This is a genomic window from Sphingomicrobium nitratireducens (genome assembly GCF_026157035.1).
Classification (GTDB): domain Bacteria; phylum Pseudomonadota; class Alphaproteobacteria; order Sphingomonadales; family Sphingomonadaceae; genus Sphingomicrobium; species Sphingomicrobium nitratireducens.
The window spans coordinates 328,791-385,388 of sequence record NZ_JANJZA010000001.1 but is presented as its reverse complement, the minus strand read 5'-3'; the positions used below and the strand labels follow the sequence as shown (position 1 = coordinate 385,388).

The 56,598-nt window shown below is 67.0% G+C and carries 54 protein-coding genes (2 of these 54 running past the window's edge); 24 read left to right on the top strand and 30 right to left on the bottom strand.

All coding sequences use genetic code 11. From position 1 onward, the window contains the following. From NNY25_RS01925 to NNY25_RS01895, 7 genes are all read right to left on the bottom strand, one after another. Positions 1–157: the 5' portion of a TadE/TadG family type IV pilus assembly protein gene (locus NNY25_RS01925; RefSeq protein WP_265569670.1), read on the bottom strand. It extends 368 nt beyond the left edge of the window; the window shows 157 of its 525 coding nt (coding positions 1–157); the start codon lies at positions 155–157; its stop codon lies beyond the left edge, outside the window. Then, positions 154–1,755: a pilus assembly protein TadG-related protein gene (locus NNY25_RS01920; protein WP_265569669.1), complete on the bottom strand. Its 1,602-nt coding sequence runs from the start codon at positions 1,753–1,755 to the stop codon at positions 154–156. The genes NNY25_RS01925 and NNY25_RS01920 overlap by 4 nt, the downstream gene beginning before the upstream one ends. Positions 1,756–1,773: 18 nt before the next feature. Further along, complete coding sequence (locus tag NNY25_RS01915; RefSeq protein ID WP_265569667.1) at positions 1,774–2,055, bottom strand: hypothetical protein; 282 nt, start codon at positions 2,053–2,055, stop codon at positions 1,774–1,776. Next, entirely contained in the window at positions 2,039–3,544 is a 1,506-nt protein-coding gene (locus NNY25_RS01910) for a type II and III secretion system protein family protein (protein ID WP_265569666.1), read from the bottom strand. The genes NNY25_RS01915 and NNY25_RS01910 overlap by 17 nt, the downstream gene beginning before the upstream one ends. After that, positions 3,534–4,460 carry a Flp pilus assembly protein CpaB gene (gene cpaB, locus NNY25_RS01905; protein WP_265569665.1) on the bottom strand — a complete coding sequence of 309 codons (927 nt, stop codon included), beginning with the start codon at positions 4,458–4,460 and terminating at the stop codon, positions 3,534–3,536. The genes NNY25_RS01910 and cpaB overlap by 11 nt, the downstream gene beginning before the upstream one ends. A 174-nt stretch (positions 4,461–4,634) precedes the next feature. Continuing rightward, positions 4,635–4,826: a Flp family type IVb pilin gene (locus tag NNY25_RS01900; RefSeq protein ID WP_265569664.1), complete on the bottom strand. Its 192-nt coding sequence runs from the start codon at positions 4,824–4,826 to the stop codon at positions 4,635–4,637. A 424-nt stretch (positions 4,827–5,250) separates the two neighbouring features. Continuing rightward, positions 5,251–6,021, bottom strand: coding sequence for a DUF2569 family protein (locus tag NNY25_RS01895; protein ID WP_265569663.1), 771 nt, complete (start codon positions 6,019–6,021; stop codon positions 5,251–5,253). 232 nt (positions 6,022–6,253) lie between these two features. Here NNY25_RS01895 and NNY25_RS01890 point away from each other — a divergent pair, with 232 nt between their 5' ends. From NNY25_RS01890 to NNY25_RS01865, 6 genes are all read left to right on the top strand, one after another. After that, positions 6,254–7,624: a glycosyl transferase family protein gene (locus NNY25_RS01890; protein ID WP_265569662.1), complete on the top strand. Its 1,371-nt coding sequence runs from the start codon at positions 6,254–6,256 to the stop codon at positions 7,622–7,624. Then, positions 7,621–8,511 (top strand): hypothetical protein, encoded by an 891-nt coding sequence (locus tag NNY25_RS01885; RefSeq protein WP_265569660.1) that lies wholly within the window; start codon positions 7,621–7,623, stop codon positions 8,509–8,511. The genes NNY25_RS01890 and NNY25_RS01885 overlap by 4 nt, the downstream gene beginning before the upstream one ends. A gap of 75 nt (positions 8,512–8,586) precedes the next feature. Next, positions 8,587–8,778, top strand: a complete 192-nt coding sequence (locus NNY25_RS01880; protein WP_265569659.1) for a hypothetical protein — start codon at positions 8,587–8,589, stop codon at positions 8,776–8,778. 49 nt (positions 8,779–8,827) lie between these two features. Further along, positions 8,828–9,742: a sulfite exporter TauE/SafE family protein gene (locus tag NNY25_RS01875; protein ID WP_265569658.1), complete on the top strand. Its 915-nt coding sequence runs from the start codon at positions 8,828–8,830 to the stop codon at positions 9,740–9,742. Continuing rightward, positions 9,739–10,500, top strand: coding sequence for a TIGR02186 family protein (locus NNY25_RS01870; protein WP_265569657.1), 762 nt, complete (start codon positions 9,739–9,741; stop codon positions 10,498–10,500). Before NNY25_RS01875 ends, NNY25_RS01870 begins: the two co-directional genes overlap by 4 nt. Positions 10,501–10,567: 67 nt before the next feature. Next, a complete protein-coding gene (locus tag NNY25_RS01865) occupies positions 10,568–12,262 on the top strand; it encodes an ATP-binding protein (RefSeq protein WP_265569656.1) in 1,695 nt (564 codons plus the stop codon). A 70-nt stretch (positions 12,263–12,332) separates the two neighbouring features. Here NNY25_RS01865 and NNY25_RS01860 read toward each other — a convergent pair whose 3' ends face one another. Next, the gene (locus NNY25_RS01860; RefSeq protein WP_265569655.1) at positions 12,333–13,775 is read right to left on the bottom strand and encodes a M23 family metallopeptidase; all 1,443 of its coding nucleotides are present in this window, start codon (positions 13,773–13,775) and stop codon (positions 12,333–12,335) included. Between the two features lie 98 nt (positions 13,776–13,873). Between NNY25_RS01860 and NNY25_RS01855 the strand changes: the two genes are divergently transcribed. The 5 genes from NNY25_RS01855 to NNY25_RS01835 all read left to right on the top strand — a co-directional run bounded on the left by NNY25_RS01855 (position 13,874) and on the right by NNY25_RS01835 (position 18,618). Then, positions 13,874–16,489 carry a helicase-related protein gene (locus tag NNY25_RS01855; protein WP_265569654.1) on the top strand — a complete coding sequence of 872 codons (2,616 nt, stop codon included), beginning with the start codon at positions 13,874–13,876 and terminating at the stop codon, positions 16,487–16,489. Positions 16,490–16,536: 47 nt separating this feature from the next. Then, the gene (locus NNY25_RS01850) at positions 16,537–16,773 is read left to right on the top strand and encodes an RNA-binding S4 domain-containing protein (protein ID WP_420854300.1); all 237 of its coding nucleotides are present in this window, start codon (positions 16,537–16,539) and stop codon (positions 16,771–16,773) included. Positions 16,774–16,812: 39 nt separating this feature from the next. Continuing rightward, on the top strand, positions 16,813–17,151 hold the full coding sequence (gene fdxA, locus NNY25_RS01845) for a ferredoxin FdxA (protein ID WP_265569653.1): 339 nt from the start codon (positions 16,813–16,815) through the stop codon (positions 17,149–17,151). Between the two features lie 69 nt (positions 17,152–17,220). Then, the gene (locus NNY25_RS01840; protein WP_265569652.1) at positions 17,221–18,069 is read left to right on the top strand and encodes a MipA/OmpV family protein; all 849 of its coding nucleotides are present in this window, start codon (positions 17,221–17,223) and stop codon (positions 18,067–18,069) included. Positions 18,070–18,147: 78 nt separating this feature from the next. Then, entirely contained in the window at positions 18,148–18,618 is a 471-nt protein-coding gene (locus NNY25_RS01835) for an EF-hand domain-containing protein (RefSeq protein ID WP_265569651.1), read from the top strand. A gap of 124 nt (positions 18,619–18,742) precedes the next feature. Here NNY25_RS01835 and NNY25_RS01830 read toward each other — a convergent pair whose 3' ends face one another. Beyond that, a complete protein-coding gene (locus tag NNY25_RS01830) occupies positions 18,743–20,800 on the bottom strand; it encodes a YadA-like family protein (RefSeq protein WP_265569650.1) in 2,058 nt (685 codons plus the stop codon). Positions 20,801–21,207: 407 nt separating this feature from the next. On the opposite strand from NNY25_RS01830, the gene NNY25_RS01825 reads away from it, so the two are divergent. The 3 genes from NNY25_RS01825 (at position 21,208) to NNY25_RS01815 (ending at position 24,593) form a co-directional block, all read left to right on the top strand. Continuing rightward, positions 21,208–21,609: a hypothetical protein gene (locus NNY25_RS01825; RefSeq protein WP_265569649.1), complete on the top strand. Its 402-nt coding sequence runs from the start codon at positions 21,208–21,210 to the stop codon at positions 21,607–21,609. A gap of 20 nt (positions 21,610–21,629) precedes the next feature. Next, complete coding sequence (gene thiC / locus NNY25_RS01820) at positions 21,630–23,528, top strand: phosphomethylpyrimidine synthase ThiC (RefSeq protein ID WP_265569648.1); 1,899 nt, start codon at positions 21,630–21,632, stop codon at positions 23,526–23,528. Between the two features lie 78 nt (positions 23,529–23,606). After that, positions 23,607–24,593 carry a GIY-YIG nuclease family protein gene (locus NNY25_RS01815; RefSeq protein WP_265569647.1) on the top strand — a complete coding sequence of 329 codons (987 nt, stop codon included), beginning with the start codon at positions 23,607–23,609 and terminating at the stop codon, positions 24,591–24,593. 92 nt (positions 24,594–24,685) lie between these two features. Here the strand turns inward: NNY25_RS01815 and NNY25_RS01810 are convergent, their stop codons facing one another. Continuing rightward, positions 24,686–25,423, bottom strand: coding sequence for a SpoIIAA family protein (locus NNY25_RS01810; protein ID WP_265569646.1), 738 nt, complete (start codon positions 25,421–25,423; stop codon positions 24,686–24,688). A gap of 390 nt (positions 25,424–25,813) precedes the next feature. Between NNY25_RS01810 and NNY25_RS01805 the strand changes: the two genes are divergently transcribed. Both NNY25_RS01805 and NNY25_RS01800 read left to right on the top strand, forming a co-directional pair. Next, on the top strand, positions 25,814–26,872 hold the full coding sequence (locus NNY25_RS01805) for a hypothetical protein (protein ID WP_265569645.1): 1,059 nt from the start codon (positions 25,814–25,816) through the stop codon (positions 26,870–26,872). 95 nt (positions 26,873–26,967) lie between these two features. Beyond that, positions 26,968–28,599 carry an FAD-dependent oxidoreductase gene (locus tag NNY25_RS01800; protein WP_265569644.1) on the top strand — a complete coding sequence of 544 codons (1,632 nt, stop codon included), beginning with the start codon at positions 26,968–26,970 and terminating at the stop codon, positions 28,597–28,599. Between the two features lies 1 nt (position 28,600). Here the strand turns inward: NNY25_RS01800 and NNY25_RS01795 are convergent, their stop codons facing one another. The 8 genes from NNY25_RS01795 to NNY25_RS01760 all read right to left on the bottom strand — a co-directional run bounded on the left by NNY25_RS01795 (position 28,601) and on the right by NNY25_RS01760 (position 33,898). Beyond that, a complete protein-coding gene (locus NNY25_RS01795; RefSeq protein ID WP_265569643.1) occupies positions 28,601–28,936 on the bottom strand; it encodes an Mpo1-like protein in 336 nt (111 codons plus the stop codon). 28 nt (positions 28,937–28,964) lie between these two features. After that, positions 28,965–29,390, bottom strand: a complete 426-nt coding sequence (locus NNY25_RS01790) for a cupin domain-containing protein (protein WP_265569642.1) — start codon at positions 29,388–29,390, stop codon at positions 28,965–28,967. A gap of 2 nt (positions 29,391–29,392) precedes the next feature. Beyond that, on the bottom strand, positions 29,393–30,847 hold the full coding sequence (locus NNY25_RS01785; protein WP_265569641.1) for a S41 family peptidase: 1,455 nt from the start codon (positions 30,845–30,847) through the stop codon (positions 29,393–29,395). A gap of 131 nt (positions 30,848–30,978) precedes the next feature. Continuing rightward, complete coding sequence (locus tag NNY25_RS01780) at positions 30,979–31,518, bottom strand: peroxiredoxin (protein WP_265569640.1); 540 nt, start codon at positions 31,516–31,518, stop codon at positions 30,979–30,981. 49 nt (positions 31,519–31,567) lie between these two features. Next, positions 31,568–32,194 (bottom strand): lysophospholipid acyltransferase family protein, encoded by a 627-nt coding sequence (locus NNY25_RS01775; RefSeq protein ID WP_265569639.1) that lies wholly within the window; start codon positions 32,192–32,194, stop codon positions 31,568–31,570. 49 nt (positions 32,195–32,243) lie between these two features. Continuing rightward, a complete protein-coding gene (locus tag NNY25_RS01770; RefSeq protein WP_265569638.1) occupies positions 32,244–32,855 on the bottom strand; it encodes a transglutaminase-like cysteine peptidase in 612 nt (203 codons plus the stop codon). Between the two features lie 139 nt (positions 32,856–32,994). Beyond that, positions 32,995–33,699, bottom strand: a complete 705-nt coding sequence (locus NNY25_RS01765; RefSeq protein WP_265569637.1) for a 5'-methylthioadenosine/S-adenosylhomocysteine nucleosidase — start codon at positions 33,697–33,699, stop codon at positions 32,995–32,997. A gap of 46 nt (positions 33,700–33,745) precedes the next feature. Continuing rightward, on the bottom strand, positions 33,746–33,898 hold the full coding sequence (locus tag NNY25_RS01760) for a hypothetical protein (protein ID WP_265569636.1): 153 nt from the start codon (positions 33,896–33,898) through the stop codon (positions 33,746–33,748). Positions 33,899–34,100: 202 nt separating this feature from the next. Between NNY25_RS01760 and NNY25_RS01755 the strand changes: the two genes are divergently transcribed. After that, on the top strand, positions 34,101–35,885 hold the full coding sequence (locus NNY25_RS01755; RefSeq protein WP_265569635.1) for an SLC13 family permease: 1,785 nt from the start codon (positions 34,101–34,103) through the stop codon (positions 35,883–35,885). Positions 35,886–35,949: 64 nt separating this feature from the next. Here NNY25_RS01755 and NNY25_RS01750 read toward each other — a convergent pair whose 3' ends face one another. Then, positions 35,950–36,135, bottom strand: a complete 186-nt coding sequence (locus NNY25_RS01750) for a PspC domain-containing protein (protein ID WP_265569634.1) — start codon at positions 36,133–36,135, stop codon at positions 35,950–35,952. Positions 36,136–36,478: 343 nt separating this feature from the next. Here NNY25_RS01750 and NNY25_RS01745 point away from each other — a divergent pair, with 343 nt between their 5' ends. Further along, positions 36,479–38,296: an ABCB family ABC transporter ATP-binding protein/permease gene (locus tag NNY25_RS01745; RefSeq protein ID WP_265569633.1), complete on the top strand. Its 1,818-nt coding sequence runs from the start codon at positions 36,479–36,481 to the stop codon at positions 38,294–38,296. On the opposite strand, the gene NNY25_RS01740 is transcribed toward NNY25_RS01745, so the two are convergent. After that, positions 38,297–39,754, bottom strand: a complete 1,458-nt coding sequence (locus NNY25_RS01740) for an AAA family ATPase (protein ID WP_265569632.1) — start codon at positions 39,752–39,754, stop codon at positions 38,297–38,299. A 96-nt stretch (positions 39,755–39,850) separates the two neighbouring features. Beyond that, positions 39,851–40,066, bottom strand: a complete 216-nt coding sequence (locus NNY25_RS01735; RefSeq protein WP_265569631.1) for a hypothetical protein — start codon at positions 40,064–40,066, stop codon at positions 39,851–39,853. 130 nt (positions 40,067–40,196) lie between these two features. Between NNY25_RS01735 and recQ the strand changes: the two genes are divergently transcribed. Continuing rightward, entirely contained in the window at positions 40,197–41,960 is a 1,764-nt protein-coding gene (gene recQ, locus NNY25_RS01730) for a DNA helicase RecQ (protein ID WP_265569630.1), read from the top strand. Continuing rightward, on the top strand, positions 41,954–42,367 hold the full coding sequence (locus NNY25_RS01725; RefSeq protein ID WP_265569629.1) for a protein tyrosine phosphatase family protein: 414 nt from the start codon (positions 41,954–41,956) through the stop codon (positions 42,365–42,367). The genes recQ and NNY25_RS01725 overlap by 7 nt, the downstream gene beginning before the upstream one ends. Here the strand turns inward: NNY25_RS01725 and NNY25_RS01720 are convergent. The 6 genes from NNY25_RS01720 to NNY25_RS01695 all read right to left on the bottom strand — a co-directional run bounded on the left by NNY25_RS01720 (position 42,351) and on the right by NNY25_RS01695 (position 46,849). Continuing rightward, entirely contained in the window at positions 42,351–42,557 is a 207-nt protein-coding gene (locus NNY25_RS01720) for a putative signal transducing protein (protein WP_265569628.1), read from the bottom strand. The genes NNY25_RS01725 and NNY25_RS01720 overlap by 17 nt on opposite strands. Beyond that, a complete protein-coding gene (gene tldD, locus NNY25_RS01715) occupies positions 42,554–43,975 on the bottom strand; it encodes a metalloprotease TldD (protein ID WP_265569627.1) in 1,422 nt (473 codons plus the stop codon). The genes NNY25_RS01720 and tldD overlap by 4 nt, the downstream gene beginning before the upstream one ends. Before the next feature lie 3 nt (positions 43,976–43,978). Beyond that, entirely contained in the window at positions 43,979–44,173 is a 195-nt protein-coding gene (locus tag NNY25_RS01710; protein ID WP_265569626.1) for a zinc-finger domain-containing protein, read from the bottom strand. 32 nt (positions 44,174–44,205) lie between these two features. Continuing rightward, positions 44,206–45,630 carry a serine hydrolase domain-containing protein gene (locus tag NNY25_RS01705; protein ID WP_265569625.1) on the bottom strand — a complete coding sequence of 475 codons (1,425 nt, stop codon included), beginning with the start codon at positions 45,628–45,630 and terminating at the stop codon, positions 44,206–44,208. 60 nt (positions 45,631–45,690) lie between these two features. Further along, positions 45,691–46,206: a DUF4402 domain-containing protein gene (locus NNY25_RS01700; protein ID WP_265569624.1), complete on the bottom strand. Its 516-nt coding sequence runs from the start codon at positions 46,204–46,206 to the stop codon at positions 45,691–45,693. Between the two features lie 115 nt (positions 46,207–46,321). Beyond that, positions 46,322–46,849 carry a DUF4402 domain-containing protein gene (locus tag NNY25_RS01695; RefSeq protein ID WP_265569623.1) on the bottom strand — a complete coding sequence of 176 codons (528 nt, stop codon included), beginning with the start codon at positions 46,847–46,849 and terminating at the stop codon, positions 46,322–46,324. Positions 46,850–46,958: 109 nt separating this feature from the next. Here NNY25_RS01695 and NNY25_RS01690 point away from each other — a divergent pair, with 109 nt between their 5' ends. Both NNY25_RS01690 and nadB read left to right on the top strand, forming a co-directional pair. Next, on the top strand, positions 46,959–47,888 hold the full coding sequence (locus NNY25_RS01690; protein ID WP_265569622.1) for an ABC transporter ATP-binding protein: 930 nt from the start codon (positions 46,959–46,961) through the stop codon (positions 47,886–47,888). Then, entirely contained in the window at positions 47,885–49,471 is a 1,587-nt protein-coding gene (gene nadB, locus NNY25_RS01685; protein ID WP_265569620.1) for an L-aspartate oxidase, read from the top strand. The genes NNY25_RS01690 and nadB overlap by 4 nt, the downstream gene beginning before the upstream one ends. A 79-nt stretch (positions 49,472–49,550) precedes the next feature. Here the strand turns inward: nadB and NNY25_RS01680 are convergent, their stop codons facing one another. Next, positions 49,551–49,973, bottom strand: a complete 423-nt coding sequence (locus NNY25_RS01680) for a hypothetical protein (protein ID WP_265569619.1) — start codon at positions 49,971–49,973, stop codon at positions 49,551–49,553. 77 nt (positions 49,974–50,050) lie between these two features. Further along, positions 50,051–51,283: a cation:proton antiporter gene (locus NNY25_RS01675; RefSeq protein ID WP_265569618.1), complete on the bottom strand. Its 1,233-nt coding sequence runs from the start codon at positions 51,281–51,283 to the stop codon at positions 50,051–50,053. Positions 51,284–51,366: 83 nt separating this feature from the next. On the opposite strand from NNY25_RS01675, the gene polA reads away from it, so the two are divergent. Together polA and NNY25_RS01665 are read left to right on the top strand one after the other, a co-directional pair. After that, entirely contained in the window at positions 51,367–54,183 is a 2,817-nt protein-coding gene (gene polA / locus NNY25_RS01670; protein WP_265571431.1) for a DNA polymerase I, read from the top strand. Beyond that, a complete protein-coding gene (locus tag NNY25_RS01665; protein WP_265569617.1) occupies positions 54,183–55,703 on the top strand; it encodes a lipopolysaccharide biosynthesis protein in 1,521 nt (506 codons plus the stop codon). The genes polA and NNY25_RS01665 overlap by 1 nt, the downstream gene beginning before the upstream one ends. Here the strand turns inward: NNY25_RS01665 and purH are convergent. Next, on the bottom strand, positions 55,700–56,598 hold the 3' portion of the coding sequence (gene purH, locus NNY25_RS01660; protein WP_265569616.1) for a bifunctional phosphoribosylaminoimidazolecarboxamide formyltransferase/IMP cyclohydrolase. Its footprint extends 691 nt past the window's final position; the window shows 899 of its 1,590 coding nt (coding positions 692–1,590); its start codon lies off the right edge, out of view — the gene reads right to left on this strand; the stop codon is at positions 55,700–55,702. The two genes, NNY25_RS01665 and purH, sit on opposite strands and share 4 nt — an antisense overlap.

Sequence of the window (56,598 nt, the reverse complement as noted above, 5' to 3'; positions counted from 1 at the left end):
CGCCGTCGCGCACGGCCTCGACCAGACGATGCTCGCTGTAGAGATAGAACCCCAGCTCGATGGCCCCGGCGAGGATGACCATCAGCAACGGCAGCGCGAGCGCGAACTCGGCCGCCGCCGCGCCGCGGCGGCACTGGCGAAGTCCGCGGTTCTTCATTTGAGGAGATACGGCGTGTCGCGCCGCACCGGCAGGTTGTTCTCGCCATTGCTGACGTCGATCTTCTCGACGAATTCGACGTAGAGATCCTTGTCGCGAGTCCACAGGTCGGATTCGTTGCCGGTGCCGCGCTTGAGCGTCGGCTCGACCATGAAGACGTTGATCCAATCGGCTACCTCGACATTGGTCGTCTTGCCCTTGACCACGAGCGCCTGGCAATTGAGCACCGCGATCGCGATCAGGCGGCGATCGGGCTGACTCGCACTGAAATCGACACCGCCGACGCCGGAGGCGGGACGCGAATGGGCGTAATTGCTGCCCACGGCCTGAGCGTTGTCGATGCCGACGCCGCTGAAATTGGGGTTCGAAAGCTCCCAACGATAGACGTCGTAGCGGCGCGGGAACGTGAAGGTGGACACCCCGGTGTCGGGATCCGTGGTCGTGAAATAGGTCTTCCACGTCGCCGAATCCCAGCCGTAATTCACCCGGAAATAGGCATCGGCGTCCCATTGGCCGTTGCCGGCGATCCCGCATGTGAACTGGCCGATTTTCCCCGAGTGGCAGTAGTCGTGCGGATAACCCATGATCGCGGGGTCCATCGAACCGTCGCTCGGGAGCGCGCCCTGCACCGTCGGCGTGGACGCATCCGAGTCATGATCGACGAAATTGGGATTGTAGGGAACGTGCTGCCACGCCCCCGTGCAGGCGAGGTCAGACCCGGGGCACGCCAGGTCCTTGCGCGTATTCATCGCAGGCGAGCAAACCCCGCCCGGCTGGCTCGGGCAGTTGTTGCCGTTTTCCATCACGTCGAAACGAGTGTTGATGGCGGTCAGCACCGAGGTTGTCATGCCAGGCTTGGTCGTCACGCCCGAGGTCGGCTGACAGTAGCCAGGCGGACTGTTGTAGCCGAGCGAACCCTTGAGCGCGTTGGCCCCCGTGCCGATCCCGGATTCGAGCCAGCCGAAATTGCCCGGCACCGTTGCATCGCCCGTCACGAGGCGCAATCCGGCACCCCTGGCCGGATTATAAGACAGCGTCTCGCTCGTGTTGGTCGGAGGCTCGTCGGGATTGCACAGCATGATCGGCGGGGTCTTGCAGATCGCCGAGCCCAGCCCGGCGACCGCGACGCCCGTCGCGGTACCGCGAAACGCCCCGACTACGGGCGTCAGCGCGAAGTTGGCTGTGCGCCCGACCGTTTGCACACACACGAAATGCGCGTCGGCATCGGTCGTCACCTTGTTGGCGCTCGGGCATGCGTTGCCGTTCGCGACCTGCGCATGGGCGGCCGTGGCGTAGAAGGACACCGACGCGATGCCGATCGCACGCGCACCGCTGTCGTTGGACAACAAGGTACGGTTCTCGATCAGGCGGTTGGCGGCGGCCGTCGCGCGGGTGATCGTCCCGCTATTCTGGTCGAGTTGGGTCGCGGCGGCGAGCGCCGCCTGGTCGGCCGCGCTTTGCATTTCGGTATCGAGGGTCGCCAGCCGGGCATAGTCGAACGCGACGCCGCCGGCTGCGACGAGCAGGAAGGCGGTTAGCCCGATGGTCGGGGCGACTGCCCCGTCCTCATTACGCCAGAACTTTTCATACCGAGCCATGATCCATGTCCTTCAGACCTATCTAGGCCCCCCGCTGCTTCCACCTCCGACTCCGCCGCTCGCACTTTCGCGCGACGGCTGCTTGACGCTGTCGTCGCGATAGCGCTGCACGGCGTCCGAGCCATGTTCGCCGCTGTCGCCGGGCTGCGCGCCCCCAGCCGGATAGACCGGCGCGGGATTGATCGTCTGGACAGCGGTATTGTACTTCACCGCCTCGCCGTAATGATGCGCGACAGGCGCGCACGCGCCGAGCAGTGCGACGAGGCCGATTCCGGCCAGCGGCTTAAAGGTCGTGGCCATAATCGTCCTCCAATGCATCGGGATCGACACCGCCCATGCCGGGCGCCTGGCTCGTTGGCGGTTCGCCGATCGGGTACCACACGCCCTCGGGCTGCTTGGTGGGCAGGCTCAGCGCAGGCACGCCGCTGTCGGTCTTGCCGAGCAGGAACAGGTCGATCTCGTCAGGCGGCAGCGCTCCGTCGGTCGGAACCTTGAGCGAACCGGCCGGAACCGGACGCACCAGCCGCGGCGTCACGATGATCACCAGTTCGGTTTCCTCGCGCCGGAAATTGGTCGACCGGAACAGCGTGCCGATGATCGGCAGCGAGCCGAGGATCGGAAACTGGTTGACCGTGTCCTGGAAATCGGTGCGCAGCAGTCCGGCAAGCGCGAAGCTCTCTCCGTCGCGCAGTTCGAGCACCGTCTGTGCGCGCCGCGTCGACAGTCCCGGGACCACCAGCCCGTTGATGGTGACGGACGCGGACGTGTCGATCGAGCTGACCTCGGGAGCCACGACGATGTTGATTACCCCGTCGGCCAGCACCGTGGGCGTGAAGGCCAGGCTCACGCCGAACGGCTTGAACTGGACCGTGATCGCGCTTCCCGATCCGGTCGAATTCTGCGCAACCGGGATCGGGAACTCGCCGCCCGCGAGGAAACTCGCGGTTTCGCCTGACAGCGCGACCAGCGTCGGTTCCGCCAGAGTCGTCACCGCGCCCTTGCGCTCCAGCGCGTCGAGCGCGAGGCTGATATTGGCCCCCAGAAGCGGGAAGTCGCCAGTGAACACGCCGAACGCGTCCGTGATCGAACTCAGTCCGAGTACGCCGTTGCCGAACCCCGAGTTGGAATCGGAATCGTCGCCCGGCGTCAGGCTGGCGCCGCTGCCGATCGAACCCTGAACGTCCTCGTCGGTGACGAACATGCCGATACCGAGATCCTTGAGCGCGGTGCGTTTGACCTCGGAGAAGCGGACCTCGAGCAGCACCTGCTGCGACGAGCCGATCGAAAGCATGTTGATGACGCGGCCTGGCGCATAGGCCTCGGCCAGCTGCACCGCGCGGTCGGCGGCGACCGCCGACGACACGATACCCTCGAGCACGATGCTGTCGTTGACCATCCGTGCGCCGAGCGTATCCCCCGGCATCAGGTCGGACAGCTGGCGCCGCAACCCGGTCACGTCGGGCCCGACTGCCACGTCGACCACTGCGATGAGGTTATTGCGACCGTCGTAAAGCGTGAGGCTCGTCGTCCCGACCGACTTGCCCAGCACATAGAGCGACTGGTCGGTCAGCGGCAGGACGTCCGCGATCTCGGGATTGCCGATCAACGCCCTCTGGAACCGGCGGTCGGTTCTGAGCACCTGGCTCTTGTTGACCGGGACTGCCAGTTCGCCGGCATGAACCCCCTCCGCCTCGGCGACGATCTGCGCCGACGCAGGCGCGGCGAGGACCGCGGTCGCGGCCATCAGGCCGGCGGCGAGGCCGGCCATCCATTTCTTCTCAGCGCGCATATTCCCCCACCTCATATTCGCTGGACTGGGTACCGCGCGTCACCTCCACCTTGTTGGCAGGGGGAGGCGGCGGCGACTGGCGAACCGTTCTTGCCGGACGCCGCACGACCTGTGTGCGCGGCCGCGGCGCAGGTGCGGCCGCTTCGGTCGCAGCGTCGCCGTCGCGGCGATAGGCGTTCGACAATTCGTACCGAAGGTCGGTCAGGCTGACCGTCTCGACGATCGGAATATTCTCCTGCTCGCCCGGCTTGCGCAGCACCAGGCTGAGCGAGCCCAGCTGCTGGCCGAGCACGAGCTTTTGCGCGTCGACCGGCGTGACCTCTAGCGTTGCGGTGCTCGAGACGTTGGCCGGCGAATTGGGATCGTCCTTCGCATTCTGGTCCATCGCGATGACGCGGATGTTCTGGAGGAGGACGTCGGTGACCTGGCCTCCGGCACCGGCATTCCCGAGCGGCTGGCGCGTGATGAGCACGTCGACCGTGTCGTTGGGCTTGATGAAGCCCGCGACGCCGGAGACGGCGTTGATCTGGACGGTCGTGGCGCGCATCCCCGCCGGAAGGATCGCCGCGATCGAGGCCCCTTCGCCTTCGCCGGTCAAGTCGGCCGCCAGCATCGGCTGGTTGATCTGCACCGGGCGAAGCACGTGGCGCGCCTTGCCCGCAGGCAGCAATTCCTCGAGCGACGAAAAGGTGCCTGGCGGCAGCGCGTCGGCCGGATAGTTGGCGAACTTGATATGTTCGGGCTTAATCTCGAATCCGTAATTCATCGGCACCGCGGCAACCGCGATGCGCTGCGTTCCGGAGTTTGCGGCCTCGATCCGCGCTTCGCGTGCGGAAAACCAGCTGTTGGCAACCCATACGGCGACCAGTCCGAGGACGACCGCGATGGCGATGGCAATGAGCGACTGTCGTTGCATTGGCGCCTCACCCCCCTGTTTGGGCTTAACCTATATCAGTCCTCTGGCAGTTTTCCTAGCTTTCCCGTGTGACAGACGTGTCACACTCGCCGAATGCAGAGGCCGGAAGTAGAAACGGCCGGCCGTTTGAAGGGCCGGCCGTCTCTTTTTGCATGCCCCGATCGGGGCGCCGGATTAGCAAATGGAAGTGGTCGCGTTCTCGCCGGCTTCGATGCAGTTGGTGGTGTCGTCGATCGCATTGCCGATCGCGCCGCCCAGGGCGACCGCGGCAATCGCGAGCGTGGCACCAATGATCGCAAGGATCAGCGCGTATTCGGCCGCCGAAGCACCCGACTCGTCTTTGATCATCGAAATGAACTTGTTCATGTCCTGTCCCCTATCTCACCCAATACTTGTACGATGCGGATGCCCCGTCAGGGACGCCCGTCCGTCACCTCATGCCCTGTGGAAAACTAGGCTCATGCCCGAAGGCGCCTCACCCGTTTCCGCACGGCGAGCAGTCCGCGTCGGATGAGTGGAAGCTGACTCCGCTTTAACTTTGAGTCAACCAATCCGATTTAACGCGTGTTAATTCCGCAGCCGTTTCCAAATTCTTTACAGGCCGCGGAAATCGGCCGAATTCGGCGAAATATCGGGGTTAACGCAGGTTAAGCTCTGCGCTCAGAATTGTCCCGAATCTGGACTCTCGTCTTGCTGAAATGGCGGCACGGAAGCTCCGAGCCGTTCGTGTCAGGCGCACGACTCGGCCACGAAAATCGGCGTTTGGGCAGTTTGCGACTCGGTCTGTGGACTAAATCTCGACGCGGCGGCGGTAGGTGACGTTCACGCGGCGCGAGAGGATCAGGTAGGGCGCCCAGATGGCCGCACTGATCAGCACCTTCTTGCCGTTTCCGTCGAGCAGCGTGTGAAGCGGCTCGGCAACACTCGCCGGGAGGCCCTGCGCGGCGACCATCTTGGCGATGACGAGCTGCATCGCGATGTCGACGATCCAGATCGAGACCAGCAGCCGCGGGAAGATCGGGGCACGCTTGAGCGCCGCGACGAACGCGATCGAATAGAGCGAGCAGAGCAGCACGACATCGAGCGTCGCCATCAGGTGGAGCGTCGACAGCCAGGTCGGCACGTCCACCGCGATCGCGGGAATCGCGACGAGATATTCCATCATACGCACCGGCACGTTGAGCAGCATCCCGATCAGCAGCGAGACCATCAGGCCGCCCGCACCGAACAGCGGATGCGCGCGCGCTTCCTCGAGCGACACGTCGCGCCAGTGGCCGTAGCGCGCCAGGCGCGTCTTCGGCCCCTGCATCTCCTCGCCCTGCGCGAACCACTTGAGCGCGAAGCCCATCGACACCAGCGGCGCGATGGTCACGAGAATGTACGGGAACGCCGTCGTCAGCCCGGTCGCCCCCTTGCCCGCGACGCCGAGCCCGACGCGCAGGCTGCACGCCGACATGGCCAGCAGCAGCCACACGGTCATGATCCGCGGCAGGCCCACTTCGAGTCGCGACAGCAGATGCGCTGCACGGCCTTGCAGGGTGAGCGTGACGGTCTGGATCATCGGGCAGTCTTTCGAAGTCGGAACCAAAGCGGCTGCCCCAAGCCAATAGTCCCTTAACCTTACTGCCCCGTAAATATCCTGCCGACTGGAACTGTTCCGTCCGATATGGACGCGAAACGAACAGGTCTTGTCGTTTAACTTCCGTTATGACAAGAAGTCGCTGCTCGGATGATTCTCGCGGGGGGACGCGAATGACCCGGGCTCCAACTTTCGACGACTTGAGCTGCGCGCGGTGAACATCGCGTCGCTCTTCGCCGCCTTCGCGGGCGAGCTTGCCCTATTCGCTGCGGTCGGCTTCTTCGTCTTCGCGCTCGACGACCTTCTCGTAGACATTCTCTATTTCACGCGCCGCCTGTGGCGCTCGGCGACCGTCTACCGCCGCCACCCGCGCGCCTTTGCCGACCGCATGGGTCCGCCCGCGCGCCCCGGCTGGTTCGCGGTCCTCATCCCCGCCTGGGACGAAAGCGCGGTGATCGGCGACATGCTCCGCTCGACGCTCGAGCGGTTCGGCGAGGCCGACTACCGCCTGTTCGTCGGTCATTATCGCAACGACGAAGCGACCGCGGTCGAAGTGATGAAGGTCGACGATGCGCGCATCCAGCTGGTCGAGATCGACGCCGACGGCCCGACAAGCAAGGCCGACTGCCTCAACCATCTCTACGACGCATTGGTCGCACTCGAATGGGGCATGGACCGGCCCGCCAAGGCAGTCGTCCTCCACGATGCCGAGGACCTCGTCCACCCGCTCGAACTCCCGCTGTTCGACCGCCTGGTCGAGCGCGCCGCCGCGATCCAGCTGCCCGTGGTCCCGCTGGTCCACCCGGACTCGCGCTGGATCAGCGGCCATTATTGCGACGAGTTCGCCGAGGCGCACGGCAAGGAGCTGGTCGTGCGCGAGGCGGTCGGCGCCGCGGTCCCGCTCGCCGGGGTCGGCTGCGCCATCGAGCGCGGCGCGCTCTCCCAGCTGGCCGCGCAGCGCGAGGGCCGCCCCTTCGCTGCCGACAGTCAGACAGAGGATTACGAGCTCGGCCTGCGCCTCGGCGCCATGGGGCACAAGACATTGTTCGTGCGAATTCCCGCCATTGCGGGCGAGGAAGCGGTGGTCGCCTCGGCGGGGCACTTCCCCTCGACCCTCGACACGGCCGTTCGCCAGAAGGCGCGCTGGATCGGCGGCATCGCGATGGCGGGCTGGGACCGGCTCGGCTGGTCGGGCTCGCTCGGCGAGCGCTGGATGCGCATGCGCGACCGCCGCGGTCCGCTCGCAGCCTTCCTCCTCCTCGCGGGCTACGCGGCCGCGTTCCTGTGGGCGCAGCTGTGGTTCGCCCGCGCCCTGGGTGCACCCATCGCGCTCGAGATCGATCCCCTCCTCGCCGCCCTGCTCGGATTGAACGGCATGCTCCTGATCTGGCGGCTCGCCATGCGCATGCTGTTCACCGCGCGCACCTACGGACCGTGGCAGGGGCTGCTCGCCGCGCCGCGTCTCGTCGTGGGCAACCTTATCGCCATCCTCGCCGCCTGGCGCGCCTTCCGGCTCCACGCCTCGGGCAAGCCGCAGCGCTGGGACAAGACGCGTCACATCTTCCCCGGAAAGGTTTCCGCATGAGCCATTCGGTCCGTTTCCTCGCCGCCGCCATCGCTACCTGGGCAGGCGTGCGGGCGATCAGCCTCGGCCTCTATCCCGGCGCAAACGCCGAAGCCGCCGTCCTGCCCGACCCGCTGACCGCGGCGCCCGCGGCTGCGACCGCAGCCCTCGCCGCCTCCGCCGAAACCCTGCCGCCGGGCCAGCGCATGAGCCCCGCCCAGCCGCTGGCGGGCCAGCCTTACGCTCCCGCGTACGCCTTGCCTTATGGCGCACTGCCACCGGGCGCGATGCCGGTGCCCGCTCCCTATTACTACTACCCGCTTCCCGTGCCGGTCCGGATGGCCGCGGCGCCGACGCTGCCCCCCACGTCGTATGCCAGTGCTCCGGCATCGGGGGGCGGGGCATGGTTCTCGCCGGGCGGCGAGATCATGCCCCGCCCCATGCCCTCCTACGCGCTCCCCGCGACGGCATCGACCGCCGCCGCCGCTTCCCTCCCCCCCGAAAAATCGCCCAACCTCGGCAAGGCGGCGGCGGTGGCGCCCGGCAAGCTCGACCGCTGGAAACTCCACGCCTGGTCCTATTATCGCTCCGAGCGCGGCGGGGCGCCCGCCACGCCCTCGCTCGCCAGCGCCGGCATGCTCGGCGGCAGCCAGGGCGGCGCGCGGCTCACCTGGTTCGCGACCCCGCACCTTGCCGCGAGCGCGCGCGTCACATCCTCGCTCGGCGCGATCCGCGGCACCGAGGCGGCATTGGGCTTGCGCTACCAGCCCTTCGCCAAGCTCCCGCTCGCCTTCACCGCCGAACGCCGCGAGCGGGTCGAGGGCGTCGGCCGCTCGGCCTTCGCCGCCTTCGCCGAAGCCGGCGCGTGGGGCGTCCCGCTGACGGGCAAGTTTCGCGCCGACGGCTAAGCGCAGGCGGGGGTCGTCGGGCTCGACAGCCGCGACTGGTTCGTCGATGCGCAGCTCGCCGCCACCCGCCCGTTTGTGAAGAATGTCGACGGCGGCTTCGGCGTGTGGGGCAGCGCCCAGCCGGGCCTCTCGCGCCTCGATGCCGGCCCGCGCCTGTCGATGCCGCTCGGCAAAAGGATGCGCGTCCACGCCGACTATCGCTTCACGCTGGCCGGCAACGCCCGCCCCGGCTCGGGCCCTGCGGTCACCGTGGCGGGAGACTTCTAAGCCCCCGCTTGGCCTCGTGCCCGCACCCCGCTAGTGCGGCACGAGGCCCATGGACATCTATCTCCCCATCGCCGGCATGTCGGTCGACGCGCTCCTGATCGTGGCGCTGGGCCTGCTCGTCGGCATCCTCTCGGGGCTGTTCGGCGTGGGCGGCGGCTTCCTCACCACGCCGTTCCTCATCTTCTACGGCATCCCGCCGACCGTCGCGGTTGCCTCGGCCACCACCCAGATCACCGGCGCCTCGGTGTCGGGCGCCGCGGTCCACTACCGCAAGGGCGGGGTCGACCTGCCGATGGCCGCGATCATGATCGCGGGCGGGCTCGTCGGCTCGCTTGGCGGCGCCGCGCTGTTCCGCCTGCTCCAGGCCTCGGGGCAGGCCGACCTCGTCATCGGCTTCCTTTACGTCATCATGCTCGGCGCGATCGGCGCGCTGATGCTGCGCGACGCGCTCGTCGCGCTCCACGTCATCGCCCCGCCCGCCAAACCCAAGTCGCGCCGCCGCCACCATAAATGGATCGCGGCGCTCCCGCTGCGCTGGCGCTTCTACGCGTCGGGTCTCTACCTCTCGCCGCTCGCCCCGCTCGGCCTCGGCGCGGTCGCGGGCGTCCTCACCGTTCTGCTGGGCGTGGGCGGCGGGTTCATCCTCGTGCCCGCGATGATCTACCTGTTCGGCATGGCCGCGCGCGTCGTCGTGGGAACCAGCCTCGTCGTCATCCTCGGCGTCTCGGCCGCGACCACGCTCGTTCACGCGCTCACCACGCAGGCTGTCGACATCGTGCTCGCCACCCTGCTCCTCCTCGGCAGCGTCGTCGGGGCGCAATACGGCGCGGTCCTCACCCATCGCCTCAAGCCCGACCTCCTGCGCCTCGCGCTCGCGGTCATGATCCTCCTTGTCGCGCTGCGCATGATCCTCGGACTCGCCTGGCAGCCCGACGAGATCTTCACGCTGAGGTCGCTGGCATGATCGCGCGCCTCGTCCTTGCCCTTCTCGCCTTCGCGACGCTGACCGGCGCGGCGGGCCCCAAGCTCGTCCCCGACGTCTCGAGCCGGGCGATCGAGATCCGCTATTCCTTCACCGGTGCCGAACTGCTGCTGTTCGGCGCGGTCGTCTATCCGGGCGGCCGCGTCCCCGAAACGCCGGCCGACGTGCTCGTCGTGCTCAAGGGGCCGACCGAGCCGATCCTGATGCGCGAGAAGCAGAAGATCGCGGGCATCTGGATGAATGCCGACAGCCACCGCTTCCGTTCGGTCCCGGGCTTTTACGCGCTCGCCAGCGCGAAGCCGGTCGGCGAGCTGGTCGACGAACGCACCGCGGCGATCTACGAGCTCGGCCTCGCCAACCTCTCTTTGTCGCCGGGGGCGGGCAGCGAGCCCGAAAAGCAGCAGCGTTTCGAGGCCGGCCTCATCGACCTCAAGACCCGCCTCGGCCTCTATTCGGAGCAGCCCGGCGGGGTCGAGGTCACCGACGGGGTCCTCTACCGCGCGACCATCGCCATCCCCAGCCGCGTGCCGGTCGGCACCTATACCGCCGAGACCTTCCTCGTCGCCGACGGACGCGTCCTCGCCGCCGCCACGCGCGATATCGAGATCGGCAAGTCGGGCTTCGAGCGGTTCGTCACGCTCGCCGCCGAGCGCCAGCCCCTGCTCTACGGGCTTGCCGCGGTGCTGATCTCGCTCACGCTCGGCTGGATCGCGGCGGCCTTCTTCAAGAAGCGTGTCTAAGGAAAAATTTACCCCTTCCCCGTAGGTTGCGCGCCAATAGTCACGTGTAACGGAGACGGGATCCCCGATGAACGACCAGCCCAACGTCCACCAGTTCGCCAGCGAACTGTCGCGCTTCAGCCAGGATGAGACCGAAGCGGTCCAGGCCCCCGCCGCGGCGCCCGGCCCGGTCGAATCGCCGATCGGCCTCGTATCCGAGATCGCCGGGTCGAGCTCCTCGATCATCCTCGACGCCGAGCGTCTCCACCAGCTCGTGGGCAACACCGATCCCGCGCTCGCCATGTCGGGCCAGGTCGGCAGCCAGGTCAAGATGACGGTCGGCCAGAACTGGCTGATCGCCAACGTGCGCACCATGCGCGCCGGCGACAACGGCAAGGTCATCGCCAATGTCGACTTCCTCGGCGAGGGCAAGCGCGAGGAAGGCACCGGCAAATTGTCGGCGTTCCGCCGCGGCGTGACCCGCTTCCCGATCCCGGGAGCCGAAGTCCACCCGGTCACCACCGCCGACCTTCGCTCGGTGTTCGCCGCCGACAGCCGCCCCAACGTCGAGATCGGTACCGTCTATCCGACCGACGACATTCGCGGCGCGCTCTACGTCGATCCGATGCTGTCCAAGCACTTCGCGATCCTGGGCTCGACCGGTACCGGCAAGTCGACCTCGGTCGCGCTCATCCTCCACCGCATTTCCGAGCTCTCGCCCGAGGGCCACATCGTGATGATCGACCCGCACGGCGAATATTCCGCCGCCTTCAAGGGCTGCGGCGAGATCTTCAACGTCGACAACCTCCAGCTCCCCTACTGGCTGATGAACTTCGAGGAGCATTGCGAGGTGCTGCTGACCAGCTCGGACGACGAGCGCCAGCGCGACGCCGACATTCTCGCCAAGTGTCTGCTCGCCGCGCGCCAGCGCAACAAGATGTCCGAGCAGTACGGCAAGGTGACCGTCGACAGCCCGATCCCGTATCTGCTGACCGATCTCAACGCGATCATCGTCAACGAGATGGGCAAGCTCGACCGCGCCGGCGACACCACCCCTTACCAGCGATTGAAGACCAAGCTCGACGAGTTGAAGGCCGACCCGCGCTACAGCTTCATGTTCTCGGGCATGATGGTCACCGATTCGATGGGCAAGTTCATCGCCAAGATGTTCCGCCTGCCCGCCAACGGCAAACCGATCAGCATCGTCGACGTGTCGGGCGTTCCGTCCGAAGTCACCTCGACCGTGGTCAGCGTGCTCGCGCGCATGGTGTTCGACTACGCCATCTGGAGCCGCACCGAGGCGCAGCGCCCGATCCTCCTCGTGTGCGAAGAGGCGCACCGCTACGTCCCCAAGGACGAGAGCGGCGGCAACCAGGCCGTCCGCGTCATCCTCGAGCGTATCGCCAAGGAAGGCCGTAAGTACGGCGTCAGTCTCGGCCTCATCACCCAGCGCCCGTCCGATCTTGCCGAGGGCGTGCTCTCGCAGTGCGGCACGATCCTCTCGATGCGCCTCAACAACGATCGCGACCAGGCGTGCGTGCGCGCCGCGATGCCCGAAGGCGCGCGCGGCTTCCTCGACGCCATCCCCGCGCTTCGCAACCGCGAGGTGATCGTGTGCGGCGAAGGCGTGTCGATCCCGATCCGCGTCAGCTTCGACAATCTCGAACCCGAAAAGCGCCCGGCCTCGTCCGATCCCAGCTTCGCCGACATGTGGCGCCAGACGGGTGACGAGGAAGGCATCATCAACCGCACCATCAAGCGCTGGCGCGGGCACGGAAAGTAAAGGCTGGCACCTACAGGTTTCCAGTTGGACGGAGAAAGGCGTCGCCCCCTCGGGCGGCGCCTTTTGACTGTCAGGCGTTCGGGCTGCCCACCGGCAGGCGGCGGAAGGCGGCGAGGCGCGCCTTGAAGCGCTCGAGTTCGGGCCCTGCGAGCGTGCGCGTGGTCGACATGCGGATGCCGCGCGGGTCGACCGGCCGCCCCGCGAGGCGCACCTCGTAGTGGAGATGCGCGCCGGTCGACAGGCCCGACGAGCCGACATAGCCGATCAACTGGCCACGCCTGACCGGCATGCCGTCGCCGATCGCGATCCGGCTCATGTGCGAATAGCTCGTCACCATCGCATTCTCGTGCGCGATCTTGACCTGGCGCCCCGATCCGCCCGCCCAACCGGCGCGGGTCACGCGTCCGTCGGCGGCGGCATAGATCGGCGCGCCGTACCCGGCCGCGAAGTCGAGACCGTTGTGCATGCGGTTGATCCTCAGGATCGGGTGGCGGCGCATGCCGAAGCCCGAGCTGATCGGTGCCGACACCGGCCAGCTCATCCCCTCGTCCTTGGCCTGGCCGGTCGCGTCGGCGCCATCGATCCACTCGCCGTCGCCCTTGCCCCACCTGACGAGGCTGAGGTCGGATGCGCCCTGGCGTTCGATCGCGGCATAGAGCAAGCCGCCCGGCACTGGGGCGCCATCGGCAGTACTGCGCTGTTCGAGCACGAGGTCGAACACGTCGCCGGCACCCACTTCGCCGACGTCGATCCGGCTCGCCAGCGCCTTCAAGTAATCGCTCGCCACGCGCGGGCTCGCCCCGGCTTCGCGCAGGCCCCAGTAGAGCCCCGCACCGACGCGCCCGCGCAGCCGCACCGGCACGCGGTCGACCTTGATCGCCTCGCGCGCGACGACGAACCTGTCGCCCTCGCGCCGTAGCGCCACGGCCAGATCCATCCGTGCGCGCAGCGATAGCGCCTCGAGCGGGCGGCGTCCGTTCGCGGCGGCCCGGCCCAGCCGTACCTCGACCCTCGTGCCCGGCGCGATCTTTCCTCCGGCGGCCGCCGCGACCGCCTGCGCCGCCGCTTCGGCATCGCCCGGCGCCACCCCGGCGCGCGTCAGCGAACGGTCGAGCCGCCCGTCGGGGCCGATCGTCGCCAGCAGTTCGCGGGTCGGGCGCTCGGGCACGTCGGCCACCGCGACCACCCTGTCGGTCGGCGCCATGCGCGCGCCGCTGACCGAGCCGCGCGCAGCCGGCGCGATCCCGATCGCGTTCATTTCGCGCAAGGCGTCGCGTCCGTCCGGGGTCGAGGCCCGCGCGGCGAGCGGCTCGATCCCGGGGACCACCAGCAGCAACCCGCCGACCAGCACGCCCAGCGTGCCCGCCCCGCGCCACCAGCGCGGCGAGAAGACATCCTCGCGCAGGTCGACCACGATCCCGCGCGGCGCGTCGGCAATCGCCTCGGGCGCGCGCGCGCGTAGCCCGCGCATGCGCGCGGTCATGTCGTCGGCCGTCGGATTGCCTGTCGTCATCGTCAGTGAGTCCTACCCGCAACATGGTTAATAATTGTTACCGTATCGGGCCACAATCACGCTTGCCAGCGCGCCTTGCGATCCGCATGATTCCACCCATGCCTTCCCGGCACGAGACGATCCTCCGGGCGATCCTCGGCCCGACCAACACCGGCAAGACCCACTTGGCGATCGAACGGATGTGCGCCCATTCGTCGGGCGTCATCGGCTTTCCGCTGCGCCTGCTCGCGCGCGAGGTTTACGACCGCGTCGTCGCGATCAAGGGCGAGAGCCAGGTCGCGCTGGTCACGGGCGAGGAGCGCATCGTCCCGCCCCACGCGCGCTACGTGCTGTGCACTGCCGAAAGCATGCCGATCCCCGACGAGGAGGCCGGCCCCGGCGATCCCGGCGACCTGCCGCGCGACTTCGCCTTCGCCGCCATCGACGAGGCGCAGCTCGGAATCGATCGCGAGCGCGGCCACGTCTTCACCGACCGCATGTTGCGCGCCAGGGGCCGCGAGGAAACGCTGATCCTGGGGTCCGACACGCTGCGCCCGGTGATCCGCGACCTGCTGCCGGAGGCCGAGATCATCGGCCGCCCGCGTTTCTCGACCCTCTCCTATGCTGGCGCGACCAAGCTTTCGCGCCTCCCCACGCGCAGCGCCATCGTCGCCTTCTCGGCCGAGCAGGTCTACGCGATCGCCGAGATGCTGCGCCGCTTCAAGGGCGGCGCGGCGGTCGTGATGGGCGCGCTCTCGCCCGCCACCCGCAACGCGCAGGTCGCCATGTTCCAGCGCGGGGAGGTCGACTATCTCGTCGCCACCGACGCGATCGGCATGGGGCTCAACATGGACGTCACCCACGTCGCCTTCGCCGACCTCTACAAGTTCGACGGGGTGCGCGAGCGCCGTCTCACCGTGCCCGAGATGGCGCAGATCGCGGGGCGCGCGGGTCGCCACCAGCAGGACGGGAGCTTCGGCACGCTCGGCGTCGGCGGAGAGGCGGGCCCGATGTTCACTGACGAGGAGATCTCGGCGATCGAGGCGCACCGTTTCCGCCCGCTCGACCACCTCTACTGGCGCAACGCCGACCTCGACTTCGAGGACGTCACCGCGCTGATCCGCAGCCTCGAGCGCCGCAGTACCGACCCGCTCCTGCGCCAGGCCCCCGAAGCGATCGACCTCGCGGTCCTGCGCACGCTCGCCCAGGATCCCTCGATCGCCCACACGCGCGGCGCCAGGGCGCGGACCCTGTGGGCCTGCTGCGGCCTGCCCGACTTCCGCAAGGTCGGCGCCAATCATCACGCCCGCCTCGTGCGCCGCGTCTACGGCTACATCGCCGAAGGCGGCCATGTCGCGCAGGACTGGTTCAACGCCGAGGTCAACCGGCTCGACCATGTCATGGGCGACATCGAGACGCTCGCCGACCGGCTCGCGGGGATCCGCACCTGGGCCTATATCGCGCAGCGCAAGGACTGGCTGAAGGATCCACAGCGCTGGGCCGAAAGGACGCGCGCGGTCGAGGCGCGCCTGTCCGACGCGCTCCACGCCGCACTGACCCAGCGCTTCGTCGACCGCCGCACTGCCGTGCTCGTGCGCGACATCGGCGCGCACGGCGCCGATGCGCTCCCCGTCACGGTGGCCGCCGACGGCGAGGTCTCGGTCGGCCCCGAGCCGATCGGACACCTCGAGGGCTTCGCCTTCAAGGTCGACCCGGCCGCGCGCCACGCCGACAAGCGCCTGCTGCTGGCCGCCGCCGAGCGCCGTCTGGGCGATGAACTCTCGCGCCGCGCCAAGGCGCTGATCGACGCGCCCGACACGCGCTTCGAACTGGTCGAGGACGGCACGCGCGGACTGGGCGTGGCGTGGGAAGGCCACCTCCTCGCGCGCCTCGCGCCGGGCCGCTCGCTGCTCGAGCCCGCACTGCGCACGACCCGCGACCTCGACCGCCTCTCGGCCCCGTTGCGCGGCGCGCTGCGCGCTCGCCTCGAGGCCTGGCTCGAGACGATGATCGAGCGTCACCTCGGCGCCCTGAAGACCCTCGCCTCCGCCGCCAGCGACCCCGCCATGCCATCCGGCGTGCGCGCCTTGTCGGCCATGCTGGTCGATGCCGGCGGGCTCGTCTCGCGCAAGGGTGTTGCCGACGCCATCCAGCATCTCGACAAGGCCGACCGCGCCCAGCTCCACAAGCTGCGCGTACGATTGGGCGCGCTCGACGTGTTCATCGCCACGCTCCTCAAGCCCGCCGCCCAGTACTGGCGCGGTGCGCTGCTCGCGGTGCGCGAGGATCGCGGCATGCCGATCCTTCCCGCGCCCGGTGCCGCCACGCTCGGCGACGATGCCGACCCGCACGGCGCCGAACTCGCCTATCGCCATCTCGGGGAAAGCTGGCTTCGGGTCGACCTCGCCGACCGCCTCGCGACCCACGCCCACCAGGCCCGCCACAAGGGCGAGGACGACGTGCTCGACCGGGCCTTCGCCACCAGCCTCGGCCTCTCCGACCAGGCGGTCCGCCGCCTGATGGCCGAGATCGGGTTCATCCCGCAGGGCGAGGCGTGGAGCTGGCGCGGTCGCCGAGAACGGCCCAAGCAGCCGCACCCGCACAAGCACCGCCAGCGCCGCCGCCCGCACAACGCCTTCGCCGAAGCGCTCGGCGATCTCGTCGCCCGCAAGGACGCCCCCCCGCCCGCGCGCAAGAAGAAGCGCCCGCACCGCCGCAAGGGGGACGCGCGCTGAGGCTCGACCTGTTCCTCTACCGCATCCGCCTGGCGCGGACGCGCTCGATGGTCCAGCGCCAGCTCGCCGACATGCCGGTCCGCCTCGATGGCCGCCGCGTCGTCAAGCCCTCGACCGAGGTCCGCGTCGGCCAGGTCCTCGTCCTGCCCTTCCACGGCCGGGTCGAGGTGTTCGAGATCCTCTCGCTGCCCGAGCGTCGCGGCCCGGTGGCGGAGGCCAAATCCCACGTCCGCGCCATTTCGCGGACCTTTGGGCAATTGACAGGCACTGGCGCTGACGCCTAGCGAACCGATGAACGCCCACTCGAAGGAACGAGACGCCCCATGACCTATGTCGTCACCGACGCCTGCATCCGCTGCAAATATATGGACTGCGTCGAGGTGTGCCCCGTCGACTGCTTCTACGAAGGCGAGAACATGCTCGTCATCAACCCCAACGAGTGCATCGACTGCGGCGTGTGCGAGCCCGAATGCCCGGCCGAGGCGATCCTGCCCGACACCGAGAACGGCCTGGAGAAATGGCTCGAGCTCAACACCAAGTTCTCGGCCGAATGGCCCAACATCACGGTCAAGAAGGACAGCCCGGAAGACGCCGACGAGCACAAGGGCGAAGAGGACAAGTTCGACAAGTATTTCTCGCCCGAACCCGGGACGGGCGACTGAGCCCCAAGGGAACTCCAACCCGCTTTCACCGCTTCAACCCCTCGAACGACAAATTCGAGGGGTTTTTTCATGCGTCACGTCCTGGCCCTCGCGGCCTTCGCCAGCTTCGCCGCGCCCGCCTTCGCGCAGGACGGGGGTCTCGACGCCGTCCCCGATGCCGAAACCGTGGTCCCGGGCGACATCGTCACGATCGGCGTGGGCGCAGCCTACGGCCCCGACTACGAAGGCTCCGACGACTATCGTTTCCTGCCCGGCGCGTTCCTGCGCGCCGATGTCGGCGGCATCGGCATCGTCACGCGCGGCCTCTACCTCTACGCCGATGTCGTGCCCGACGGCGACGGCAAGATCGGCGTCGACGCCGGCCCGATCGCGGGCTTGCGCTTCTCGCGCACGCGACAGGTCGACGACCCGCTGGTCGATGCGCTGCCCGACCGCAAGACCGGGATCGAGGTCGGCGGATTCGCGGGCGTTTCGGTCAAGGGGCTGACCAACCCTTACGACAAGCTGTCCTTCCGGCTCGACGCGCTGACCGATGTCAACGGCGCCTGGGACGGGTGGAATTTCGGCCCGGACATCACCTTCGCCACGCCCCTGTCGCGCAAGACCTTCGCCAGCGCGAGCGTCGGCATCGACATCGTCAGCGACGACTTCGCGCGCACCTACTTCGCGGTTTCGCCCGAAGAGCACGCGCTCGTCCCCGCCTTGCCGGTCTACGATCTCGACGGAGGCGTGAAGAGCTGGGACGTCGGGCTGCTCGTCGCGCAGGCGGTCACCGGCGACCTGCTCGGCGGGTTCCAGCTGTTCGCCAACGCCAACTACAAGAAACTGCTCGGCGACTTCGCCGACAGCCCGCTGGTCGCCGAGCGCGGCAGCGCGTCGCAATGGTTCGTCGCGGCGGGCGTCGGCTACACTTTCTGACCACGGTCACTCGCCATTCATGTTGAACCCCGTTAGCTTGGCGCCCGCAACGTTCAAGTATCAGGGGAGACTTCCACAGTGTTGACCATCATCGCCGCCATGCTCGCGAGCACCGCGCCCGCCGCGCAGGACAAGGCCGCCGCGCCGCAGCCGGTCACCAAGGCCGCCTATATCAAGGCTGTCGACGCGCGCTTCGGCGGGCTCGACGCCGACAAGAACGGGTCGCTCACCGCGACCGAGATCGTCGCCGCCCAGAAGCGGCTCGCCGACCAGCGCGCGGCCATGCTCAAGGAGCGCCGCACCAACACCTTCAAGGCGATGGACAAGGACGGCAACGGCCAGGTCAGCCTCGCCGAATGGGAAGCCGCCGCGCCCAAGCCCAAGCCCTTCAAGGGCGACGGAAGCGAAGTCGTGAAGCAGCTCGACGCGAACAAGGACGGTTACGTCACGCTCGCCGAGTATCGCGCGCCGCAGATCGCCAGCTTCGACAAGCTCGACGCCAACAAGGACGGCTCGCTGAGCCCGGCGGAGCGCGCGCCCAAGCGCTGATCCTCCTGCCGATCGGAAAACGAAAAGGGCGGGGTGCCGAGATGGCGCCCCGCCCTTTCCTTTTGGCTTGTCCGTGTCGGGGCGGAAGACCGAGCCCTCCGCCCCGTTCCCAGTGGTGGGAAGCTTAGAACCCGAACGTGAAGCCGGCGCGGATGCCGGTCTTGCCGCCCTTGTTGAAGCCGGTCGAGATGCCGAGGTTGACGGCGCTGCTCTCGCCGACACGGGCCGAGACCTGCATCGCACCGGCATGGGCGCCGCGATACGTGCCCCAGTTGGCGGTGATGTTGACCGACTTGCCCGGCAGGAAGGCCTGGCCGCTCATCGCGATGGCGACGGCAGTACCCGCGGCAGCCGCCTGGTCGACGCGGTCGATCTCCTGGCTCAGGTTCGACACCGAGAAGGCGACGAGGTCCTCGAGCGCGGTATCGGCAGCCATGCGCGACTGCTGCTCGGCGTAGAGCTGCGAACCGTTGATCGCATCGGTCGAGTCGGCGCTGACCTCGCCGTCGGCGACGCCCGCGATGGTGCGGTTGCCGACATGGACCTGGTTGGCCGCGGTGTTGATCGAGCCCGCGCCGATGGCGACCGAGTTGGCGAATTCGGCGTTCGAGGCGCCGTTGCCGATCGCGACACCGCCGGTGCCGTCGGCCATCGCCATGTTTCCGATCGCGACCGCGCCGTCCGAGGCGGCGACGTTCGCATTGCCGAGCGCGACCGCACCGGTGCCGGTGGCGGTGTTGTCGGCACCGATCGCGACCGCACCGTCGCCGGTGGCCGTGTTCGGGTCACCGATGGCGACCGCGCCGTTACCGGTAGCCGTCTGGCCGACACCGATCGCGACGGCGTTGACCGAGGCTTCGGAATCCGCGCCCATGGCGATCGAATCGCCGGTCATCGCCTCGACGATCTCGTCGACCTGGCCCTGCAGGATGGCGTCCTCGGCCATGCGCGCCGTGACCTCGGCATCGATGTTGGCCTGCAGCGTCACGTCGGCTGCCGCACGCGCAGTCGCTTCGGCGTCGATGTTGTTCTGCAGCGTCGTGTCGGCCGCAGCGCGAGCCGCCGCTTCGGCATCGACGTTCGCCTGCAGCGCGAGGTCGGCGTTGGTACGTGCAGTCACTTCGGCGTCGATATTGTTCTGCAGCGTCGTGTCGGCCGCAGCGCGAGCCGCCGCTTCGGCATCGATGTTCGCCTGCAGCGCCAGGTCGGCGTTCGCACGCGCGGCGGCTTCGGCGTCGATGTTGTTCTGCAGCGTGGTGTCGGCCGCAGTGCGCGCCGCTGCTTCCGCATCGATGTTCGCCTGCAGCGCCAGGTCGGCGCTGGTACGTGCAGTCACTTCGGCGTCGATGTTGTTCTGCAGCGTGGTGTCCGCAGTCTGCAGCGCCAAGATGTCGGCGTCGTTGCTGTCGATACGTCCCGAAAGCGCCGTATCCGCAGCCTGGAGCGCCGAGATATCCGTGTCGTTGCTGTCGATCTGCGCCTGCAGCGCGGCGTCCTCGCTGGCGCGGGTCGTCGCTTCGCCCGAGATCGCGGTCGCGTTGGTCGAGATCGCCGTGGTGTTGGTGCCGATCGCGGACGTGTTGTTGCCGACATCCGTCTGCAGCGTGGCGATGTCACCGTCGTTGGCGGTGATCTGCGCCTGAAGGTTGGTGTCCGCGGTCTGCAGGGCCGAGATGTCGCCGTCGTTGGCGGTGATCTGCGCCTGCAGGTTGGTGTCTTCGGCGATGCGCGCCTGCTGCTCGTCGTAGAGCTGGCCGCCAGTCACCGCATCGGTGCTGCCGCTCGACACGTCGCCGTCGGTCACATGGACGATCTTGCGCGTGACCTCGCCAAACCCCTCGTCCGGCCTCCCGACCGACACCGTGTACGCCTCGTCAGCGAGAGAGCTTTGGCCCAAGGCAACACTGCCCTCGGCGCCGATAGCGGTATACGCGTTCTCGCCAATCGCGGTCGAATAGTTTCCGTACGTCGTGGCGTAGTAACCAACGGCCGTCGACGAGTCCCCGGAAGCCAGCGACTCGTCGCCTACCGCGGTCGCGCCCCAATTCGAGGCCGTCGCGTTTTGGCCGCACTGGAGCGATCCCGTGCTGGTACCGGCGGCGCAAGCCTGCGCCTGTGCCGGGGCAGCGAACGCCACCGACAGGCCGACGACGCCGACCGACGAAAGAAGAATCTTTTTCATGAATATCCCTATTAGTCTTACGCGCACACGCAGCCCCTCGCGGGGCCGCCACGCACTTCATTACCACTGGAAAATGCCCTCCGGAGGACCCGGTCGACGCGCCCGTTAAGCCCATTGCGGTTTACCGGGCGCTAAAGCCCTAGGGTTAACGGATTCGTGAAGAAAGCCCTTTTTTTGGCGGGAATCCGACATTTCGATTCATGCCATTGAGGTTGATGGACTTTTTTTTCGCCCCCGCGTAAACCGCTCGCATCCCCGGGGGAGCGCTGTCGGCGCTTGAGAGGCGGGCACGAGCCCGCGACCCGTCGAACCTGATGCCGCTGACACGGTCGTAGGGAGAGGATTGGCCCGCCCCCGCGGCGCGCGCCCGTCCCTCCCCGCCCGGTCGGCCGAAGGAGCGTGACACGATGAGCGAACCCCAACTCACCGGCTGGCTGCTGGTCGGCTTCGGCCTCTACAGCATTGCCGCCTCGATCGGCGAGCTGCGCCACCCGGGCCGCTGGAAGGCGATGATCGAGGAACTCAACGCCAAGCCCGGCTTCGCCTTCATCGTCGGCCTGCTCGTCTTCTCGCTCGGCTTCGCGTTGAGCCTCGTCCACCCGCTCGCCCCAGCGGACGGCTGGCGCAGCGTGCTGGTCACCCTCATTGCCTACGGGATGGTGCTGGAAGGCCTCTCCTTCCTCGCCTTTCCCCAGTCCATGTCGGGCCTTGCCGCCCGGCTGATGACCGCGGCCAACCCGCTGTGGGTCGTCATCGCCGCCATCCTCGGCCTCCTCTTCCTCGTCGCCGGCTTCCCGCTGGTCTTCTAATCTTTCGAAAGTCCCCACCCATGGCAGACCGCGACCCCAACATCTCGCACCCCACCGTCACCACCGGCCCGATCCGCGGCTCGAAGAAAATCTACGTCGAGGGCCGCGATGGCCTCCGCGTGGCGATGCGCGAAGTCCATCTCGAGCCCTCCTCGGGCGAGCCCCCCGTCCCGGTCTACGACCCGTCCGGTCCCTACACTGACCCCGACGCCGCCATCGACATCGAGGCCGGCCTTCCCGAGCTGCGCCGCGACTGGATCCGCGCGCGCGGCGACGTCGAGGAGAAGACCCAGCGCGCGGTCAAGGCTGAGGATAACGGCCAACTCGGCCCCGACCGCTCGGGCGGCGTCAAACCCTTCCCCAACGTGCGCCGCCGCGTGCTTCGCGCGAAGCCCGGCATGAACGTCACCCAGATGCATTACGCGAAGAAGGGCATCATCACCCCCGAGATGGAATATGTCGCGATCCGCGAAAATCTCGGCCGCAAGGAAGCCCTCGGCACGCCCCGCGACGGCGAGAGCTTCGGCGCCGCCATCCCCGACTTCATCACGCCGGAATTCGTCCGCGACGAAATCGCCCGTGGCCGCGCCATCATCCCGGCGAACATCAACCACCCCGAGGCCGAGCCGATGGCGATCGGCCGCAACTTCCTCGTCAAGATCAACGCCAACATCGGCAACAGCGCGGTGGCCAGCGACGTCGCCAGCGAAGTCGACAAGATGGTCTGGGCCACCCGCTGGGGCGCCGACACGGTCATGGACCTCTCCACCGGCCGCAACATCCACGACACGCGCGAATGGATCCTGCGCAACTCGCCCGTCCCGATCGGCACCGTCCCCATCTACCAGGCGCTGGAGAAGGTCGGCGGCATCGCCGAGGACCTCACCTGGGAAATCTTCGCCGACACGCTGATCGAACAGGCCGAACAGGGCGTCGACTATTTCACCATCCACGCCGGCGTCCGCCTCCCCTACGTGCCGCTGACCGCCAAGCGCGTCACCGGCATCGTCAGCCGCGGCGGCTCGATCATGGCCAAGTGGTGCCTCGCCCATCACCGCGAGAGCTTCCTCTACGAGAAGTTCGACGAGATCTGCGAGATCATGAAGGCCTACGACGTCTCCTTCTCGCTGGGCGATGGCCTCCGCCCCGGCAGCATCGCCGATGCCAATGACGTGGCGCAGTTCGCCGAACTCTACACGCTGGGCGAGCTGACCAAGAAGGCGTGGGCGCATGACTGCCAGGTGATGATCGAAGGCCCCGGCCACGTGCCCATGCACAAGATCAAGGAGAACATGGACAAGCAGCTCGAAAGCTGCGGCGAGGCGCCCTTCTACACCTTGGGCCCGCTCACCACCGACATCGCGCCCGGCTACGACCACATCACCAGCGCGATCGGCGCCGCCCAGATCGGCTGGTACGGCACCGCGATGCTTTGCTACGTCACCCCCAAGGAGCATCTGGGCCTCCCCGACCGCGACGACGTCAAGGTCGGCGTGGTGACCTACAAGCTCGCCGCCCACGCGGCGGATCTGGCGAAGGGCCACCCGGCCGCCAAGGTCCGCGACGACGCCCTAAGCCGCGCCCGCTTCGAATTCCGCTGGCGCGACCAGTTCAACCTGTCCTTGGATCCCGACACCGCCGAGCAGTACCACGACCAGACCCTCCCGGCCGAAGGCGCCAAGACCGCCCACTTCTGCTCCATGTGCGGCCCGAAATTCTGCTCGATGAAGATCACGCAGGAGGTGAGGGACTTCGCGGCGAAGCAGGAAGCTGGCGTTCTAAATTCGCTCTCACCCGAGCCGCACGCCCCCGTCGACGGCAGTAAGGTCGACGACGCCGAGGATGGCATGGAAAAGATGAGCAGGCTCTATCGCGAAAAAGGAGAGAGACTTTACCTTGACGAAGAAGAGGTGGAGTGAACGAAGAAACTCTTTGGCAATCGCAAGAGGGTGCGCGAGTTGTAGTCTTCGATATTTGAAGTCCATGTTAGAGTTGGCGTGGAGGGCAAGCTGAAGCATTTTATTCTGGACGATCGCCGGATTTGGCTTCGCGCCTTTTACGGATTTGACCCCGAGAGTGCGGGGTATATCGGATTCACCAATCCTGGCGACCAAGCCACGATGCTTGATCGAATGGCGTCAGGCGATCTCGTACTAATTTATGGCGCAGTGGAAGACCTCACTCGAAAGGATCTACGAGCACAAGCATTAGGGTTCTTAGAAATCGAAACAACTCCATGTGTTGATCAAGACCGAATGTCTGACAAAGCCATCAAATGGAAAGTCGAACGAGGTTTCCAAGAAAGGTGGACCAACGGGATTATTGTCCGTCGCGCGTGGCATGTTACCAACCGAGTGGGGATTCGTACGATCGCGCCCAAGGCCTACCGGTCGGAACACAGATTCGAGCGCACGACGCGGGCAATCTTATTGGAACCCGAAGAACGATTGAGAGCGCTTAGCCACCACGTTCGAGAGACGAATGTTTATGGTGAAAAGCCAATCGACGATGGCGAGCAGTCGAGCGGCACATTCACTACCTTGTTGAGGCCATCGAAAGGCATTCCTCCAAGGTATGGCAAGCGCGAGCATCAATGCGAAGATGGAGAAAACGCCACGTACCTTATGACCTTCAACGGGCGAGCCAGTCTTCTGTTGGGTTCGGAGGTTAACCCGACCTTGTGCGTTGCCAAGGTAGGTCGATCAAACGATACGAAACGGCGATTAGGCCAAGTTAACTGCGGATTCCCAGTGCCATCTCAGGTCGGCTGGAGGGTTATACAGACCCATAAGTTCGAGAATGGAGCTACTGCGCACGATTATGAGGATGCTCTCAAATCAGCGTTTGAGAAGAGATTCAGGTCGCTAGGCGGTGAATTTTTTCTCGGGAGACGAGCGGAGATGGAGGCAGAGTTTACTCGTGTATGCTCAGTGGGAAAAGCCGTCATCCTCGGAGCGGCGGCGAAAGCGCAAGGCGCCAAATAGGATTTCTTGCACAATGCAGCAACTAACCGTCCGGGGCTTCGCGCCTCTCGGTCGAGTTCGCTCGCTGTCCTACGCAGTCTTTGACCTCGGCGCTACGCCCTCACCCAGCTCTTCGCCTTATCCAGCTCCGCGACCGGGAAGGCCTTGAAGGCGTAGGGCATCATCGGGGCGAACAGCTTTGCGGCGCGGGTGAGCCAGGTGGAATCGGTCACCAGCGCGACGCGGGTGAAGTCGGTGACGTGGGACAGGCCGAACTTCATGTCCGACCACGCCGCATCGCCCGAGAAGGTGGCGTAATCCTCGTCGAGGACGAGCAGCATCTTGAGCTTGTCGTGCTCCTTCAACTTCTCCTCGACCAGCGGGACCAGCGTCTCCTCGTAATCCTCAGCCGTGATGATCCCGACCCCGCGAAGCGCGACGACGTCGCGCGGCAGGCCGTCGATCGGCTCGAACCGGCCGGGGTCGTCGCCCTCCGCCTTCGCCCACGCCTTGGCCTCCTCGAACTTGTCGGCGGGGAAGCGGCGGATCTTGCTCGCCACGAACGCGTCGGCGATCGCGGGGGCCATCGACAACAGCATGTTGTCCCCCACCACCGCGACCTTGCGCACGATCTTGGAATGCACCGACACGAAATGGACGTGCCGCCCGAGCGCGGCGATGCTGTCCCAGTGCGGCAAATGGTCGAGCCGGATCACCAGGCTGGGCACCACGTCGTTCTCGTTGATGCTGCCGTCGATCGTGCTGGTCAGCGTGGCAAAGTCCTCCTCGCTCAGCGCGCCCTCGGGCTTGAGGATCGCCAGCGAGGGGTCGTTGAGGTCGATATGGATCATGGCGTATCTCCTTGGCGGAACCGCTCGCCCCCGCAGCCTTCCTGTCATGCCTTGCCCGCTCACGCCTTGACCGCGATCAAGCGGATAGGGCCCCGGACTGAAAATCCTGTCCTACGGACAATTTCATCAGCTACACCCGTCCCCATGACGCCAGCCGTCGCCCAAGGCCTGCACCGCCATCCCGCGCGCAGGCCTTTTTCATGCCTCGCGCGGGGGCGGCTGACCACCGTGGACTTTGTGCACTTCCCCTCGGGAAAAACTCCTACGCCGCCGCGCGCGGTGGCACCGCGGCAAGGGCCGCCGCCCGCCGAATAACACGCGCCATCTACGAGACTTTAACCCCTTCGCTTTACTGGCGATTCGACAGACCGGAAAACTGTGCGTGGGGAAATGATGGATTATCCGAGCGGCGGGGGTGCCTGGCAGCACCCCAATCATGTCGAGATCCCGGATGCGGCGACCGAGGGGATGCGCCGCTACAGGGAACCCGACCAACCGCATCCGCTCCAGCTCGCCTTCCTCGAACCGGAGGGCGAAGCCGCCTATGTCGCGGGCGTGCGCGACCTGCTCGTCGCCGGCCGGTTCGACGAGGCGGCCGCGAAACTGGAAGCCGACCTTTCGGGGTTCGAGGGCCGCACCGCGCGCATCGCGCTCGCCTGCCGTCCAGAAGAAATCGCGATCGAAGGCTGGGACGATCTCGCCGACATCCTCGCTGAATATGAAGGCCCGCCGATCACCTGCATCACCGCCGGTCTCGCCAACGATCCCGACCTCGTCTTCGCGCCCGGCGCCGACCATGAGCCCGACCTCATGTTCAACCTCTATTCGGACGACGAATTCGATTTCACCGCGCAAGACGACGCTGCCTTGCTCGCCGCCTGCGAGGACGAATGCCCGGGCTGGATCGGGCACGAGGAGGACGTCGAATTCTATGTCGGCATCGAAGGATTGGCCGCGCTCAACAGCGCGCTCGTCCAGTGCCGCCACCGCAATTACCTGCGCGACGGACACGAAGACGTCGAGGGACGCGCGCCCGGCGGCTATGTCGAATATGTTCTCGCCTGCTGGCTGCGTTGCACCCGCTTCCTCCAGGCGATCGCGCGCGCGATCGACGCGCACGGTCTTCCCGAGGGCGTCCGGCTGGTAGTCGGGACCGTCGGGCTCAACACCGATCTCGCGACGCTGCTCGGCACCCGCGCCGGCCCTGCACCGCGCGAAGCGGCCGGCCCCGCCATGGCGTCCCTGACGCTCGGCAATTGGGAACGCGGGCAGGCGCTCGAAGAGGAACCGCCAGCGGCACCCAGTGGCTCGTCGCTACGCCAACGGATCGACGGGGCAAGCGCACTCGCCTCCCCCCCGGTTGCGAGCGAAAACGAACCCGCTCCGACGCCTCCTGTCACGGAAAGGCGCGATGCGCGCCGCTTTTTCGCCAAGCTTTTCGGCTCTTGAAAACGCTCCGGGCGTTCCCAGCTAAACGAACAGGGTGGCCCTTGGGCTAATCTATGTTAGTTTGCGGAACGCGGTAAAAGGCGCGTGGAGGGCCAATGCTGCTCGATTTGAGAGCGTGTGAGAGTACGTACGAGACACAGGCGCAAGTCTGCATCGTTGGTGCGGGGGCGGCAGGCATCACGCTTGCCCGGCGTCTTGGCGAGGCGGGGATCGACACGATCCTGCTCGAAACGGGCGGGGCGGATCACGAAGATGCCGTCCAGTCGCTCGCGCGCGGCAAGAATCTCGGTCACGACTATTGGGAACTCGAGGAATCGCGCCTGCGCTTCTTTGGCGGCACCACGGCCATCTGGGGCGGCCGCTGCGCCGAGTTTGACCCGATCGACTTCGACCGCAAGGACTGGGTCGCCCACTCCGGCTGGCCGATCTCCTACGACGACCTGGCCCCCTATTACGCCGACGCGCGTCGGCGCCTCGGACTTCCCGCCAAGCAGGAAGCCTCCGAGATCTGGCAGTCGCTGGGCGAGGTCGCGCCGGCCTTCGCGCGCGGCAACCTCACCACCGACTTCTGGCAGTTCACGCCCGAAACCGAACAGTTCACGCTCCGCAAGTGCGACGATCTCGTCGCCTCGCCGCACGTGCGCATCCTGCTCCACGCAACGCTGACCGGGCTCAAGACCGACGACGCGCGCGAGACAGTTCGCACGGTTGAGGCCTCCGACATCTCGGGGCGCCGCGCCCGCATCGCCGCCAGGCACGTCGTGCTTGCGGCGGGCGGGATCGAAAATGCGCGCCTGCTGCTCGCCTGCAATCTGGGCAACCGCCACGACCAGGTCGGCCGCTACTTCATGGAGCATCCGCATGCTCGTGGCGGCGAGATCGTGAAGGGCGAACTGTGGCAGCTGCTGCGCCAGTTCGGCCGCCACGTCCGCGACCCGCAAGGGAACAAGCATGCCGCGCTGATCAAGCCGTCGGCAGAGATGCAGCAGCGCGAGGGGATTCTCGGCAGCGCGTTCAACCTCGGTGCCGTCCAGAAGGAACAATCGCGCCAGATCGCGACCATGCGGGCCTACAATGCGCTGCGCCACGACCTGTCGCCGAGCGCGCGCAACCGCGCCTTCTGGCTCAAGGCCAAGAAGACCGTCCTGCGCCTTCACGAATGGGTCGATCCCGCGCGCTCGCGGATGCTGGTCGCCGGCGGCTGGAGCGCTGCCGCGGTAATCCGCGCCGAGCAAGCGCCCAATCCCGACAGCCGGGTCATGCTCGGTCAGTCGATCGACGCACTCGGCATGCGCGAGGCCGCGCTCGACTGGCGCTTCAGCGAGATCGACAAGCACACCATCGCGGTGATGATGAAGGCCTTCGCGGGCGAGTTGCAGCGGCTCGGCCTCGGCCGGTTCGACCCGGCCCCGTGGATCGACGAGGCGGAAACCCTGTGGCACACGGACCCGCTGATCTGCACCCATCACAAGGGCGGATACCATCACATGGGCACGACCCGAATGTCGGGCTCGCCGCGGGAGGGTGTGGTCGATGCGGAGTGCCGCGTCCACGGCATGAACAATCTCCACGTCGCGGGCAGCTCGGTTTTCTCGACCTCCGGCTGGGCCAACCCGACGCTCGGCATCGCCGCGCTGGGGCTGCGGCTTGCCGACCGCCTCGAGAAGGATCTTGCGGGGGTCGCAGACGTCGAGACGGGCCTGCGCCGCGCCTCGGGCGACTACTAGGTCAGGCGCGCGGCACGCCCGCGCGGTCGAGTTCGGGGCCGAGTCTGCCGGCCAGGGCAAGGCCCCACATCCTGAAATCCGCGATCAACGACCAGAGCGGGTAGGTGAAGGTCGCGGGGCGGTTCTTCTCGATTCCGAAATGGGCGACCCAAGCGAAGAAATACCCCGCCACCGGCATCGCGACGGCGAGCTGCCAGCGTCCTGTCAGGACGAGCAGGAAGGCGAGCAGCACGACGAGGGTAGTGCCGACATAATGGAGCGCGCGCGTCTGCGGGCGCGAATGCTCGCGCAGGTAGAACAGCCAGAATTCGCCGAACGTCTCGATCCGCTGACCCAATGTTCAAACCCCTTCCCGGTCCCGCGCCCTACGCGCCGCCAGGGGACCAATCATCGTCCGCCAATTCGAAACCGTCAAATGTGAAGCCCGGGGCGACGATGCACGAGACGAGCGAATAGCCGGCCTGTCCGTCGAGCGGACGCGCCTGTTGCCAGGCCGAGGCAGGCACGATCGCCTGGTAGGCACCGTCGACACCGAGCACGACGCGGTCAACCGGGCCGGTCTTGCCGACCGCGGTTTCCAGCTCGAGCGGATCGCCCTCGTGCCACAGCCATATCTCGTGGCCGTCGATGCGGTGCCAGTGCGAACGCTGGCCCGCCTCGAGCAGGAAGTAGATGGCGGTCCCGACCGCCCGTTCCCCCCCGAGCGAGGGCGCGCGCCACGTCTCGCGATACCAGCCGCCCTCGGGATGAGGGACGAGCCGCAATCGCTCGATCAGGGCGCGCGCCGACACGCCTAGTAGAGGCCCGGCACCTCGTGCTGGGCGGCCGTCATCTCGTCGAGTTCCGGCTGCAGGGCACGATAGCGCTCCTTGAGCGCCTGCGGCTTGAGACCCGACGAGGAGATCGGGGTGCAGCTGCGGCCGCCGAGGAAGTCGAGCGCGGTCGCGATCATGTCCTCGTCTTTCGAACCGAGCTGCGCCGACAGGTCGTCGGTGGCCGCGCACGTGTTGGGCATGACGCCGGCGAGACCGCTGAAATATTCGCCCTCGTTGTCGGCGTTGACCGTCTTGAAGGCGACCACGCGGAGGCGGTCGTCGCACGGTGCAAGATCGCGCGCCACCTGGCCGACCGGCTTGCCGTACGTATTGCCGCCGACTAGCGCGAGGTTGGTGCCGACATAAGGCTTCATCGCGTTCGCGACGAGCTCGCTCGCCGACGCGGTGTTGCCCGTGCCTATGAACGCGATCTTGGTCGGGCTCACCGAGTTGCTGTCGGGATTGAAGCGATAGGTGCTGTTGTAGACCGACTTCGACGAGTTGAAGGTCGTGTGACTGAAGACCTCGTTATCCCAGCTGCCGCCGAGCAGGTCGCCGATATGCTCGGCGACCGACACCAGGCCGCCGCCATTGTAGCGGAAGTCGATGATGAACTCGTTGATCCCCTGCGACTTGAAGGTCGCGAAGGCGGTGCTGAGCGGCGCGTTGGCGGTCGAGATGAACGTGCGAAGATTGATGTATCCGACCTTCTTGCCGCCGTCGTCGAGGACCTTGTAGCCGTAGCGCGACGAAACCGGGTCGAGCGAATAGTCGGCCTTGGTCACGACGACGCTGACAGGGCCCGCCCCGTTGTCGATGGTGAAGTACACGGTGACGCCTTCCTCGCTCGGCCCGAGCGCGGCGTTGAGCGCCGCCGAACCGCCGGAGGCCATGATCGAGGACACCGACTTCTTGGTCGAGGCGCTGTCACCGATCTCGAGGATCTCGGTCCCGCGGTCGATGCCCTGCGCATAGGCGGGGCCGGATTCGAACGCTTCCATGATGAACAGGCGGTTCGAGGCATCGAGCGTCAGGCGCACGCCGAACCCGGCAGTCGAGCCCGAGCTGTAATAGGCCTCTTCCTCGGCGATCGAGGTGACGTAGGTGAAATGCTTGTCCTTGTTCTGCGCACGCGCCTGGGCGACCAGCGCGTCGATGTAGGACTGGAGGGTCGAGTGCGCGGCCTTGTTCACGCCGGTGTTGAGCAGCGTGTCGAACAGGTACCAGCTCTCCATCTCGCCAAGCGCCCAGTCCTGCCGCGCGCTCAGCGAACAGGCGGTGCTGGTCGGAGTCGGCGTGGGCGTCGGGGCCGGGGTCGGCGACGGGCTGGGGGTGACCGAGGAGGTGGGAGTACCACCACCGCCACTACCGCCACCGCACGCGGACAGCACGGCGGCAAGGGCAATCACTCCGGTCATACGCGACGGACGCATCAGCAAATCTCCATGTCGAGAATACAGGGGCTGACAGGACTTTGCCGACCTCTCCCCGCGACACAAGTTCGCTAGCCGACTCTTATTGTCGGTTTTCAATTCATTGTGTCTTTTTAGACACTTAAACCACGTTAGTCGGCGAGGGCGCGGACCGCGGCGAGGGTACGTGCGACATGCTCGGCATAATCCATCTGCGAATGCACCATGACGATCGTGCCGTCGGTATCGATCACATAGGAGGTGCGGTCGGACATCGGCGTCACCGTATCAACGACCGGCATCGCGACGTCATAGGCCTTGACCATCGACGGGGTGGCGCGGGCCATGGGGACGACCGAGCGGCAAACCTCGGTCGAGAATTTCTCGAGCGTTTCGAGATCGTCGGTCGACAGGCCGACCACCCGCGCGCCCGCCTTGCGGAAGTCGGGCATCGCGTCGGCGAACGCCTTGCTCTCCAGCGTGCAGCCCTTGGTGAAGGCCTTGGGGAAGAAATAGAGCACCAGCGGTCCGTGCTGCAGCTGTTCGGAAAGGTGCAGGCGGAAGGTCTTGCCGCCGACCGCGCCCATCGTCTTAAAGTCGGGCGCCTTGCTGCCCTGCGGAAGTTCGGCCGCGGCCGGGGCGGCGATGGACAGCGACAAAAGGGCAGCAACGAGAAAACGCGGACCGGACATGACGAGGCTCCTACCAGGCTTCACGATGATAGGCGCGCGGCGCGCTTTGTCACGCCGGACTTTCGGGCGGCTCCGGATCGTCGGGAAACAGCGCCCGCTCGGGGTGCCGCGGTTTCAGCGTGCGGAAGAAGGCGATCATTTTCGCCAGGTCGGCCTCGTAGTTGCCGCTGGGATGGATGACCGGCCCGATCACCCCGCGGCGGCGTTCGTAGTCCGGCCCAACGCACACGATCGGCACGCCTGCCGCCTCGGCGATGCGATAGAAGCCGCTTTTCCAGTGGCGCGTGGGCGAGCGCGTCCCCTCGATCGCGACGACCAGCGCGAACTCGTCATGGGCGGCGAACTGGTCGGCCATCTGCGCCACCATGTCCTTGCGCGCCGAGCGGTCGACCGGCACGCCGCCGAGCCCGCACATGAACTGCTTCATCGGCCAGCGGAACAGCGTGTTCTTGCCCATGAATCGCGGGCGGATTCCGAGCTCGTCGGTTACGCCGAGAAACACGATGAAGTCCCAGTTCGACGTGTGCGAGGCACCCGCGAGAACGAACTTGCGAATGTCCGGAAGGCTGCCGTCGATGGACCAGCCGCGCAGGCGGTAGAGCCCGATCAGCAGCCAGCGCACGAGCCGTGCGGCGAGGCTCAGGCGGGCATTCGGATCGCAGCGGATTTCCCCCATGGCCCACCCTTCGGCGCTCGGCACGCAATTGGCAAGCCCGGCAGCCGTGTCAGGGTGCCGCCGGGCGAACGAGGCGTGACGTGCCGTGCAGGTACGCCTGTCCGCCGACCAGGCTGTAGACCGGGGCAAAGCGGGCGTTCGCGGCGGCGCTCCGCACCCGCCCGTCGTCATCGAGCAACTGCCACCCGCCCCCGCTCCGCACGGCGGCGATGGCATGATCGCCGCGCACCGCATCGGTGCCGACGACGAGCGCGAGCCGATCGTGGGAAAAGCCGAGGCTGGCCAGCGACGCGAGCTTGAGGATGGCGATGTCCTCGCAATCGCCCGCACGCCTGGCGAGGGTTTCGCGGGGCGACGCCCAACGGTCGCTCGACGCATAGAGTTGCGCATCGCTGCGCCACGCGATCATTTCCCCAATCACGGCCTGCACGTAGGCAAGCTGGCGCGCTTCGGTCAGGCCCTCGACCGGCTGGACAAGGCGCGCGACGCGCGCATCGGTTGCGATCATCGCCTCGAACGATCGCCCGCGATCGGCGATCGCTCCGCGCTCGATGGCGAGCCCGGCGCCGAACGGCAGGTCGACGGGCGCCGCGTGCGCCTTGGCCGCCACGGTGCCGATCGTCATGGCCAGAAGAAGCAGCCCCAGGACGAGGCGCTGCATTGCGCAACCCACGAAATATTACTCGAATTCCCCGCGACGTCAGGACGATGCCGCCTCCCGCGCCGCATCAGTCCCGCCGGGTCGACTCGGCGCAAGCCGCTGGTAAACGGGAGTTTTCCTGTTGGCGGCGAAGTGAGGGTCAGGCGCGGCGAGCCGAGCTGTCCGTCATGATTTCCTGCTGTGCCAAGAGAGGGATCAGCCGGTCCACGGCCTGTGCCGCCTCGCGGGCCGCCGCCATCAGGTTGGCCTCGAACTGGTCGACGCTGTCGTGATCGACCTCGTCGCTGACCGAGCGCACCCCCGCCCATGGCAGGCCGTGCATCGTCGCCACCTGAGCGACCGCGCCGGTTTCCATGTCGATCAGTTCGGCATCGAGGAGCGCGCCGAGTTTGAGCGCATAGTCGCGATTTTCGATGAAGCGGTCGCCGGTCAGAATACGGCATTGCGGGAGGTTCAGACCCGGATCGGGAATCGCGCGGTACGGATCGAGCCTGGGCGGGCCGAACGGTAGGCTGCCGGCGCGAAAGCGGGCGAACCCGTCGCTGCGTTCAGCTCCATAGTCGTGCTGGAGGGCTTCGGTCAGCCAGTGCGCACCGCGCGGTCCGGCCGCGATGCGGCCCGCCACGCCCATGCTCACGAGCAGGACGCAACCGTTCATGATCAGCCAGGAGGCGGCCATCGCCGCGTTGACCTTGCCGATCCCTGCGCAAGCGACGGCGAAGTCCTCGCCGTGGCGGCAGTAGAAGGGGCAGTCGCCCTCGATCGCGCCCGTGCCGGGCCGGAAGGCGTCCGCCTCCTCCATCAAGCCGGTGATGATCCCCACCCTTTGTCTTGTCTGGGACACGGGAGGTTCCTTGAAATCGGCCATCGCGGCCGAGTTTAGCCGAGCATCAGCCGAAAATCGACGGGATCAGCCAGACGAGCGACATGGCGATGACAATGAGGACGAGCGAGACGCCGAGGACCCAGCGCATCACGTGCGGCTTGCTGCCACCGGTGGCCTCTTCCTCGTTGAGATGGACTTCATCGCCGATTTTTTCCATGCGGCCGTTCCTGCCTTTCCTGCCTCGTCCAACCTACGGGAGCGGGCATAGGTTGCAGCAGAAACCGCGCATTCGCGCCCGTCAAGACCAAAGTCCGTATCCCGACACAGGAAGGCGCGAGCGCGGGGGCTATATTTCCGCGCAAGCCCCGCATAATGTCGCCGGCGTGACAGTGCGCAACCATCGACGGGGGGGCTGACCGGTGATCGCGCTTCCCAGCCTTCATGCCGCGCTCGCCATGCTCGTGGCGGTCGGGATGTTCGTCGCCTTCGCGTCCAACCGGTTCCGCGTGGAAATCGTCTCGCTAATGACGATCGGCGCGATCGCGCTGATGCTCTACCTCGTGCCTCTACCCGGCACCGCCCCCAAGGACGGGCTCGAGATCGCGTTCGGCGGATTCGGCCATACCGCGCTCATCACCATCTCCGCACTGATGGTGATGGGGAGGGGCCTCGTCGTCACCGGCGCGCTCCAGCCGGCCGCGCGCGCGCTCGCGGGAATCTGGAGGATCGGCCATCATCTGGGCCTCCTCGTCACGCTGGGCCTCGCCATGGCGGCGAGCATGGTCGTCAACGACACGCCGGTCCTCGTGCTCCTGATCCCGATCATGGTCCAGCTCGCCCAGCAGGGCGCGATGCCGGCGTCCAAGACGCTGATCCCGCTCAACGCCGCCATCCTCATCGGCGGCATGGCGACCACCATCGGCACCTCGACCAACCTGCTGGTGGTGGCGATCGCGGCCGACCTCGGCCTGCCCGAACTGCCCATCTTCCACTTCACCCCGATTGTGCTGATGGCGGCGCTCGTCTGCCTGCCCTACATCTGGCTGGTGATGCCGCGGCTTTTGCCCGACAACAGCGTCGAGGCCGGCCATGAGCCCCGCCGGTTCATCGCGACGCTCAGGGTCGGCACGTCGAGTTCCTATCTCGGCGCACCGGCGGAAGAACTGACGGACAAGCTTCCCGAACAGTTCGATTTCCTCAGCCCGCCCGACGCGCTGCAGCCGGGCGCGCGGATCCCGGTCTTCGCGACCCCCGACGCGCTGCGCGAGGGCGCACGCAAGCTCGGCGCGACCGCGGCGCCGCGCTGGCTGGTCGACCGCCTCCACAAGGAAAGCGCCAAGTCGGGCGAGGACCTGATCGAGGCCGAGATGGCAGTGTCGGGCGACAGCCGCCTGGTCGGACGCACGCTCCAGACCGCGGGCATCAAGGGCGTCGCGGTGATGGGCGTCGCGCAGGCACCGAGCCGCGGCTTCGCGCCCCCGCGCGAGATGAGCGCCGAGGCACGGCTCGCCGAAGGCGACATCCTGCTCGTGCTCGGTCGCGAGCGCGCCCTGCAGGAATTCGCGCAGGGCGAAACGCTGCTCCTGCTCGACGGCGCCAAGCCGCTGCCGCGCACGTCCAAGGCGCTCACCGCGATCGCGATCATGGGAACCGCAGTGCTGCTCGCCTCGCTGGGCATTGTGCCGATCGCCATCTCCGCGCTGGCGGGCGCGGTCGCCATGTTCATCACCGGCTGCGTCCATTTCGAGAAAGTGGGAAGGGCGCTTTCGGCCAAGGTGATCGTGCTGGTCGCCGCGTCGATCGCGATCGGGCGACTGATCCTGGATTCGGGCGCGGCGCAATATCTCGGCACGTCGCTCGCGGCCGGCATGGAAGGCCTCGCGCCCTCGATCGTGCTCGCGCTGATCATGCTGTTCGTGACGTTGCTCACCAACTTCGCTTCGAACGCGACCGCGGCCGCGGTGGGCACGCCGATCGCCTTCAGTCTGGCGGGACAGTTGGGATTGCCGGTGGAGCCGCTGGTGCTGGCCGTGCTGTTCGGCTGCAACCTGTGCTACGCGACGCCGATTGCCTACCAGACCAACATGCTGATCATGGCCGAAGGCGATTACGAATTTAAGGATTATCTGAAGACGGGGATTCCGCTCGTCTTCCTGATGGTGGTCAGCCTGTCGGTGATCCTGTCGCTGACCTACGGGCTCTGACGAGGACCCGGTAAAGCGAGGCCCGCCCCTTCGCGATGAAGGCGCGGGCCTGCCGAGCGTGGCCTCAGGCGGCGTCCGCCAGCAGGCCGGTCAGGATGTAGAAGACGATGACGATACCACCGGTCAGCAGCGTCGCGCCGACGAGGCCGAGGCGGATGAGGAGCGCGTCGACGCCGGTGTAATCGGCAAGACCCGCAGCGACACCCATGATCTTGGCTTCGCTCTTCTTGACCAGGAATTTGTTGGCCATGGAGTTCTCTTTCGGTTCGAGTGAGTGGATTTACGCGATCGGCAGCGGGCTGATGGCAGCACTCACGAAGAGGGCGGCGGAGATCAGCGAGAGCGCGATCGAGGCGATGGCATTCTGTTTGTCGAGCGAGAGTTGCATTGTTCTGTTTCCCTTTTTGCGAGCCCACCATTGGGCTCGCCTTAACCAATGCACAAGCCGTGCCAATTTTAAAAAGCCATGTTTTTCAATGCTTGAGACGCTGCGCGTCGAAGAGTTGGTGGGATTTCCCGCCGATCGATAGGGATATTTCCCAACGCCGCGCGTGCATCTTGCCGCCTCGTTCACCAATCCCTACTTCGCCCCCATGCGACGGGGCGGCCCTTCCAGCGTGAAAGACACCAAGGAGCGCGGAAGCTTCGCCATCCTGTGGCGATTCCTCCCGATGCTGTGGCCAAAGGACGCACCCGCATTGCGCGCACGCGTGGTAGCGGCCTTGCTCCTCGTGCTGGTGGGCAAGGCGGCGATCCTCACCATGCCTTTCTTCTACAAGGGCGTTGTCGACGGCATGTCGGTCGAGCGCGAGGCATTCGCGATCGTGGGCGGGCTGGTGCTGGCCTATGCCGGGATGCGCTTCGGCTCGGTCCTGGCTGACAATCTGCGCAACGCCTTGTTCGAACGCGTCGGGCAGGATGCCGCGCGGCGGCTGGCCCAACGCCTGTTCCGCCATATTCATGCGCTGTCGCTGCGCTTCCACCTCGAGCGGCGCACCGGCAGCCTCACGCGCATCGTCGAGCGCGGCACCAAGAGCATCGATTCGATGCTCTACTTCCTCCTCTTCAACATCGCTCCCACCGCGATCGAGCTGACCGCGATCTGCGTGATCTTCTTCGTCAAGTTCGGTGCGGGAATGGTGCTGGCGACGCTGGCGATGGTGGTTGGCTACATCTTCTTCACGTGGAAAGTGACCGAGTGGCGGGTCGCGATCCGGCGCACGATGAACGACGAGGACAATGTCGCCACCCAGCGCGCGGTCGACAGCCTCCTGAATTACGAGACGGTCAAATATTTCGGCGCCGAAGAGCGCGAGGCGAAACAGTACGACCGCGCGGTGGCGAGCTTCACCGACGCTGCGGTCAAGAACGAGACCAGCCTCGCCTGGCTCAATGTCGGCCAGTCGCTGATCACCAACCTGATGATGGCGGGCGCGATGGGCTTTACCGTCTGGGGCTGGAGCGTCGGGCGCTTCACCCCGGGCGACGTGGTGCTGGTCAACGCGCTCTTGATGCAACTCTTCCGCCCGCTCGACATGCTCGGCTGGGTCTACCGCTCGATCAAGCAGGGGCTGATCGACATGGAGCAGATGTTCGAACTGCTCGATACGCCTGCCGAGATCGTCGATGCAGCCGATGCGCAACCGCTTCTCGTCACCGACGGCGCAGTGCGGTTCGAGAATGTGCGCTTCGCCTACGAGGACGGGCGCGAGATCCTCAAGGGCCTCGACCTCGCTGTCCCCGCAGGCACCAGCCTCGCGGTGGTCGGCCCGTCGGGCGCGGGCAAGTCGACCCTCGCGCGGCTACTCTACCGCTTTTACGATCCCACTTCCGGCCACATTGCGATCGACGGGCAGGACATCGCCGGCGTTACGCAGGCGAGCCTGCGCGAGGCGATCGGGATCGTCCCGCAGGACACCGTGCTGTTCAACGATACGATCGGCTACAATATCGGCTACGGGCGCGAGGCCGCGACGCCCGACGTGATCGAGGACGCCGCGAAGGGCGCCGCGATCGACGGCTTCATCGCGCAGCTTCCCGAGGGTTACGACACCAAGGTCGGCGAGCGCGGGCTGAAGCTGTCCGGCGGCGAGAAGCAGCGCGTCGCGATCGCGCGCACGCTGGTCAAGGACCCGCCGATCCTGATCCTCGACGAGGCGACCAGCGCGCTCGACAGCCGCACTGAGGAGGCAATCCAGTCGACCCTCGACCGGGTGATGAAGAAGCGCACGTCGATGGTCATCGCGCACCGCCTGTCGACCATCACCGGTGCCGACAGCATCGTCGTCCTCGACGAAGGCCGCGTCGCCGAGCAGGGCACGCACGACCAGCTGCTCGCCAAGGGCGGACTCTACGCCGAACTATGGGCGCGACAGGCCGCCGAGCGTGCGCTCGAGGACGCAGCAGAGTAGCTACGCGGCCGCGGTCGCCCAGCCCAATGCGGGGATCGCAATCGAGCGCTTGCCGCCGAGATCGGTGCGCGTGACGATGAGGTCGCGGCTTTCGATGTAGCTCAGCAGGCGGCGCGCGCGGCCGAGGCTGGCAGTGCCGTAGCTCGTCGCGATATCCTCGTCGCTGGGACAGGGCGCGCCGTCGCGGGCCGCGCGGGCGACCAGTAGGAACGGGCCGAGCATGTCTTCGGGCAAGTCCTCGGCGGCCTCCAAGGCGGCGCCCCATTCCTCGTCGAGCGCACAGAAGATGCCGGCGCGCGCGGCGGACAGGCGGCGGGTAAAGCCGGGCAGGTCGAGCGGCGGCTTGGATACGCCTGCCATGCGGCAGCGGACCGAGAAATCCTGGTAGAGCAGGCTCGCCGAGCGCCCCGCGCTTTCCTCGTCCTCGACGATCGCTTCGAGCACGGCGGCGATCACCCCCTCGATCTCGGCGGGGTCGCGTTCCGCGGCCGCTGGCTCGTCGTCGCGCTTGGCCTGCACCGAGGCGGCGAGCGCTTCCATCATCGTCTCGGACGGCAACGGCTTGGGTTCGGGCCTGGGCGGCGGCGCGGGGACCGGCGCGTCCTCGAGCCCGTCGAACAATAGCGCTTCGACATCCTCGGGCGCCGCCTCGGGAAGCGGCACGAGCTTGGGCGTGCCTTCGCGCGGGCCGGTTTCGACCGAGCCGATCATGACCTTCAAGGGGCGGCGCGAGACGGCCGGGCCGAGTCCGAGGAATTGGCCGCGCTCAAGGTCGCGGATCTGCTCCGCCTGGCGCCGCTCCATGCCGAGCAGGTCGGCCGCGCGCGCCATGTCGATGTCGAGGAAGGTGCGGCCCATCAGGAAGTTGGACGCTTCGGCGGCCACGTTCTTGGCAAGCTTGGCGAGGCGCTGGGTGGCGATGATCCCGGCGAGCCCGCGCTTGCGGCCCCGGCACATCAGGTTGGTCATTGCCGACAGGCTCGCGCGGCGCACTTCCTCGGGCACTTCGCCGCCGCCGGTGGGGGCGAACATCTGCGCTTCGTCGACCACCACCAGCGCGGGATACCAATGTTCGCGCTTCGCATCGAACAGGGCGTTGAGGAAGGCGGCGGCGCAGCGCATCTGCCCGTCCGTCTCGAGCCCTTCGAGGCTGAGCACGACCGACAGGCGGTGTTCGCGGATGCGGCCCGCGAGCTTGGCGATCTCGGTCTCGCTGTGCGCGGCAGCCTCGATCGCGACGTGACCGTATTTGTCGGCGAGCGTGACGAATTCGCCCTCGGGATCGACGATGACCTGCTGCACCTGCCCCGCACTCCTTTCGAGCAGGCGGCGCAACAGGTGCGACTTTCCGCTCCCCGAATTGCCCTGGACGAGCAGGCGGGTCGCAAGCAGTTCTTCGAGATCGAGGTGGACGGGCTTCGAAAGGGGATCGAGGCCCATGTCGACGGAAACGGTCATCGCGGCCGACTGTGGCAGCGAGGGGACTCGGCGCGCAAGGGCGGATCGCGTGGGTCCTGCGCTTTAGGCGCGCAGGCGTGTCACGCGTGCATCAATTCAGGCGGTCACCTTGGCGGCATAGCGCGCAGGGCTGCCCTCGGGGCGGCATTCGGCAACGATGCGGTCGTCGCCCAGCGCCTCGAGGATTTCGCCGCGCGAGGCCATGCAGCTCTGCTCGCTCGCATAGGCGGCAGGAAGTGTGGTGATCGGCTCGCAGGTCGCGCCGCCGTCGACGCAGCCCAGCAGCACCATCACGAAGGGAATCGCATCCATCTGATCGTCTCTTGTTTCCAGTGCGGATCACCCGCCTTGGCTCCGGTCCCTATGGCGCTTCTGTTACGTCTTGATGGCACCGCCCGTCATGGCTTGCCGGGCGGGCGCGCTTCGCCCATTGAAGGAGCCCGTGCGCGACATTCACAGCCTCCTCCATGACGTCTTCGGCTTCTCTTCCTTCCGCGGGGTGCAGGAAGACGTCGTCGCGCGCACGATGGACGGGCACGACACGCTTGCGGTGATGCCGACGGGGGCGGGCAAATCGCTTTGCTACCAGCTCCCCGCGATCGCGCTCGACGGCACGGCGATCGTCATCTCGCCGCTGATCGCGCTGATGCAGGACCAGGTCCGCTCGGCGCGTGCCAACGGCATTCGCGCCGCCTCGCTGACCAGCATGACCGAGGACTGGCGCGCGGTGCAGGACGCCTTCCGGCAGGGCGAACTCGACCTTCTCTACGTCGCCCCCGAACGCGCCACGACCGACGGGTTCGGGCGGCTGCTCGAGGAAGGGCGCATCGCGCTGTTTGCGATCGACGAGGCGCATTGCGTGTCCGAATGGGGACACGACTTCCGCCCCGACTATCGCCTGCTGCGTCCGCTGCTCGATCATTTCGGCGCGCCGCGCCTCGCCCTGACCGCCACTGCCGACAAGCGCACCCGCATCGACATTTGCGACCAGCTCGGGATCGAGCGCGAGGGGATGATCGTCGCGGGCTTCGACCGGCCCAACATCCGCTACCACGTCGTCCCGCGCCAGGGACTGCCCTCGCAGCTGAAGCGGCTGGTCGCGGCGCACGAGGGACCGGGTATCGTCTATTGCCCGAGCCGCGCGCAGACCGAGCGCGTCGCCGAGCAATTGCGCGAAAGCGGGCGGCCGAGCGCGGCCTACCATGCCGGGCTCGACAAGAATGTGCGCGAGGGCAACCAGGAGCATTTCGTCGAAAGCGAGGAGATGGTGATCGCGGCCACGGTCGCGTTCGGCATGGGGATCGACAAGCCCGACGTGCGCTTCATCGCCCATGCCGGCGTGCCCAAGTCGATCGAGGCCTATTATCAGGAGACCGGACGCGCGGGACGCGACGGCGATCCGGCCGAGGCATGGCTGTTCTGGGGCGCCGAGGATTTCGCGCGCGCCCGCCGCCGCATCGAGACCGAGGTCGAACCCGAACGCCGCAATGCCGAGCGCGAGCGGCTCAACGCGCTGGCGGCGTTCGTCGAGGCGGCGACCTGCCGCCGCGCCATCCTGCTCAGGCATTTCGGGGAAGATCCGCCCGAGACGTGCGGCAATTGCGACAATTGCCTCGCCCCGCCCGAGACGATCGACGTCAGCGTGGTCGCGCAGAAGATCCTGTCGGCGGCGTTCCGCACCGAGATGCGCTTCGGCATCGCCTATCTAGCGCAGGTGCTGGGCGGCGACGATAACGAGAAGGTGCGCATGAACGGGCACCACGCGATCTCGGTGTTCGGCATCATGGACGCGGACGAGTTGAAGCTGGTGCGGCCGGTGGCGCGGGCACTGATCGCGCGCGACGCGCTGCGCGCCGACGATTTCGGTGGCCTCTCGTTCGGCCCCGCTGCCAAGGCGATCCTCAAGGGCGAGGAACAGATGGTCATCGCGCGGCCCCCGGCACGCGCCTCGCGGCGGCGTTCGCGCGACAGGGCAGACTATCCGCACGACCCGAAATTCGAGGCATTGCGCGAATGGCGGCGACAATTGGCGAAGGAAGAGGGCGTCCCGCCCTACGTCATTTTCCACGATTCCACGCTGCGCGCGGTCGCCGCGATGCAACCCGACAGCCTGTCCGCGCTTTCCACCATCGACGGGATCGGCGAAAAGAAACTCGAACGCTTCGGCCCCTCGCTGCTCAAGGCCGTGGAGGAACTGGCATGTTGAACCTCAAACCCCTCAACGATCGCATCGCGGTCGCACCGCAAATCGCGCCCGAGGACATGAAGGCGCTGGCCGAACAGGGCTATACGCTGGTCATCAACAACCGTCCCGATGGCGAGGAGCCCGGCCAGCCGACCAGTGCCGAGATGAAGGCTGCCGCGCAGGCCGCGGGGCTGACCTATGCACACGTCCCGGTCGAACGCGGGATCGGGCCGAGCGATGTCGCCGACATGCAGGAAGCGCTCGCGCAATGCAGTTCGGGCAAGACGCTCGCCTTCTGCCGCTCGGGTACGCGCTCAACCATGTTGTGGGCCGTGGCGCGCGCCGACAAAGGCGACGACCGCGCCGAGCTCGAACGTTGCGCCGAAAGCGCGGGCTACAGCCTCGCGCCGGTCAGTCACCTTCTCTGAGGATCGCGGCCGCCTCGTCGGCCTCGCTGTCATCGACCATCAGGCGGACCGCGACCAGTCCGCCCCCGCCGAACACATTGTTCATGCCGTCGTCCATGAGGAAGGCGGCGATGCCTTCGTTCGCGAGCGCGAGGCGCGCGAGGTCGGCCTCGACCCGGGTGGGAAAGCGCGCCAGCTCGACGAGGCTCATCCCGCGTCGGTGCCGCCCACGGTGAGCGCGTCGACCAGCATGGTCGGCTGGCCCACGCCTGCGGGGACCGATTGGCCGCCCTTCCCGCACATGCCGACGCCCTCGTCGAGGGCCATGTCGTTGCCGATGCCCGAGACGCGGGTGAGCACGGTCGGACCGTCGCCGATCAGGGTCGCACCCTTTACGGGATCGCCGATCTTTCCGTTCTTCACTCGGTATGCCTCGGTGCAGGAGAAGACGAACTTCCCACTGGTGATATCGACCTGCCCGCCGCCGAAGCTCTTGGCGTAGATGCCGTCCTTGACGCGGCTGACCAGTTCTTCCGGATCGTCCTCGCCGCCCAGCATGAAGGTGTTGGTCATGCGCGGCATGGGCGCGTGCGCATAGGATTCGCGTCGCCCGTTGCCCGTCGGCTCCATGCCCATCAGGCGCGCGTTGAGCCGGTCCTGCAGATAGCCCTTGAGGATGCCGTCTTCGATCAGCACCGTGCGGCTCGTCGGCGTGCCTTCGTCGTCGATCGACAGCGAGCCGCGACGATCGTCGATCGAGCCTTCGTCGATCACGGTCACGCCGGGCGCGGCGACGCGCTCGCCCATGCGGCCCGAAAAGGCGCTGGTGCCCTTGCGGTTGAAGTCGCCTTCGAGCCCGTGCCCGACCGCCTCGTGGAGGAGGACGCCGCACCAGCCCGGCCCCAAGGCGACCTGCATCTCGCCCGCGGGCGCCGCGACCGCGCGCATATTGACGTCGGCCTGTCGCACCGCCTCGTCGACCATGCGATTCCATGCCTTGGGATCGAACAGGCGATCGTAGAGATAGCGGCCGCCGAACCCGTGACTGCCGGTTTCGCGGCGCTCGCCATCCTTCATCACGACCTGGCAGTTGAGCCGCACGAGCGGGCGAATGTCGGTGGCGACGAACCCGTCGGCGCGCACGATCTCGACCACGCTCCAACTGCCCGACAGCGACACGGCGACCTGGTCGATGCGCGGATCGCGGGCGCGCGCGGCGGCCTCGATCTCCTGGCACAAAGCGACCTTCTTCGCGAAGGGCACGAGGCTCATCGGGTCACCGTCGGTGTAGAGCGCGCGGTTGGTATACTGCGGCGCGGGCGACCCGCCCCGGTTCGAGGGATCGAGCAACTGCAGCGTAGCGGCAGCGCGGTCGATCGCCGCGGCGCTGATCTCGTTGGCGTGGGCGAAAGCAGTGGTCTCGCCCGACACGCCGCGCAGCCCGAAGCCGCTGCCGGTCGAATAGTCGGCGGTCTTCAGGCGGCCGTCGTCGAAGACGAACTGCTCGCCGGCCGAATATTGTAGATAGAGTTCGCCATCGTCATGGGCTGCAAGGTGCCGACGGGCGAGCGAGATCGCGGTGTCGGGATCGAGCATCCCGTCGCGATAGAGGAAGGAGCGCGGGTCCATCCCTTAAGAGTGGGTGTCGGCGGGCCCGCCTTCAAGGACGAAGCGACGATCGCAGTAGCCGCATTCGACATAACCGTCGTCGTCGATGTGCAGGTAGACGCGCGGATGGCCGAGCGCGGGGTCGATCTCGCCGCCGCCGTCACAGGCGACGCGCAGGCTCTTGACCTTGATGGTCTCGGGCGGGGGAATGTCGGTCATGTCCCGCCCGTTAGCAGTGCAAAAGGCGTGCTTCAATCGCCGGATGACGCTGACGGGGGCACCTTGCGGAAGGTGAGGCTGCGGAATTGGAGCGCGGTGACGGTGCCTTTCTCGTCGCGCACGATGTCGAGCAGCTGGTTGTCCTGCGGCAGGTAAAGCTTGTCGCCCGCGATCGCGATGCCTCGCTCCGTGCTTCCGTCGTCATCGAGCAGAACGAATTCGTCGCCGCTGATGCCCAGCACATAGTCCGTGTCCTCGATCCGGTAGGTGCCGGCGACCTCCGCCAGGCCGTCGAAATCGAGGGACGCGCGCTCGAGCCTGCGCGGCTCGAAGCCGCCCCAACCCATCTCCTTGGCGGCAGTCAGCAGGGCCGACACGAAGATCGACGAGCCGCGGTCGCCGTTGGTCAGCACGACGATCCCGTCGCCCGTTTCGGGAAACAGGAAGAAGACCGACTTGAACCCGGCATTGGAGCCGCTGTGGGTGAAATGGACATCCGCGCCCTCGCCGCCCGTCCCGATCCCGAGCCCGTATCCGTCCATCACCGGGGTCAGCATGGTGCGCGCCATCTCCGGCTCAAGCGGAAGACCTTCGTCCCCCTTCGACGCGCGTCCCAGCGCGATCGCGAAGCGGGCGATGTCGTCGGACGTGGTCCACAAGGACGCGGCGGCCTGTTCGGGGTAGCGATGGTAGAGACCGTCGAGGAGTTTCCCTTCGCCATCGTGAGCGTGGGCGATGGCAACGTCCTCGCCGAACGTGTCCGCCATCGCGAAGCTCGAGGCATCCATTCCCAGCGGCGCAAAGACGAGGCGCTCGGCGATCCGGTCGAGTTGTTCGCCGGCGCGGTCTTCGGCAGCTAGTTCGGCGATCGTGAAGCCGCCCCCCGAATAGCGGTTTTGTGCGCCCGGTTCGAGCACGACGCGCACCGCCTCGTTATTGGCGGGTGGCACGCCGTCGAGGATCTGGACGGTGGTCGGCAACGCGTCGGTTGCCCCGTATCCCGCGAACCCCCAGACCGATGTCCCTGCGGTATGGCTGAGGAGGCGCCGGAGCGTCACTGCCGCCTCGTCCTCGAGGTCGGGAAGGCGCCAGCTTTCCAACTGGCTGTTGATCGGGGCATCGAGGTCGAGCGTGCCCGCCTCGACCAGCGCGAGCATCGCCATCGTCGCCACCGGCTTGCTGATCGAGGCAGCCTGGAAGCGCGTGGTCGGCGTATTCCCGCGGCCGCTTTGGGCATCGGCCAGGCCATAGGCGCGCGTGGCGACGATCTTCCAGTCGTCGATCAACGTCACCTGCACGCCCGGCACGTGGTTGTGGGCCATCAGCGCCTCGATGCTGCGCGCTGGCGGTTCCTCTCCCACGACGATGGTCCCGGGGATCATCGCCTCGAACCACCCGTCGACGGGATGCGGCTGGTGCGCAGCGACCTGCGCTGCGAGGAGAAGGCTCAGGATCATGGATTGCCCCCGGTTGAAGTCTGGCGCGACCCTAACGCGCCCCGGGAGCGCTGACGAGAGCTAGCGATATTCGGCGTAGAGGTTGAAGGTGCCCTCGTAGACCCCGTCGGGCTGGTCGGCGGCGACCGAGATGATCCCGCCCACACCGACGAAGATGATACCGGTGGTGAGATCGGCGTAGCGCAGATTGGGCCCGTCCATGGTCATGGCATCGACCGTGATCGAATTGCCGTTGCCGTCGTCGAGCGTCGCCGGCGGGGTGAGGAGGAAAAGGACTTCCTGCCCGCGCGTCGCCGCCGTCGCGAAGCGCGCGCGAAAACCGACATCGCTCGGCAGCGGCGTCACGCCGCCCGTGGTCGAGCGCGCACTGCCGTTGGCGGGGATGATGACCGTCCCGGGCGTCGAACCCGCGACGATGGTACCGAAATCGAGATCGTCGATCTTGGTCAGCTCGAGCGGAACGAGGATCAGCGCATGGCCGCGCCCGTCCGCGCTTGTTGCCTGGGCGGCAGCAGGCGTTGCGCAAAAGAGCGCCGCCGCAGCCAATGCCGCCTTGCAAGTGTCGGTCCTGTCCACTGGTCCGCCCCACGAAGTTAATTTCGGCGAAATGATTAACATCGCAGAAGTCACCACCGCCCTCATGCGCGTGGTGTCGGGGTTGTTAACCTAGTTTGGTGCGGAAATGGATGCGTCAGGGGTACTGGATCTCGACGTTGAAAGTACCCTCGTAAAGCCCCTCGACCTGGCCGTCCTCGACATGGAGCGTGCCGCCGACCTTGAAGTCGAAACTTTCAAGCGCGGCGAGGGTCTTCTTGTCGTTCCCCTCGACGGTGAAGTCGCTGATACGCATCTGCTCGGTACCGCCCTGACGGGTCATCAGCACATCCTTCTTGGGCACGCGGATGATGACCACCGTCTTCTTGACCGCCGCACCGCCGAATTTGGCGGCATGCGCGTCGCTCCCCACCGAGAGCGGGCCGGTTGCAGCGATCGCCGCGACCCCGTCTTCGTTGGGATCGATGGTGATCGTGCCCGCGCCGGCCCCGGTGACGGTGACCGTCCCGAAGTCGAGATCGTCGAGCTTGGTGACCGACAGCGGCTTGATCAGCTGGACGTGGGCGCGCCCGTCCGGGTTGCTCGCCGCCTGCGCATGCGCGGACGACGACAGCAGGGCTGCGCCGAGCGCTACGAGCGCGGCAAGGAGAAAGCGGTGGGCCACCCCTCTCCCATAAGAGGGTTAATGCGAAATCCACCTTCACGATTAAGGTAAATCGGGCGTTTACCATCGCACTTTGCCCTCGAGGAAAAGCGCGGCTATGCGAATTTCCATGGAAACCGAGCCCGCCATCCGCATCGAATCGCTCTCCAAGACTTATGCGGGAGGCAAGCAGGCGCTCGACAATGTCAGCTTCGACGTGCCGCGCGGGCAGATCTTCGGGCTGCTCGGCCCCAACGGCGCGGGCAAGTCGACGCTGATCAACATCCTCGCCGGGCTGGTCGTGAAGACGGCGGGCCGCGCCACCGTGTGGGGCTTCGACATCGACAGGAATCCGCGCAACGCCAAGCGTTCGATCGGGATCGTGCCGCAGGAAATCCTGTTCGACCCCTTCTTCACGCCGAAGGAAGCGCTCGAAATCCAGGCCGGGCTGTACGGTATCCCGAAGGAGAAGAGGCAGACCGACGCGCTGCTCGAAGCGATGCGGCTGACGGACAAGGCTGACGCCTATGCGCGCACGCTCTCGGGCGGCATGAAGCGCCGCCTCCTGGTCGCCAAGGCGATGGTCCACTCGCCGCCCATCCTCGTCCTCGACGAGCCGACCGCAGGCGTCGACATCGATCTGCGTCAGCAGCTGTGGGACTATGTCCGCAAGCTCCACGCGCAGGGCGTCACCGTCGTGCTCACCACCCACTATCTCGAGGAAGCCGAGGAGCTTTGCGATCGCATCGCGATCATCAACCACGGCCGCCTCATCGCCAACGAGCCGACGCGCGACCTGATCGCAAAAGCGCAGGACAAGGAAGTGGTCGTCACGCTCGACCGCGACGTCGCGAACCTGCCGGAGAACCGCTGCTTCGAGCGGGTCGAACAGGTCGGCGCGCAGGAGATCGCGATCACCTACTCGAAGGACCGCGTGAACGCCGGCGAGGTGCTCCGCGCGCTTGCCGAGGGCGGCTACGGGATCATCGACGTGAGGACGCGCGAACCCGACCTCGAGGACGTGTTTCTCTCGCTCACCCGCGCGGACGCCGCCGCATGAGCGCGCGCCGCTTCGACGTCATCGTCATCGGGTCGGGCGCTGCCGGGCTGACCGCGGCGCTCAACCTCGCGCAGCAGTTCAAGGTCGCCGTCCTCGCCAAGGGCAAGCTCGGCGGCGGGGCGACCGAGTGGGCGCAGGGCGGCATCGCCGCGGTGCTCGAAGAGGAAGACAGTTTCGAAGCCCATGTGCGCGACACGATGATCGCGGGCGCCGGGCTCAACGACCGCGAGGTTGTCGAATATGTCGTCTCCAAGGCTCCCGCGGCGATCGCGCGGCTGGCCGAGCTTGGCGTGCCCTTCAACCTCGACGAGGACGGCGACTGGCACCTCACCCGCGAGGGCGGGCACAGCCACCGCCGCATCGTCCACGTCAACGACGCGACCGGCTGGGCGGTGGCGCAAGCGCTCGAGAATGCCGCCGAGGCGCACCCCAACATCACGCTGGTGCCCGACATGGTCGCGATCGACCTCGTCACCGGGCGCCATACTAAGGAATTCTCGACCGAAGGCACGGTGCACGGCGTTTACGCCTACAATCGCAGTTCGGGCGAGGTCGACACATTGCTCGCCAAGGCGACCGTGCTGGCGACCGGCGGGGCCGGGCGCGCCTACCTCTTCTCGACCGCGCCGCGCGGGGCGACCGGCGACGGGATCGCGATGGCGTGGCGCGCGGGGTGCCGAGTGTCGAACATGGAGTTCATGCAGTTCCACCCGACCTGCCTCTACAATCTCGAGGTCAAGAATTTCCTCATCACCGAGGCGGTGCGCGGCGAAGGCGGCATCCTGCGCCATCCCGAGACCGGGCACCGCTTTATGCCCGACTATGACGAGCGCGCCGAGCTCGCCCCGCGCGACATCGTGGCGCGCGCGATCGATGCCGAGATCAAGCGCGACGGGCTCGACTATGTCCACCTCGACATCGCCCACAAGGGCGAGGAATTCGTGAAGCATCACTTCCCGACGATCTACGAGAAATTGATCGGGCTGGGCATCGACATCACCGCCGAACCGATCCCGGTCGTGCCCGCGCAGCATTACACGTGCGGCGGCGTACTGGTGGACATTCACGGCGCGACCGACGCGCCCGGCCTCTACGCCGCGGGCGAAGTCACCCAGTCGGGCCTCCACGGCGCCAACCGCCTCGCCTCCAACTCATTGCTCGAATGTTTCGTGTTCGGCGACGCGGCGGCCGAACATATCCGCGCCAACTGGGACGGCTTTGCCGACATTCCGGACGTGCGGCCGTGGGATGAAAGCCGCGTCACCGACAGCGACGAGGAAGTCGTCATCCAGCAGGTGTGGGGCGAGATCCGCCGCTTCATGTGGAACTTCGTCGGCATCGTGCGCACCACCAAGCGACTGGAGCGCGCCCAGCGTCGGATCGACATGCTGCGCCAGGAAGTGGCCGACTATTACGGTGCGTTCCGCGTCACCCCCGACCTCATCGAACTGAGAAACCTGCTCGAGGTTGCCGACCTCATCGTCCGCTCCGCACTCCACCGCCACGAGAGCCGCGGGCTGCACTTCATCCTCGACTATCCCGAGACCGAAAAGGACGCGGTCGACACGGTTCTCGCACCCTAGCCGGACGAAAACGCGGCGCCTTTTCCGTACTGGGGGTGACGAAAAAGACGCCGCGCGTTCCCCGCTCGGGGAATTGGGGTCAGGCGATGGCGGCGATGATCGCGGCGGCGAGGCCCCAGCACAGGATCAGGATCGGCAGGGTCAGCACCTGCGCACTGGCCGCGCCCGCACTGCACTTGCCGGTCTCGGTCATGATGCCGAAGCGCGACAGTTCGTCGAGCCGCAGCGCGTGCTTCGCCTTGGCCGGGTTCATCCGCACCCACGCCATCGGCACCGCGAACGCGGCCACGATGAAACCCGCGAAGACGACGTACGGAATGACGAGGTCGGGGCTGGAGAAGGCACTCGCCATCACGCCGATATAGGCAAGGAACAGGCCGAAATAGCCCGCGAGCAAGGCGGTCGGCAGCTCGAAGCTGCGGTCGATTTCCTGGCGGATGTGGGGCGCGAGCACGACTTCCTCGCGCAGCGCGGCCTCGGTCTGGGTCAGCGGACGGGACATTCACTCTCTCCTCGAATCTCGGGTCGAGACGAGGAGTGGCAGAGGGTCGCAATGCCCGCTTTGACGCGGGTCAAATGCTAGTGAACGTCCTCGACCGGCTGGCCTTCGTGCGGCGGGAAATGGCCGCGCACCAGGTCGAGCTTGCGCAGCACCCACGGCATGGTGATGCCTTGGACGAACAGCGAGAAGGCGACGACGAGGAAGGTCGCCGAGATGATCGCCTCGCGCTCTGGCACGCTTTCGGGGATGAGCAGCGCCAATGCGAGGCTGAGCGCGCCGCGAAGCCCACCCCAGAACAACACGTGCTTGTAGCGGAAGGGGATGGCGAGCTTCGTCCTGATGAAGGCGAAGGTGACCGGATAGACTGCCACCGCGCGCCCGCCGAGCGAGAGCAGGGTCGCGATCACCGCGACGGGGATGGCGGCGAGCAGGCTGGGCGAGGCCTCGCCATCCCCGATCAGGATGAATACGAAGCTGTTGGCCACGAACGCGGCATAGTCCCAGAAACTGAGCACCGCGCCGCGGCCCTCGTCGCTGATCGACCCGAGCCAGCCGTAATTGCCGACGAGGATGCCGGCCGCGACGGTCGCGAGCACGCCCGACATGTGGAAATGCTCGGCCGCGAGGAAGCTGCCGTAGGCGGCTAGCATGGTCAGCGAGATCTCGACCAATTTGTCCTCGGTGCGGCCCGCGATGACCAACAGCACGCCCGCCACGAGGAGGCCGACGAGCACGCCGCCGCCCGCGATGCGCAGGAGGTCGAGCCCGACTTCGGCCGGCCCCAGTCCCGCACCCGCCGCGACCCCGACGAGCAGCGCGAACAACAGGGCCGCGACCCCGTCGTTGAGCAGGCTCTCGCTCTCGACGAGGAGGTGGAGGCGGTGGTCGACCTTGTTCTCCTTGAAGGTCGCGATGACGCTGACCGGATCGGTCGCGGCGATTAGCACGCCGAAGAAGGCGGCGCCGAGCCAGCCCCAGCCGACGAGGTAATGCATCCCCACCGCGACCAGCGCCGCCGCCAGCCCGACGCCGACCGTCACCAGGGTCAGCAGCAGCGGCAACTCGCGCCGGAAATTCTTCCACGGGATCTGGATCGCCGCCTCGAACACGAGCGGGGGCAGCAGCAGCTGGAACACGATCGCGGGAGTCAGCTGGAGGTCGATCCCGACCGGGGTGAGCGCGAGGATGAAACCCGCGATGACCAGCCCGACGCTGTAGGGCATGTTGATGCGCCGCGTCCCGATCGCGACCAGCATCGCGACGAACAGGACAAGGCCGAGCGTGGTGAAATCGAGCGGGGCTTCATGCATGGCCGCCTTGTGGCGTGCGCGCCGCGCGCGATCAAGGCGTCAAGCCGCTGGAATCGCCGTCCCATCCTGCTAAGGCAGGTGCCCTGATGGCGAACCACCTCTATCTCGTCGACGGCTCGAGCTACATTTTTCGCGCCTATCACCAGCTTCCGCCGCTGACCAACCGGCACGGCACGCCTGCCGGCGCGGTCTATGGTTATACCGCAATGCTGTGGAAGCTCGCCGACAAGCTCAACAAGGAGGAGGGGCCGACCCACCTCGCGGTGATCTTCGACGCGTCGGGCAAGACCCACCGCGACGAATTGTTCGATCAGTACAAGGCCAACCGCCCGCCCGCGCCCGAGGACCTCGTCCCGCAATTCCCGCTGACGCGCGAGGCCACCCGCGCCTTCTCTCTGCCGTGCATCGAGGAAGAGGGGCTCGAGGCCGACGACATCATCGCCTGCTATGCGCGCGCGGCCGCCGACGAAGGCTGGAAGGTCACCATCGTCAGTTCCGACAAGGATTTGATGCAGCTGATCGAGACGCGCGATAACGGCGCCGAGATCGACATGCTCGACACGTTGAAGGACAAGCGCATCAAGCGCGAGGACGTGATCGAGAAGTTCGGCGTCGGCCCGGAGAAGGTCGGCGATCTCCTCGCGATGATGGGCGACAAGGTCGACAACGTACCGGGCGTTCCCGGTGTCGGCCCCAAGACCGCCGCGCAGCTGCTCGACCAGTATGGCGACCTCGAGACGATCCTCAATTCGCTCGACGAGATCACCAAGCCCGCCTTGAAGCGCAACCTCACCGAACATGCCGACGCCGCGCGCCTGTCGCGCGAATTGGTCGAGCTGGTGTGCGACGCCCCGCTGCCGCAGCCGCTCGACAGCCTGAAGCTCGACGGCATCCCGGCCGAACCGCTGCGCGCATTCCTCGAGGACCAGGGGTTCAAGGCGCTGCTGACGCGTATGGGCGGAGGCTCGAAAAGCGCGGAAGAACGCGAAAAGTCGGGTGACGCCAAGACGTCAGCACCGATGCTTGACCCCGGCCCCGCCGAACCGCCCGAACCCGACGAGATCGAGCTCGACCGCTCGCAATACGAGACGGTGACCGACATGGACGCGCTCGACCGCTGGATCGCCGAGGCGCGTCACCAGGGCTACATCGCGGTCGATACTGAGACCGACTGCCTCGATTGCGTCGAAGCGCGACTGGTCGGCGTCAGCCTCGCCACCGCCGACAACAAGGCCTGCTACGTCCCGCTCGACCATGTCGGCAGCGATCTCCTCGCCGAGCGGCCCGAACAGCTCGACAAGGAGGCGGCGCTGGCGCGGCTCAAGCCGATGCTCGAAGACGATGCGATCCTCAAGATCGGGCATAATTTCAAATACGACCTCGTCCTGTTCGCCAAGCACGACATCCGCGTCGCGCCCTATGACGACACGCTGGTGATGAGCTTCGACCTCGACGCGGGCCGCGGGCTTGGCGGGCACGGCATGGACGAACTTGCCAGGAGCCGGCTGGGCCACGAATGCATTCCGTTCAAGCAGGTGTGCGGGACGGGCAAGAAGCAGATCACCTTCGACGAGGTCGCGCTGGGTCCGGCGACCGAATATGCCGCCGAGGATGCCGACATCACGCTGCGCCTGTGGAAACGGATGAAGCCGCGCTTGGCCAAAGAGCGGGTGACGCGCGTCTACGAGATGGTCGACCGGCCGATGGTCGAGGTGCTGGCGCGCATGGAGGAGCGCGGGATCAAGGTCGACCGCGACTATCTCGCGCGTCTTTCCAAGGACTTCGCCGAGGACATCGCCGCGCTCGAGAAGAAGATCTACGCGGCGGCGGGCGAGGAGTTCACCATCGGCTCGCCCCAGCAACTGGGCGTGATCCTGTTCGACAAGCTGGGTGCCAAGGGCGGGCGCAAGGGCAAGACCGGCAACTATTCGACCGACGTCACCGAGCTCGAGCGGCTCGCGGGCGAGGGGATGGAGGTCGCGCGCCTCGTCCTCGACTGGCGCCAGCTGGCCAAGCTCAAGTCGACCTATACCGATGCGCTGCAGGACCAGATCAATTCGAAGACCGGGCGCGTCCACACCAGCTACAGCCTCGCGGGCGCGCAGACCGGGCGCCTGTCCTCGACCGACCCCAACCTCCAGAACATCCCGATCCGCACGCCCATCGGCGCCAAGATCCGCGACGCCTTCGTCGCCGAGCCCGGTCATGTGCTGATGAGCGCGGACTATAGCCAGATCGAGTTGCGCCTTGCCGCGCACATGGCCGACGTGCCGCAGCTCAAGGACGCCTTCGCCAAGGGCGAGGACATCCACAACCGCACCGCGACCGAACTGTTCGGCGAGGTGACCAAGGAGACACGCGGAAAGGCCAAGACGGTCAACTTCGCGATCCTCTACGGCATCTCCGCCTTCGGGCTCGCGGGCCGTCTCGAAATCGAACGCAGCGAGGCGCAGGACATCATTGACCGCTATTTCGCGAGCTTCCCGGGCATCAAGAACTATATCTCGGAAACGCTCATCAAGGTGCGCGAGACCGGCTACACGACCACCCTGTTCGGGCGGAAGACGCATTTCCCGAACATCCGTTCGAAGATGCAGAACGTGCGCGCCGGCGCCGAGCGCGCCGCGATCAACGCGCCGATCCAAGGCACCAGCGCCGATCTCATCAAGCGCGCGATGGCGCGGATGGACGCGGCGCTCCACGATGCCGGGCTCGATGACGTCAGGATGCTGCTCCAGGTCCACGACGAACTGCTGTTCGAAGTGCGCGAGGGCAAGGAAGAGGCCGCCGCCAAGGTCGTGCGCGACGTGATGGAAGGCGCGGCCGGGCCGCTGCTCGACCTCGACGTGCCGCTCGACGTCGAAGTGGGCTGGGGCGCCAACTGGGGCGCGGCGCACTGATGGCGACGCCTCCCGCAGCCGATCCCGCCGATAAGGGCCCGGGCGACCTCGCGGCGCTGGCCCGTGGCGGGCGGATCAACTTCTTCGGGTTCGTGCTGCGCCTGATCGCGCGCATCCCGTTCCTCCTCATCGCGGGCCAGTTCTACGGGCCGGAAGCGCTCGGGCGTTTCGCCTACGCGCTGATCGTGGTCGAATTCGCCTCGCAGCTCGGCACGTTCGGATTGAAGCGAGGGCTCGCCAAACAACTGTCGCAGTCGGGCGAGCGCAGTCACACGCACGTGTGCTATGACGCGCTGATCGTCGCCGCGGTCGGATCGGGGATCATGATGGCGATCCTCATCGCCTTCCCGCAGGCGATGTTCCCCAACTCCGAGGTGCGCGGGCTCGAACGCCTGCTGCCCTTCACCGTGCTGGCGCTGGCGTGGACCGAGATCATGCTCGCCGCGCTGGCCTACCGGCACAATATCGGCGCGGCTGTCCGAGCGCGCGCGATCGTCGAGCCGTGGGTCATCTCGTTGGTCGCGGCGGCCTGGATCTTCGTCAGCCTCGATGACGGGCTGATCGTCGCCTACGTCGCCTCGATGATGGCGGCGGTGATCGCAGCAGCGATCCCCTTTCTGCGCGAATACGGCCTACCGCACGGCTGGAGCCCGCATCCGGTGAAATTGTGGGAGATGGCGCGCGCCAACTATCCGCTCGCGGTCGCCGACACGGTCGAATGGGGCACGCGCCGCGTCGACATCGCGGTGCTCGGCCTGTTCTTCGCGCCCACCGTGGTCGGCATCTATTACGTCGCCCAGCAGGTCGCGTCGCTCGTCTCCAAGCTCAAGACCAGCTTCGACCCGATCCTCGGGCCGGTCATCTCCAAGAACGTCGCCGAGGGCAATTACGAGGCGGTCGCGAGCCAGGTGCGTCAAGTCGGCTTCTGGATCATCGCCGCACAAGCGGCCGTCGCGCTCGCGCTCGGTATCCCCGCGATGGCGGTGATGAACCTGATGGGCCCCGAATTCGGGGTCGGCTACCTGATCCTCGGCATCCTGTTGGGCGCAGAGGTCATCGCCGCGACCGCAGCCGTCAGCGAAGCGGCCCTCATTTACCTCGCGCGCCACCGCAACATGCTGCTCAGCCTCACGCTGATCGGGGTCGAGGCGGCGCTGGGCGCGGCGGCCATCCTCGTGCTGCGCAGCTTCGAGCTGCCGACCATGGTGCAAGCGATGGGCCCCGCGATCGGCCTCGCCCTCGCGCTCGCCTTCGGCGCGACCGCCAAGGCGATGTTGCTCTCGCGCATCGTCGGCGAGCCGGTCTCGGGCTGGCGCTGGTCGCTCCTGTGGGCGGCGGGCGCGGCGCTCGTAGTCGGCTTCTTCGCCGTCATGCTGCCCGACTGGGGCCAGCTAGTGATCGGCGGCCCGCTGATCATGGTCGCGTTCGGCATCGTCATCTGGAAGCGCGGCTTCGGTCCCGAGGACCGCGAGCTGTTCAAGATGCGCAAGCGCAAGGTCGTGGCCGACCCACCCGCCTAGTGGCGGAAGTGCCGCATTCCGGTGAAGACCATCGCGAGGCCTGCCTTGTCGGCCGCCGCGATCACTTCCTCGTCGCGGATCGACCCACCCGGCTGGATGATCGCGGTCGCTCCCGCTTCGGCCGCGGCCAGTAACCCGTCGGCGAACGGGAAGAAGGCGTCGGACGCGACCGCGCTGCCGACCGTGCGCGGCTGGTCCCAGCCATAGGTCTCGGCCGCCTCGGCAGCTTTCATCGCGGCGATACGGCTCGAATCGCGGCGGTTCATCTGGCCCGCGCCGATGCCCGCGGTGGCGCCGTCCCTGGCGTAAACGATCGCGTTCGACTTGACGTGGCGCGCCACGGTCCAGGCGAACAGGCAGTCCTTCAGTTCCTGCTCGGTCGGCGCGCGCTTGGTGACGACCTGCAGCTCCTCGGGCGATACGGCGAGATTGTCGCGCGTCTGGACGAGGAGGCCGCCCGCGATGACGACCTGGCTGATGCCCGGGCGGCGCGGATCGGGCAGGCCGTCGGTGATCAAGAGGCGCAGGTTCTTCTTCTTCGCGAACGCGGCGCGCGCTTCCTCGTCGGCGCCCGGCGCCACCACGACCTCGGTAAAGATCTCGCAGATCGCCTCGGCCGTCGGCCCGTCGAGCGGCACGTTGGTGGCGACGATCCCGCCGAACGCCGAGACGCTGTCGCACGCGAGCGCGGCCTTCCACGCCTCGACGAGGCTGCCGGCCTGCGCGACGCCGCACGGGTTGGCGTGCTTGACGATCACCACCGCCGGATCGCCGCCCGCGAACTCGGCAACGAGCTCGAGCGCGGCGTTGGCGTCATTGTAGTTGTTATAGCTCAGTTCCTTGCCCTGCAGCTGCTCGGCCTGCGGGAGGCCGGGTGCCATCACGCGTTGCGGCA

Excerpts from the sequence above, each read along its gene's own strand:
- NNY25_RS01690 (WP_265569622.1), top strand. The coding sequence starts at position 46,959 with ATGGAAACCGAGCCCGCCATCCGCATCGAATCGCTCTCCAAGACTTAT.
- NNY25_RS01675 (WP_265569618.1), bottom strand. The coding sequence starts at position 51,283 with ATGCATGAAGCCCCGCTCGATTTCACCACGCTCGGCCTTGTCCTGTTC.
- NNY25_RS01775 (WP_265569639.1), bottom strand. The coding sequence starts at position 32,194 with ATGGGGGAAATCCGCTGCGATCCGAATGCCCGCCTGAGCCTCGCCGCA.
- NNY25_RS01735 (WP_265569631.1), bottom strand. The coding sequence starts at position 40,066 with ATGGATGCGATTCCCTTCGTGATGGTGCTGCTGGGCTGCGTCGACGGC.
- NNY25_RS01740 (WP_265569632.1), bottom strand. The coding sequence starts at position 39,754 with ATGACCGTTTCCGTCGACATGGGCCTCGATCCCCTTTCGAAGCCCGTC.
- NNY25_RS01895 (WP_265569663.1), bottom strand. The coding sequence starts at position 6,021 with ATGATCCAGACCGTCACGCTCACCCTGCAAGGCCGTGCAGCGCATCTG.
- NNY25_RS01915 (WP_265569667.1), bottom strand. The coding sequence starts at position 2,055 with ATGGCCACGACCTTTAAGCCGCTGGCCGGAATCGGCCTCGTCGCACTG.
- thiC (WP_265569648.1), top strand. The coding sequence starts at position 21,630 with ATGGCAGACCGCGACCCCAACATCTCGCACCCCACCGTCACCACCGGC.
- NNY25_RS01860 (WP_265569655.1), bottom strand. The coding sequence starts at position 13,775 with ATGACGACAGGCAATCCGACGGCCGACGACATGACCGCGCGCATGCGC.
- NNY25_RS01805 (WP_265569645.1), top strand. The coding sequence starts at position 25,814 with ATGATGGATTATCCGAGCGGCGGGGGTGCCTGGCAGCACCCCAATCAT.
- NNY25_RS01710 (WP_265569626.1), bottom strand. The coding sequence starts at position 44,173 with ATGACCGACATTCCCCCGCCCGAGACCATCAAGGTCAAGAGCCTGCGC.
- NNY25_RS01825 (WP_265569649.1), top strand. The coding sequence starts at position 21,208 with ATGAGCGAACCCCAACTCACCGGCTGGCTGCTGGTCGGCTTCGGCCTC.
- NNY25_RS01780 (WP_265569640.1), bottom strand. The coding sequence starts at position 31,518 with ATGTCCGGTCCGCGTTTTCTCGTTGCTGCCCTTTTGTCGCTGTCCATC.
- NNY25_RS01855 (WP_265569654.1), top strand. The coding sequence starts at position 13,874 with ATGCCTTCCCGGCACGAGACGATCCTCCGGGCGATCCTCGGCCCGACC.
- NNY25_RS01770 (WP_265569638.1), bottom strand. The coding sequence starts at position 32,855 with ATGCAGCGCCTCGTCCTGGGGCTGCTTCTTCTGGCCATGACGATCGGC.
- fdxA (WP_265569653.1), top strand. The coding sequence starts at position 16,813 with ATGACCTATGTCGTCACCGACGCCTGCATCCGCTGCAAATATATGGAC.
- NNY25_RS01745 (WP_265569633.1), top strand. The coding sequence starts at position 36,479 with ATGCGACGGGGCGGCCCTTCCAGCGTGAAAGACACCAAGGAGCGCGGA.
- NNY25_RS01725 (WP_265569629.1), top strand. The coding sequence starts at position 41,954 with ATGTTGAACCTCAAACCCCTCAACGATCGCATCGCGGTCGCACCGCAA.
- NNY25_RS01750 (WP_265569634.1), bottom strand. The coding sequence starts at position 36,135 with ATGGCCAACAAATTCCTGGTCAAGAAGAGCGAAGCCAAGATCATGGGT.
- NNY25_RS01760 (WP_265569636.1), bottom strand. The coding sequence starts at position 33,898 with ATGGAAAAAATCGGCGATGAAGTCCATCTCAACGAGGAAGAGGCCACC.
- NNY25_RS01850 (WP_420854300.1), top strand. The coding sequence starts at position 16,537 with ATGGTCCAGCGCCAGCTCGCCGACATGCCGGTCCGCCTCGATGGCCGC.
- NNY25_RS01910 (WP_265569666.1), bottom strand. The coding sequence starts at position 3,544 with ATGCGCGCTGAGAAGAAATGGATGGCCGGCCTCGCCGCCGGCCTGATG.
- NNY25_RS01830 (WP_265569650.1), bottom strand. The coding sequence starts at position 20,800 with ATGAAAAAGATTCTTCTTTCGTCGGTCGGCGTCGTCGGCCTGTCGGTG.
- NNY25_RS01810 (WP_265569646.1), bottom strand. The coding sequence starts at position 25,423 with ATGATCCATATCGACCTCAACGACCCCTCGCTGGCGATCCTCAAGCCC.
- NNY25_RS01885 (WP_265569660.1), top strand. The coding sequence starts at position 7,621 with ATGAGCCATTCGGTCCGTTTCCTCGCCGCCGCCATCGCTACCTGGGCA.
- NNY25_RS01800 (WP_265569644.1), top strand. The coding sequence starts at position 26,968 with ATGCTGCTCGATTTGAGAGCGTGTGAGAGTACGTACGAGACACAGGCG.
- NNY25_RS01900 (WP_265569664.1), bottom strand. The coding sequence starts at position 4,826 with ATGAACAAGTTCATTTCGATGATCAAAGACGAGTCGGGTGCTTCGGCG.
- cpaB (WP_265569665.1), bottom strand. The coding sequence starts at position 4,460 with ATGCAACGACAGTCGCTCATTGCCATCGCCATCGCGGTCGTCCTCGGA.
- NNY25_RS01840 (WP_265569652.1), top strand. The coding sequence starts at position 17,221 with ATGCGTCACGTCCTGGCCCTCGCGGCCTTCGCCAGCTTCGCCGCGCCC.
- nadB (WP_265569620.1), top strand. The coding sequence starts at position 47,885 with ATGAGCGCGCGCCGCTTCGACGTCATCGTCATCGGGTCGGGCGCTGCC.
- NNY25_RS01870 (WP_265569657.1), top strand. The coding sequence starts at position 9,739 with ATGATCGCGCGCCTCGTCCTTGCCCTTCTCGCCTTCGCGACGCTGACC.
- tldD (WP_265569627.1), bottom strand. The coding sequence starts at position 43,975 with ATGGACCCGCGCTCCTTCCTCTATCGCGACGGGATGCTCGATCCCGAC.
- NNY25_RS01680 (WP_265569619.1), bottom strand. The coding sequence starts at position 49,973 with ATGTCCCGTCCGCTGACCCAGACCGAGGCCGCGCTGCGCGAGGAAGTC.
- NNY25_RS01920 (WP_265569669.1), bottom strand. The coding sequence starts at position 1,755 with ATGGCTCGGTATGAAAAGTTCTGGCGTAATGAGGACGGGGCAGTCGCC.
- NNY25_RS01875 (WP_265569658.1), top strand. The coding sequence starts at position 8,828 with ATGGACATCTATCTCCCCATCGCCGGCATGTCGGTCGACGCGCTCCTG.
- NNY25_RS01865 (WP_265569656.1), top strand. The coding sequence starts at position 10,568 with ATGAACGACCAGCCCAACGTCCACCAGTTCGCCAGCGAACTGTCGCGC.
- NNY25_RS01705 (WP_265569625.1), bottom strand. The coding sequence starts at position 45,630 with ATGATCCTGAGCCTTCTCCTCGCAGCGCAGGTCGCTGCGCACCAGCCG.
- NNY25_RS01785 (WP_265569641.1), bottom strand. The coding sequence starts at position 30,847 with ATGCGTCCGTCGCGTATGACCGGAGTGATTGCCCTTGCCGCCGTGCTG.
- NNY25_RS01665 (WP_265569617.1), top strand. The coding sequence starts at position 54,183 with ATGGCGACGCCTCCCGCAGCCGATCCCGCCGATAAGGGCCCGGGCGAC.
- NNY25_RS01720 (WP_265569628.1), bottom strand. The coding sequence starts at position 42,557 with ATGAGCCTCGTCGAGCTGGCGCGCTTTCCCACCCGGGTCGAGGCCGAC.